The 40800-nt window shown below is 44.6% G+C and carries 36 protein-coding genes; 12 read left to right on the forward strand and 24 right to left on the reverse strand.

Features of this window, described 5'->3' with window-relative positions; all coding sequences use genetic code 11:
• Positions 1–185: 185 nt before the first annotated feature.
• The 4 genes from R7R78_RS17585 to R7R78_RS17600 all read right to left on the reverse strand — a co-directional run bounded on the left by R7R78_RS17585 (position 186) and on the right by R7R78_RS17600 (position 4852).
• Positions 186–1115: a Kdo(2)-lipid IV(A) acyltransferase gene (locus R7R78_RS17585; protein WP_213894046.1), complete on the reverse strand. Its 930-nt coding sequence runs from the start codon at positions 1113–1115 to the stop codon at positions 186–188.
• 127 nt (positions 1116–1242) lie between these two features.
• On the reverse strand, positions 1243–2013 hold the full coding sequence (locus tag R7R78_RS17590; RefSeq protein WP_225474064.1) for an ABC transporter permease: 771 nt from the start codon (positions 2011–2013) through the stop codon (positions 1243–1245).
• Entirely contained in the window at positions 2014–2931 is a 918-nt protein-coding gene (locus R7R78_RS17595) for an ABC transporter ATP-binding protein (protein WP_005380000.1), read from the reverse strand.
• Positions 2932–3181: 250 nt separating this feature from the next.
• Positions 3182–4852, reverse strand: coding sequence for a SulP family inorganic anion transporter (locus R7R78_RS17600; RefSeq protein WP_225474065.1), 1671 nt, complete (start codon positions 4850–4852; stop codon positions 3182–3184).
• Between the two features lie 281 nt (positions 4853–5133).
• On the opposite strand from R7R78_RS17600, the gene can reads away from it, so the two are divergent.
• Positions 5134–5802, forward strand: coding sequence for a carbonate dehydratase (gene can / locus R7R78_RS17605; protein ID WP_005379996.1), 669 nt, complete (start codon positions 5134–5136; stop codon positions 5800–5802).
• A gap of 75 nt (positions 5803–5877) precedes the next feature.
• On the opposite strand, the gene hpt is transcribed toward can, so the two are convergent.
• Positions 5878–6408: a hypoxanthine phosphoribosyltransferase gene (hpt, locus tag R7R78_RS17610; RefSeq protein WP_005379995.1), complete on the reverse strand. Its 531-nt coding sequence runs from the start codon at positions 6406–6408 to the stop codon at positions 5878–5880.
• A gap of 319 nt (positions 6409–6727) precedes the next feature.
• Between hpt and opaR the strand changes: the two genes are divergently transcribed.
• Positions 6728–7342: a transcriptional regulator OpaR gene (gene opaR / locus R7R78_RS17615; protein ID WP_005379994.1), complete on the forward strand. Its 615-nt coding sequence runs from the start codon at positions 6728–6730 to the stop codon at positions 7340–7342.
• Between the two features lie 145 nt (positions 7343–7487).
• Here the strand turns inward: opaR and lpdA are convergent, their stop codons facing one another.
• The 5 genes from lpdA to ampD all read right to left on the reverse strand — a co-directional run bounded on the left by lpdA (position 7488) and on the right by ampD (position 15537).
• Positions 7488–8915, reverse strand: coding sequence for a dihydrolipoyl dehydrogenase (gene lpdA, locus R7R78_RS17620; RefSeq protein WP_005379993.1), 1428 nt, complete (start codon positions 8913–8915; stop codon positions 7488–7490).
• A 267-nt stretch (positions 8916–9182) separates the two neighbouring features.
• On the reverse strand, positions 9183–11081 hold the full coding sequence (gene aceF, locus R7R78_RS17625) for a pyruvate dehydrogenase complex dihydrolipoyllysine-residue acetyltransferase (RefSeq protein WP_225474066.1): 1899 nt from the start codon (positions 11079–11081) through the stop codon (positions 9183–9185).
• Positions 11082–11100: 19 nt separating this feature from the next.
• Positions 11101–13764 carry a pyruvate dehydrogenase (acetyl-transferring), homodimeric type gene (gene aceE / locus R7R78_RS17630; RefSeq protein WP_005386612.1) on the reverse strand — a complete coding sequence of 888 codons (2664 nt, stop codon included), beginning with the start codon at positions 13762–13764 and terminating at the stop codon, positions 11101–11103.
• 48 nt (positions 13765–13812) lie between these two features.
• Positions 13813–14580: a pyruvate dehydrogenase complex transcriptional repressor PdhR gene (pdhR, locus tag R7R78_RS17635; RefSeq protein WP_005379989.1), complete on the reverse strand. Its 768-nt coding sequence runs from the start codon at positions 14578–14580 to the stop codon at positions 13813–13815.
• 405 nt (positions 14581–14985) lie between these two features.
• Complete coding sequence (gene ampD / locus R7R78_RS17640) at positions 14986–15537, reverse strand: 1,6-anhydro-N-acetylmuramyl-L-alanine amidase AmpD (RefSeq protein WP_005386614.1); 552 nt, start codon at positions 15535–15537, stop codon at positions 14986–14988.
• 92 nt (positions 15538–15629) lie between these two features.
• Between ampD and nadC the strand changes: the two genes are divergently transcribed.
• The 8 genes from nadC (at position 15630) to yacG (ending at position 22867) form a co-directional block, all read left to right on the forward strand.
• Positions 15630–16517 (forward strand): carboxylating nicotinate-nucleotide diphosphorylase, encoded by an 888-nt coding sequence (nadC, locus tag R7R78_RS17645; protein WP_225474067.1) that lies wholly within the window; start codon positions 15630–15632, stop codon positions 16515–16517.
• Between the two features lie 262 nt (positions 16518–16779).
• Positions 16780–17265: a pilin gene (locus tag R7R78_RS17650; protein WP_005386619.1), complete on the forward strand. Its 486-nt coding sequence runs from the start codon at positions 16780–16782 to the stop codon at positions 17263–17265.
• Positions 17265–18950: a type IV-A pilus assembly ATPase PilB gene (pilB, locus tag R7R78_RS17655; protein ID WP_213871672.1), complete on the forward strand. Its 1686-nt coding sequence runs from the start codon at positions 17265–17267 to the stop codon at positions 18948–18950. Before R7R78_RS17650 ends, pilB begins: the two co-directional genes overlap by 1 nt.
• 23 nt (positions 18951–18973) lie before the next feature.
• The gene (locus R7R78_RS17660) at positions 18974–20197 is read left to right on the forward strand and encodes a type II secretion system F family protein (RefSeq protein ID WP_225474068.1); all 1224 of its coding nucleotides are present in this window, start codon (positions 18974–18976) and stop codon (positions 20195–20197) included.
• A 64-nt stretch (positions 20198–20261) separates the two neighbouring features.
• A complete protein-coding gene (locus R7R78_RS17665) occupies positions 20262–21131 on the forward strand; it encodes a prepilin peptidase (protein WP_017635919.1) in 870 nt (289 codons plus the stop codon).
• Complete coding sequence (coaE, locus tag R7R78_RS17670; RefSeq protein ID WP_225474069.1) at positions 21132–21746, forward strand: dephospho-CoA kinase; 615 nt, start codon at positions 21132–21134, stop codon at positions 21744–21746. It abuts the gene before it with no gap.
• 27 nt (positions 21747–21773) lie between these two features.
• Complete coding sequence (zapD, locus tag R7R78_RS17675) at positions 21774–22514, forward strand: cell division protein ZapD (protein WP_005373086.1); 741 nt, start codon at positions 21774–21776, stop codon at positions 22512–22514.
• 158 nt (positions 22515–22672) lie between these two features.
• The gene (gene yacG / locus R7R78_RS17680; protein ID WP_017635922.1) at positions 22673–22867 is read left to right on the forward strand and encodes a DNA gyrase inhibitor YacG; all 195 of its coding nucleotides are present in this window, start codon (positions 22673–22675) and stop codon (positions 22865–22867) included.
• A gap of 655 nt (positions 22868–23522) precedes the next feature.
• On the opposite strand, the gene rplS is transcribed toward yacG, so the two are convergent.
• The 5 genes from rplS to ffh form a co-directional block, all read right to left on the reverse strand.
• The gene (gene rplS, locus R7R78_RS17685; RefSeq protein ID WP_005379971.1) at positions 23523–23876 is read right to left on the reverse strand and encodes a 50S ribosomal protein L19; all 354 of its coding nucleotides are present in this window, start codon (positions 23874–23876) and stop codon (positions 23523–23525) included.
• A gap of 41 nt (positions 23877–23917) precedes the next feature.
• The gene (gene trmD, locus R7R78_RS17690) at positions 23918–24679 is read right to left on the reverse strand and encodes a tRNA (guanosine(37)-N1)-methyltransferase TrmD (protein ID WP_005385420.1); all 762 of its coding nucleotides are present in this window, start codon (positions 24677–24679) and stop codon (positions 23918–23920) included.
• A 27-nt stretch (positions 24680–24706) separates the two neighbouring features.
• Positions 24707–25255 (reverse strand): ribosome maturation factor RimM, encoded by a 549-nt coding sequence (gene rimM / locus R7R78_RS17695; RefSeq protein WP_005379964.1) that lies wholly within the window; start codon positions 25253–25255, stop codon positions 24707–24709.
• A 29-nt stretch (positions 25256–25284) separates the two neighbouring features.
• Complete coding sequence (gene rpsP / locus R7R78_RS17700) at positions 25285–25533, reverse strand: 30S ribosomal protein S16 (RefSeq protein ID WP_005379962.1); 249 nt, start codon at positions 25531–25533, stop codon at positions 25285–25287.
• A 209-nt stretch (positions 25534–25742) separates the two neighbouring features.
• A complete protein-coding gene (gene ffh, locus R7R78_RS17705) occupies positions 25743–27125 on the reverse strand; it encodes a signal recognition particle protein (RefSeq protein ID WP_005385423.1) in 1383 nt (460 codons plus the stop codon).
• Positions 27126–27349: 224 nt separating this feature from the next.
• On the opposite strand from ffh, the gene R7R78_RS17710 reads away from it, so the two are divergent.
• Together R7R78_RS17710 and R7R78_RS17715 are read left to right on the forward strand one after the other, a co-directional pair.
• Positions 27350–28144, forward strand: a complete 795-nt coding sequence (locus R7R78_RS17710) for an inner membrane protein YpjD (protein ID WP_005379950.1) — start codon at positions 27350–27352, stop codon at positions 28142–28144.
• Between the two features lie 124 nt (positions 28145–28268).
• A complete protein-coding gene (locus R7R78_RS17715; RefSeq protein WP_005379948.1) occupies positions 28269–29549 on the forward strand; it encodes an HlyC/CorC family transporter in 1281 nt (426 codons plus the stop codon).
• Positions 29550–29616: 67 nt separating this feature from the next.
• Here R7R78_RS17715 and luxS read toward each other — a convergent pair whose 3' ends face one another.
• The 9 genes from luxS to R7R78_RS17760 form a co-directional block, all read right to left on the reverse strand.
• Positions 29617–30135, reverse strand: coding sequence for an S-ribosylhomocysteine lyase (gene luxS / locus R7R78_RS17720; RefSeq protein ID WP_017820391.1), 519 nt, complete (start codon positions 30133–30135; stop codon positions 29617–29619).
• Positions 30136–30219: 84 nt separating this feature from the next.
• Positions 30220–30825 (reverse strand): hypothetical protein, encoded by a 606-nt coding sequence (locus R7R78_RS17725; protein ID WP_005379943.1) that lies wholly within the window; start codon positions 30823–30825, stop codon positions 30220–30222.
• A 23-nt stretch (positions 30826–30848) separates the two neighbouring features.
• A complete protein-coding gene (gene gshA, locus R7R78_RS17730) occupies positions 30849–32417 on the reverse strand; it encodes a glutamate--cysteine ligase (protein ID WP_206970625.1) in 1569 nt (522 codons plus the stop codon).
• A gap of 156 nt (positions 32418–32573) precedes the next feature.
• Positions 32574–35417, reverse strand: coding sequence for a M16 family metallopeptidase (locus R7R78_RS17735; protein WP_017820389.1), 2844 nt, complete (start codon positions 35415–35417; stop codon positions 32574–32576).
• A gap of 9 nt (positions 35418–35426) precedes the next feature.
• Positions 35427–35888 (reverse strand): YqaA family protein, encoded by a 462-nt coding sequence (locus R7R78_RS17740; protein ID WP_005379938.1) that lies wholly within the window; start codon positions 35886–35888, stop codon positions 35427–35429.
• Positions 35882–36832: an NADP-dependent oxidoreductase gene (locus R7R78_RS17745; RefSeq protein WP_225474070.1), complete on the reverse strand. Its 951-nt coding sequence runs from the start codon at positions 36830–36832 to the stop codon at positions 35882–35884. The genes R7R78_RS17740 and R7R78_RS17745 overlap by 7 nt, the downstream gene beginning before the upstream one ends.
• 123 nt (positions 36833–36955) lie before the next feature.
• The gene (locus tag R7R78_RS17750) at positions 36956–38086 is read right to left on the reverse strand and encodes a sodium ion-translocating decarboxylase subunit beta (RefSeq protein WP_225474071.1); all 1131 of its coding nucleotides are present in this window, start codon (positions 38084–38086) and stop codon (positions 36956–36958) included.
• A 9-nt stretch (positions 38087–38095) separates the two neighbouring features.
• A complete protein-coding gene (oadA, locus tag R7R78_RS17755; RefSeq protein WP_225474072.1) occupies positions 38096–39880 on the reverse strand; it encodes a sodium-extruding oxaloacetate decarboxylase subunit alpha in 1785 nt (594 codons plus the stop codon).
• Positions 39881–39911: 31 nt separating this feature from the next.
• A complete protein-coding gene (locus R7R78_RS17760; protein WP_005379932.1) occupies positions 39912–40169 on the reverse strand; it encodes an oxaloacetate decarboxylase subunit gamma in 258 nt (85 codons plus the stop codon).
• Between the last annotated feature and the right edge of the window lie 631 nt (positions 40170–40800).

The following is a 40800-nucleotide window of genomic DNA, read 5'->3' on the forward strand; positions in this document are numbered from 1 at the left end:
GAGGCTTCCTTTTTCAACCTCATCAACTACAGTGAGTTTAAAAGCGAGGGAGTAATCGCGCTGAGTTCTTTTAGTTGCTGATTTCATAACACTCTCCAATTTTGGGGGTGGAAAGTGTCAACCTTATTTAGGACGGCACATCATAAAAGTAAAAAGGTCGACTCTTAGTCGACCTTTTTTATACTCTACGTATAGACGCAATCCAACCCTTCAGGGCGAGTTTTAAACCGCTTGTGCAGCCACATCCACGCTGGAATATCACGTTTTATCATTTTCTCAAGCTCTTGGTTCAAGATGCTTGCCGCTTTAATCGCATTACGTCTCTCGAAACGCTCGCTAATGTCTTTTCCAATGTACAGCGTGTAATGGTGATTTTTACTCACTGTAACGCCAGATATAACCGCGCACTTTGTTGCATCAATGAGAACACTAGACCCGACGGTACTCGCCGCTTGTTCAACAGCAAAAAACGGCGCAAAAACAGAATGGCTAACGCCATAATCATGGTCGGGCAAATACCAAAGTCGATGACCATTCTTCAGAACTTTGAGCATTGATTTCACGTCTTTTCGATCAATCATTTGATGTCCAAAACGAGTTCGACCTCGATGTTGAATAAACTCATAAGCTGGATTCGAATTTGGGCGATAAACGCCATAACCTTGGGCAAACTGGCTAAAAATACGAGCGGTTATCTCCAAGTTTAAATGGTGACTGCACACCACCAACACACCACGTCCATTCTTTTCCTCAGCGAGTAAACGATCTTTTCCAACAATAGAGGTTATCCGACGTATCCGCCAATCTGGCCAAAACCAAGCGATACCGGTTTCGATGATCGCCATTCCAGTATATTGAAAGTTTTTTCGTACTACGTCCTTACATTGCCAATCCGTAAAATCAGGGAAACACAGCTGGAGATTACGCAGAGCGATCTTGTGTCGGCGCTTCATTACATGCATCGCAATACAGCCGATGCTTCTACCTAAGATTCGCAATACTACGTATGGAAGTACATTAACAAGAATCGCTAAAGACCCAAATGCCAGCCATACAGACCAATATTTGGGCTTAAGTAACTGATAGGAGAAAGGCGGCGGCGGGACAATATTCATAGGATCACTCATTTATTACAAATGAGTGAAACCTACCATGATAAAAACCGAAAAATTGTATGGGTATGTATTGTTATGCACGCGAAAGAGCAGCGTGAATCGCCGCTCTTTGCTTTATGAGAATGGCTTAGCTTCTTAGCCCAATCCCTTTGGTTACTAAATAATGCGCAACGGCATACAGTGCAACAACAAACACTGCAAGTACACTAAATGAAGTGACAATGCCCACATCCGAGACACCTAAAAAGCCGTAACGGAACGCATTCACCATGTAGACGATTGGGTTGATCTTAGAAACGCCTTGCCAAAATTCAGGCAGCAGACTAATCGAATAAAAAACTCCTCCCAAGTAAGTTAAAGGAGTCAATACAAACGTAGGGATGATCGAAATATCGTCAAACGTTTTTGCGTAAACCGCATTGATCAAGCCACCGAGAGCAAATACCACCGACGTCATGAAGACAGTCGCGACAATAATGCCCCAGTGCTCCACTTGCAAATCAACGAACAAAAGTGACACACAAGTAACAATTGCACCGACCAACAAACCTCGAGTCACGCCGCCCATCACGTAGCCAGCAATAATCACATAGTTTGGTACCGGTGCCACCAGCAGTTCTTCAATGTTCTTCTGTAGCTTTGCACTAAAGAATGACGACGCCACGTTCGAGTATGAGTTAGTGATCACCGACATCATTATCAAACCTGGAACAATGTACTCCATGTAACTAAAGCCGCTCATCTCACCAATTCGAGAGCCAATAAGATTGCCGAAAATGATGAAGTACAACGTCATCGTAATGGCTGGCGGCACTAAGGTTTGCACCCAAATACGTGTAAAACGAGTGACTTCTTTGCTCAGCAAGCTGCGAAATGCCGTCCAATATAAACCGTACATTTAATTACTCCCCTCTCTTACAATGCTGACAAACAACTCTTCAAGTCGGTTGGCTTTGTTACGCATTGAGAGAACTTTAATGCCATGCTCTGTTAACTGACTGAATACCGAATTCAATCCTTGGCTTTTATCTAGTTCTATCTCTAAAGAGCCATCAACAATACTTTGTCGATTAACACCTTCAAGCTCAGGCACCTCGACTTCTGACTCAATATCCAAGATAAATGTCTCGACGCTTAGCTTACCTAGTAACGCCTTCATGGTGGTATTTTCAATCAGCTCACCACGATTAATAATGCCGATATTTCGACACAGCATCTCCGCTTCTTCTAGGTAGTGTGTCGTTAAAATAATCGTAATTCCTTGCTCTTGGTTGATCTCTTTCAGAAACCCCCACATTGAGCGGCGTAGTTCAATATCCACTCCAGCCGTTGGTTCATCTAAAATGAGTAATTGCGGCTCGTGCATCAAAGCTCTTGCGATCATTAAACGACGCTTCATCCCACCGGATAGGTTACGAGCACGCTCTTGGCGTTTTTCCCATAAATCCAATTTTTTCAGGTATTTTTCTGCTCTTTCTTTGGCTAATACTTTAGACACACCGTAATAGCCAGCTTGCTGCATCACAATTTGCTCAACGGTTTCAAACTGGTTGAAGTTGAACTCCTGTGGCACCAAGCCTAAATTCTGCTTGGCCAATTCGAGGTCGGTATCAATGTCATAACCGAAAACTTTCGTCGTTCCGGAGGTTTTATTCACTAAGGAGGAAATGATGCCAATCGTGGTCGATTTTCCTGCACCATTGGGACCCAGAAGCGCGTAGAAGTCACCCTTTTTCACTTGGAGACTTATACCTTTTAACGCCTCAAAGCCACCTGCATACGTCTTGCGCAGTTGTTCAATTTCTAATGCGTACATAAGGTCTTGATTGCCGTTTGTTTGTGATTACTAATACCGACTCATATTTAGCAGCGGTTTACTACAAAATCGCCTTGGGTATCGTATTGGAGGTCCATCAGTTTATCGTTGAATAACGATGATTACAAATAAACCTTTCGATAATATTGGAAATATAACCCTTACCTCGTAAAGGTTATCTCTGAGTAAGACAAAATAGAGCATAAAAAAACGCAACAGGACACTGTTGCGTTTTTAACTGTCAGAATGATTACGCCGTTATGCGCTGATACTGGTCTGCCTCAACATGTGCCACCGCCGCATTCAATGCTTCGTAACGGAATTGGTACATATTTTCATCAGGCACAAGGTCAATCACATGGAATTTCTCTAGCTGTTCTCGTGTTCGCTCATTCGGGCATAATAAATACACGGCACAATTGGCATCGAGAGCATCCTTAATCGCATTCTCTAACGCCAAACCGACGGTTACATCAATCATTGGTACATCCGTAAGATCGAGAATCATCACGTCATAGTCCGAAATACTAGAGTGCTGACGTGAAATGGCTTTAGAAACACTAAAGATCATCGGACCGGAAAGATAAAAGAACAGCACTTTACCATTAGCACGATCCAACAAACCACGCTCGCTGTCAGTCAACGGCACATCATCTTCATCCGCGTCGCTGATCGCTTTTACTTGTCGTGCCTGCTCTCGGCTCAAACGCTCGATGATGATAATGTTCGAGATAAAGACGCCTAAACCCACCGCAACGATAAGATCAACGAATACTGTAAGCAGCATAACGCCATACATCACCGCCATTCCGGAAAAGCTTACCTTATGTGCCCTTTGAATAAAGCTCCAGTCTAGGATGTTAAAGCCAACATACACCGCAATGCCTGCTAACACAGCCATCGGGATTGGCTCTGTTAGCCCACCAGCAACCAGTACAACCAACGCCAACATTAGTGCGCGAATCACACCAGATAATGGCGAACGAGCCCCAACTTGGATATTCGTTACCGTCCCCATGGTAGCTCCCGCCCCCGGCAGCGCACCAAACAAGCCAGAGATCATGTTAGCTAACCCTTGACCTCGCAGCTCTTTATCTGAGTCGTGTTCTTTACGAGTTAATGAGTCACCGATAACCGCCGTTAACAAAGTATCAATACAACCTAACGTGCCGAGCACTAATGCATCAATGACCATCTCGACAAACATATCTGTGTCAATATAAGGGGCGACGAGAGAAGGTAACCCAGCAGGAATTTCACCGATACGACGAATATCTTCTGTATCAAAGAGAATCACAGACAATAACGTTACCGCGACCAATGCCACGAGCTGTGCAGGAACGTATTTACGATATTGCTTAGGGAAGAAAAAAAGAATCCCCAAAGTCAGTAGTCCCAAAAACAACTCACTGAATTTAAGGTTAGAAATAGCCTCCGGCAAAGCAGATAACGTTCCGAGTACTCCCCCTGAAGGCGCAGCATGCCCCATCAAAGGCGATAACTGCAGAATGATAAGAATCACACCAATGCCAGACATAAACCCGGAAATAACGCTGTAAGGCATCAAGGTAACATATTTACCCAGTTTTAACGTCCCCAATAGGATTTGGAATGCGCCAGCCATCATGACAACCGTGAAAGTCATAGCCATGCCCGTTTCTGGGTATTTCGCCATCATACTGGTTAATACTGCGGTCATGATTACCGTCATTGGCCCTGTCGGTTCTGATATTAACGTATTAGAACCACCAAATAACGAGGCAAACAAACCGACCATTATTGCCCCCCAAAGGCCGGCCTCAGCACCGGCTCCGGATGCAACACCAAACGCTAACGCCAGAGGGAGAGAGATAATCGCCGTGGTTACCCCGCCAAATACATCCCCTTTGAAATTGATATCTTCAAAACGACTACCGAACACTGCTGATTTTCCCTGCATTCAATTTTAAAAAGTAAAATATCACTACTTTAACGAGCTAGGCGAAAATTTAAACCATAAATAGATTAAGGCTAAATTCACACCACAAATAGTTTCACCAGATTTTACTTTTTTCTTAATGAAAACTAGTCAGATGAGTCCTATCTGACGAATATTTAACGAGATCGAAATTGTAACATTGTGTATAGTTACAACACTGATCGCTTGCATGTGCACACAAACAGCGGCAGCGATTTTGTCTTTTAAGGGAAGTAGTTTGCAAAATGCCGGAAATAAAACAGTTATTTGAAAACAATTCGAAATGGTCTCAAGAGATCAAATCTGATCGACCTGAATACTTCGCAAAACTCGCAGAGGGTCAAAAGCCTGATTTTCTTTGGATTGGCTGCTCTGATAGCCGCGTTCCTGCCGAGCGACTAACCGGACTATACTCAGGTGAACTCTTTGTTCATCGGAATGTTGCAAACCAAGTTATCCATACTGATCTCAACTGTCTATCGGTCGTCCAGTACGCCGTAGACGTGCTTAAGGTGAAACACATCATTGTCTGTGGACACTATGGATGTGGTGGCGTAAACGCAGCCATTGATAACCCTAAGCTAGGTCTTATTAATAATTGGCTGTTACATATCAGAGATATCTATTTCAAACACCGCACTTACCTAGATCAAATGCCGCAACAAGATCGAGCGGATAAACTAGGCGAGCTTAATGTTGCAGAACAAGTGTACAACTTGGGTAACTCAACAATCCTGCAAAACGCTTGGGAGCGTGGGCAAGATGTTGAAATTCATGGTGTGGTATACGGAATTGAAGATGGTCGCTTAGAGTACTTAGGCATTCGTTCTAACTCTAAGGAAACCGTAGAAGCGTCTTACCAGAAAGCTCTTTCGACGATTCTAAATACAGACAACAAGCTGCTTTGTCGCTAAGTCATATCTAAAAGTTGAACAAAAAACGCCCATCTTGATTGGGCGTTTTTTTATTTTTAATGCTGAACTCAATGATTATTCTTGAGGTACAACTTTACCGATGTATGGTAAGTGGCGGTATTTCTGCGCGTAATCAATACCCACCCCAACGACAAATTCATCTGGAATTTCGAAACCAATCCAATCCACAGGAACATTCACTTCACGACGAGATGGCTTATCTAGGAGCGTACAAATAGCGATAGACTTCGGCTCACGTAGCGAAAGAATCTCACGGATTTTATTTAGTGTGTTACCAGTGTCAATGATGTCTTCAACAAGCAGAATGTCTTTACCTTTGATGTCATCATCCAAATCTTTCAAGATACGAACGTCACGTGAGCTTTCCATCGTATTGCCGTAGCTTGACGCAGTCATAAAATCAACTTGGTGAGTCAGTTCGATAGCACGTGCCAAGTCTGCCATAAATACAAATGAGCCACGCAATAAGCCTACCAACACAAGATCTTCACTACCTTGATAACGCTCTGTAATTTGTTTGCCTAATTCACGAACTCGCTCCTGAACTTCTTGCTCAGAAATCATGACTTCTATTGTATGTTTCATACTGTGCTCAATCTAAATTTGTGGGTTGAGGTAAGTCGCACGCAAACGATCACCTAATCTTACGGCGTGTAGTGTATCACCACGTTCATTGGGTTGAAAGTCACATCCTGTTGCCAAAAAATCTTGGAAGAAGGTCTTAGTTTTATAAAGTTCATAGCTAAATTTATCAATAATAATGACATTACTGTATATAAATTGTTCTACAGATGTTGACCTTGTGCATATGCACCATTACACTCATCACTGCTTTAAGCAACTATTAAAATAATCAATTAGGGGGTTACCCCCAATATCAACTCAAATGGCAAGGAAAATGGATATGGACTCAATTGCAAAGAGACCTAGAACTAGGCTTTCTCCAATTAAGCGTAAGCAACAGTTAATGGAAATCGCATTGGAAGTATTTGCGCGCCGCGGCATCGGTCGTGGTGGTCACGCAGATATCGCAGAAATTGCTCAAGTTTCTGTAGCGACTGTTTTTAACTACTTCCCTACACGCGAAGACTTGGTGGATGAAGTTCTCAATCACGTCGTACGTCAGTTCTCAAACTTCCTATCGGATAACATAGACCTAGACTTACATGCACGTGAAAACATCGCCAATATTACTAATGCGATGATCGAGCTTGTCAGCCAAGATTGTCACTGGCTAAAAGTATGGTTCGAGTGGAGTGCTTCAACACGTGACGAAGTATGGCCATTGTTTGTTTCAACTAACCGTACTAACCAGTTGCTGGTACAAAACATGTTCATTAAAGCAATTGAACGTGGCGAAGTGTGTGACCAGCACGATTCAGAACACTTGGCAAACCTGTTCCACGGTATTTGTTACTCACTGTTTGTCCAAGCGAACCGCGCTAAAGGTGAAGCGGAGCTGAAACATCTAGTGAATTCATACTTAGATATGCTTTGCATTTACAACCGTGAACACTAAAGCTTAGCTCGTAATATATGTCAGCCCACCGTTTGGTGGGCTTTTTATTGTCTGCTGTCAGCTAAGCACACATTTATATTTCTATATAACAAGCATAAAAAAACCGCTGCAATGCAGCGGCTTCTATCATTCAGTCAGAAAAAGCTTACTTCTTCTTAACTGCTTTTTTGTTTGGCAGGTCAGTGATTGAACCTTCAAATACTTCAGCAGCCAGACCTACAGACTCGTGTAGAGTTGGGTGAGCGTGGATAGTCAGAGCGATATCTTCTGCATCACAGCCCATCTCAATTGCAAGGCCGATTTCACCAAGTAGTTCACCACCGTTAGTACCAACGATAGCACCACCGATTACGCGGTGAGTTTCTTTGTCGAAGATTAGCTTAGTCATACCGTCTGCACAGTCAGATGCGATTGCACGACCTGATGCTGCCCATGGGAATGTTGCTACTTCGTACTTGATGCCTTCTTCTTTCGCTTCTTTTTCAGTCTTACCAACCCAAGCCACTTCTGGCTCAGTGTACGCAATTGAAGGGATAACTTTAGGGTCGAAGTAGTGCTTCTTACCAGAGATAACTTCAGCAGCTACGTGACCTTCATGCACACCTTTGTGAGCAAGCATTGGTTGACCAACGATATCACCGATCGCGAAGATGTGAGGAACGTTAGTACGCATTTGCTTATCAACGTTGATGAAGCCGCGCTCGTCAATTTCTAGACCCGCTTTTTCACCGTCGATTAGCTTACCATTTGGTACACGACCGATAGCAACTAGAACCGCATCGTAACGCTCAGCTTCAGCTGGCGCTTTCTTGCCTTCCATTGAAACGTAGATACCGTCTTCTTTTGCTTCAACTGCTGTTACTTTCGTTTCTAGCATTAGCTTGAACTTGTCTTTGATACGCTTAGTAAATACTTTCACGATATCTTTGTCTGCTGCAGGAATTACCTGGTCAAACATTTCAACAACTTCAACTTTAGAACCTAGAGAGTGGTAAACCGTACCCATTTCTAGACCGATGATACCACCGCCCATGATAAGCAGTTTTTCTGGCACTTCTTTTAGTTCAAGAGCGTCAGTAGAGTCCCAAATACGTGGGTCTTCATGCGGGATAAATGGCAGTTTGATTGGACGAGAACCAGCCGCAACGATTGCGTTGTCAAAGTTAACAACTGTTGGCTCACCTTCGCCTTCTACAAGGATAGAGTTAGGGCCAGTGAACTTACCGTAACCGTTAACTACTGTTACGTTACGCATCTTAGCCATACCGCTTAGGCCGCCAGTTAGTTGGTTAACAACTTTTTCTTTCCAGATGCGGATTTTGCTGATGTCTGTTTGAGGCTCACCGAACACAACGCCGTGGTCAGCCATCGCTTTCGCTTCTTCAATTACTTTAGAAACGTGAAGCAGTGCTTTAGATGGGATACACCCCACGTTCAGACATACACCGCCAAGCGTGCTGTAACGTTCAACTAGTACAGTTTCAAGACCTAAGTCCGCACAACGGAATGCAGCGGAGTAACCAGCAGGACCAGAACCAAGTACAACAACTTGGGCTTTAATTTCTTTGCTCATTTTGACCTCTTGTAGTCATTATCCCTAACAGGCTGAGTGGGTATCGATTTTTTATGTTTAAGAGAGATTTGTTTTAAACAGTTATTTTCAGACCGCTAACAGTTTACAGAGATGTTAATGGTGTGAAAAGTAAATCAATTTAGCCTGTGAGCTAGACAACAATTCGATTGTGAAAACCCTGAACGAAGCAAGGCTGATAACCAAATTGTCGGTAATTATGATTAGCAGAGGCGGCTAAGTTGCCGCCTCTCATTCATCTAATTTCTATTACAGAACTAGACGACGAATGTCAGATAGACATGAGTTTAGGTAAGTGATGAAGCGCGCACCTTCAGCACCATCGATCACACGGTGGTCGTATGATAGAGACAGTGGAAGTTGTAGACGCGGTTCGAACTCTTTACCGTTCCATACCGGTTTCATTTCTGACTTAGACACACCTAGGATACCAACTTCTGGTGCGTTTACGATTGGAGTAAACGCTGTACCGCCGATACCGCCTAGGCTAGAGATAGTGAAACAGCCACCTTGCATGTCAGCCGCAGTTAGCTTACCAGCACGTGCTTTCTTAGAAACCGCCATTAGCTCTTCAGATAGCTCGTAGATGCCTTTCTTGTTCACGTCTTTAAATACAGGAACAACTAGACCGTTTGGTGTATCTACCGCGATACCAACATTCACGTATTTCTTCAGAATTAGGCTCTCACCGTCTTCTGATAGAGAAGAGTTGAACGCTGGGAACGCTTCAAGCGCTTTAGCTACCGCTTTCATGATGAACACAAGTGGTGTGATCTTCATGCCAGTGTCTTTCTTCGCTTCAATCGCGTTTTGCTCTTTACGGAATGCTTCAAGAGCCGTGATGTCTGCGTTATCCCACTGTGTAACGTGCGGGATCATTACCCAGTTACGGTGTAGGTTTGCGCCAGAGATCTTCTTAATGCGAGATAGCGGTTGAACTTCTGTCTCACCAAACTTGCTGAAGTCCACTTTTGGCCATGGTAGTAGACCAAGAGCCGCGCCGTCGCCTTTGCCAGATGCTGCTGCACCTGCGCCAGACTCAAGACGCTTAAGTGCATCTTTCACGTAAGCTTGAACGTCTTCTTTTAGGATACGGCTCTTACGACCAGAACCTTTAACCTTAGAAAGATTAACGCCAAATTCACGCGCTAGACGACGAACAACTGGAGACGCGTGAGCGTACTCATCGTTTTCTTTGAAATCGCCAGTCGCTGCTGGAGCTGCTGCCGCCGGAGCTTCTGCTTTAGGAGCCGGAGCTGCAGGTGCTGCCGCTTGAGCTGGAGCTGGAGCTGTTGCAGGAGCAGGTGCTGCACCCGCCACTTCGAATACCATGATTAGTGAGCCAGTAGACACTTTGTCGCCAGCTGCAATCTTGATTTCTTTAACTGTGCCAGCGAATGGTGCAGGAACTTCCATAGAAGCTTTGTCACCTTCAACAGTGATTAGAGATTGCTCTTCTTCCACTGTGTCGCCAACCGCAACCATGATCTCAGTAACTTCAACTTCGTCGCCGCCGATATCTGGAACGTTCACTTCTTTTGCCGCAGACGCTGCTGGAGCTGCTGCCGCAGGAGCTTCAGCTGCCGCTGGTGCTGCTGGAGCGCCTGAACCTGCTGTTTCGAATACCATGATAAGTGAGCCAGTCGATACTTTATCGCCTGCTGCAACTTTGATCTCTTTTAGAGTACCTGCGAATGGCGCTGGAACTTCCATAGAAGCTTTGTCGCCTTCAACAGTTAGAAGAGATTGCTCTTCTTCGATGCTGTCGCCAACGGCAACCATGATTTCAGTAACTTCTACTTCATCACCACCGATGTCTGGTACGTGAACTTCTTTTAGTTCTGCCGCTGCTGCTGGAGCTGGAGCTGCTGCTGGAGCTGCTTCTGCCGCAGGAGCAGGTGCAGCGTCAGCTGCACCCTCGGCTTCGAAAATCATGATTAGAGAACCAGTAGAAACCTTGTCGCCTTCTGCAACTTTGATTTCTTTAACGATACCCGCTTGAGAAGCAGGAACTTCCATAGAAGCTTTATCGCCTTCAACTGTGATCAGAGACTGCTCTTCTTCAACCTTGTCGCCAACGCTTACAAGAATCTCAGTAACTTCAACCTCATCCGCACCGATGTCTGGTACATTAATTTCGATTGCCATTTCTTATCTACCTTCTTAATTAAGCGTATAGCGGGTTTGTTTTCTCTGTGTCGATGTCGAATTTCTTAATTGCTTCTGCAACTACAGATTTCTCAACTTCGCCACGTTTCGCTAGTTCAGTTAGCGCTGCTACTACTACGTAACCTGCGTTCACTTCGAAGTGACGACGTAGGTTTTCACGGCTGTCTGAACGACCGAAGCCATCAGTACCAAGAACTTTGAAAGACTCAGCAGGAATGTATGCACGAACCTGCTCTGCGTAGTTCTTCATGTAGTCAGTTGCTGCGATAGCAGGTTCAGTACCCATTACTGTTTGGATGTAGGGTACTTTCGCTTCCGCTTCTGGGTGAAGCATGTTGAAACGCTCTGCATCTTGGCCATCGCGAGTTAGTTCGTTGAATGACGTTACAGAGTAAACATCAGAAGCAACACCGTAATCTTCGCTTAGGATTTGAGCTGCTTTACGTACTTCATTCATGATAGTACCAGAACTCATTAGCTGAACTTTCGCTTTGTCGCCCGTGTAAGTTTCTAGCTTGTAGATACCTTTACGGATGCCTTCTTCAGCGCCTTCTGGCATTGCTGGCATTGCGTAGTTTTCGTTCATTAGCGTTAGGTAGTAGAACACGTTTTCTTGTTCTGGACCGTACATGCGACGGATACCGTCTTGCATGATTACAGCTACTTCGTACGCGAACGTTGGGTCGTAAGAAATACAGTTAGGAACCGTACCCGCCAAAATGTGCGAGTGGCCGTCTTCGTGCTGTAGACCTTCACCGTTCAACGTTGTACGACCCGCAGTTGCACCTAGTAGGAAACCACGTGCTTGTTGGTCACCAGCCATCCACGCCATGTCGCCAACACGTTGGAAGCCGAACATTGAGTAGTAGATGTAGAACGGAATCATTGGTAGGTCGTTTGTCGAGTATGAAGTCGCAGCAGCAACCCATGAAGACATAGCACCTAGCTCGTTGATACCTTCTTGTAGAACCTGACCTGAAGTCGCTTCTTTGTAGTAAGAAACAACGCCACGGTCTTCTGGTGTGTATGTTTGGCCGTGCGGGTTGTAGATACCGATTTGACGGAACAGACCTTCCATACCGAATGTACGTGCTTCGTCAGCAATGATAGGAACGATGTTCTTACCAATGTTCTTGTTCTTAAGTAGAACGTTTAGTGCACGTACGAATGCCATAGTAGAAGATATATCACGCTTCTGTTCTTCTAGTAGTGGCTTGAATTCTTCTAGCTCAGGAACGATGAATTCTTGAGTGAATTTTGGTAGACGCTGTGGCGTGTAGCCGTGTAGCGCTTTACGACGAGCGTGTAGGTATTCGTACTCTTTTGAACCTTCTTCAAGTTTCAGGTACGGAAGTTCTTTCACTGCTTCGTCAGTTAGGATGTCTTGAAGACCTAGACGATCACGTAGGTGTAGTACGTGAGTCATGTCCATCTTCTTAACTTGGTGCGCGATGTTCTTACCTTCAGCCGCTTCACCCATGCCGTAACCTTTAACAGTCTTAGCTAGGATTACTGTTGGACGACCTTTAGTTTCTGCCGCGTTTTTGTATGCCGCGTATAGCTTAGAAGACTCGTGACCACCACGCTTAAGTGCGAAGATTTCGTCATCAGTCATGTCAGCAACAAGTGCAGCTGTCTCTGGGTACTTACCAAAGAAGTGCTCACGTACGTACGCGCCATCTTTTGATTTGAATGTTTGGTAGTCGCCGTCGATCGTTTCATTCATAAGCTGTAGAAGCTTACCAGTCGTATCTTTAGCTAGTAGTGAATCCCAGTTGTTACCCCAGATTACTTTCACTACGTTCCAACCAGCACCTTTGAACAGACCTTCAAGTTCTTGAATGATCTTACCGTTACCCATTACAGGGCCATCTAGACGCTGTAGGTTACAGTTGATTAGGAAGCATAGGTTATCTAGTTTCTCACGCGCAGCAAAAGAGATAGCACCACGTGATTCTGGCTCATCCATCTCACCGTCACCTAGGAACGCGTAAACGCGCTGCTCTGAAGTATCTTTAAGACCACGGCCTTCTAGGTACTTAAGGAAACGAGCTTGGTAGATAGAAGCGATTGGACCTAGGCCCATCGATACTGTCGGGAACTGCCAGAATTCAGGCATCAGTTTAGGGTGCGGGTATGAAGGAATACCTTTGCCGTCTACTTCTTGACGGAAGTTGTCTAGCTGCTCTTCAGTTAGACGACCTTCAACGAATGCACGTGAGTAGATACCTGGTGAAATGTGACCTTGGTAGTAAACTAGGTCGCCACCATCCTTCTCGTTTGGTGCACGGAAGAAGTGGTTGAAACATGTCTCGTAGAACGCAGCAGAAGACTGGAAAGACGCCATGTGGCCGCCTAGCTCTAGGTCTTTCTTAGATGCACGTAGAACGATCATGATAGCGTTCCAACGAATAATTGAGCGAATACGACGCTCAAGTGTTGTGTCACCTGGGTATGCTGGTTCTTGGTCTGCAGGAATCGTGTTGATGTAGTTAGTTGTGATACCTGTTGGCATATCAACACCGTCTAGACGTGCTTTATCTAGAACTTGCTCTAATAGGAATTGAGCACGCTCTAGACCTTCTTCACGTACAACTGACTCAAGCGCTTGTAGCCATTCTTGAGTTTCCAGTGCATCTACGTCATGCTTCATATCAGACATGGCGATCTATCCTTCTGTTGGTTGGATCTACTTATTTAAGTAACGCTCTTACGAGTCGTTACCCTGCTGAATTCGACGTAGAGAACGCTCTCGTCGAGACTCTTCTCGAGTCAAATCCAACAATGTTTCTTCGATGTAAGCCAAGTGCGAGTGGGACATTTCTCGCGCCTTTTCAGGCTGACCAGAAACAATCGCATCCACGATATTGGCTCGGTGTTTACTGACTTTCTCGACCGCTTCTGGGCGGCGACGTAGTAATTTAAAATTTTGTAGAATATTTTGCTCAAGCAAAGGCGCTAAGCTTCGAACAATGTGCAACAGAACCACGTTGTGCGCGGCTTCTGTCAAAGCGATCAAAAATTGCATCACTTCCGCAGATTCAGCTTCGATATCGTTGTTTGCTTGCTCTTGGCTAATGCGCTCAAGGCAACCTTGAATACGCGCAAAATCTTCTTCGGTACCACGTAAAGCTGCAAAGTAGGCTGAAATTCCTTCCATCGCATGACGAGACTCAAGCACATCAAGCTGGGTTTCAGAATGACTAGACAACAAATTCAACAAGGGATCTGAAAAGCTCTTCCAGATATTTTCACTTACGAATGTTCCGCCACCTTGGCGACGAGTCAACAAACGCTTCGCTTCCAAGCGTTGAATGGCTTCTCGGACTGAAGGACGAGACACATCGAACTGTTTTGCCAGTTCACGCTCTGGAGGCAGTTGTTGCCCCGGAGACAATGTTCCTTCCACTATCAACCTTTCTAACTCTTGTTCTATAACATCAGAGAGTTTTGGCTGACGAATCCTTTGATAAGCCATAATTTATTGTTCTTCTACTCTTGCAGGTAATTGGTAATACCAATTTTAAGTTGGTGCAGAAATTAACATAATTAAAACGCCACTGTCCAGCCGAAAATTGACCTAAATCATAGAACGAGCTTACTTCCAACACTCTGATAACAATCGACTGTTAAAACAGCAATAGAATTGGTATGACCAATTACATAAAGCATACAAATGGGAAGTCGACGTGCTAGCAGTTTTGGAAAAGAAATACAGAAAATGACAAAATTATCAGTCTATTTATTCACCAAAACGGCATGTGCGAGCGTAAAAATGTAGTTAACTTTTAACAATCATTAATATTTCTGGTATCAAAAAAAGGCATACCTGATCGTATGCCTTATTTATTTCGCTTTTTTGAATTTACACTTTCGCTACAAATCAACGCTGTATAAGCAGTCTATATTTCACCCAATCAAAGCTTAGACCAGGATCGCTTTTTCTCAAGGGCGCAATATATTGATGACCGGTAATTCGTGGCGGGGTGATTTGAGGATAAGACTGCATAATCACCTCAGTGATCTCTGCAAGTGATTGATATTGCGCTTCTGTGTAGGCAGTAAATTCTGTCCCTTCAAGCTCGATACCAATGGAATAGTCATTACAACGCTCCCTGCCCGCGAAACTGGATTGACCGGCATGCCATGCTCTATCGAGAAAAGAAACAAATTGAACAACCTCGCCGTTTCTCTTAATCAAGCAATGTGCAGAAACGCCCATTTTGTGAATAACTTCAAAAAATGGATGTTCATTTGGGTCTAGCTTGCCAGTGAAGAAGTCCTCTATATATGGTCCACCAAACTGCCCAGGAGGCAAACTGATATTGTGTACCACCAGCAGAGAGATGTCGTTTACATCAGAGCGGGCATCAAAAAATGGTGACGGAACATGCTTTGCTTGTGTCAGCCAGCCATTCTCGATAATTGGGCGCATATCAACCTCTCTACTTTGCAAATTAACTGCTGAAATTATTGACACCGGAGAGTATCATTCGTTGCCATCTCCCTTTCAAGACAAGATTTGCGATGAAGAACACACACAACATTCAAGAACGCCTAGAATACCTTAAACAACAACTCCCTTTAGAGATCACTCGCTCTGTCGCTGATACCTTAAAAGAAGATCTAGGTGGCAGTGTCGACGCAGATAACGACATTACTGCATCTTTGATCCCTGACGATGCGGTTAATACCGCAACGATTATTACTCGTGAGCATGGTGTGTTCTGTGGTCAAGCATGGGCTGATGAAGTTTTTAAACAGCTCGGTGGCAAGGTCAGCATTGAATGGCACGTAAAGGACGGCGATAAAGTCGAACCTAACCAAACCCTTTGCACGCTGACAGGCCCTGCTCGTGACTTGTTGACTGGTGAGCGTAACGCAATGAACTTCATCCAAACGCTGTCTGGCTGCGCAACAGTTACCGCAGAGTACGCTGAAAAAATCGCGCATACTGAGTGTCGTCTACTCGACACACGCAAAACCATTCCTGGTCTGCGTAGCGCACTAAAATACGCCGTGACGTGTGGTGGTGGCTTTAACCATCGCATCGGCGTGTTCGACGCTTACCTCATTAAAGAAAACCACATTATTGCTTGTGGTGGCATCACTCAAGCCATCCAAAAAGCGAAAGAGCTTAACCCAGGCAAACCGGTAGAAGTCGAAACGGAAAGCTTAGAAGAGTTGAAACAAGCGATAGAGGCTGGTGCCGACATCATCATGCTCGATAACTTCACAAAAGAAATGATGCGTGAAGCCGTAGCGATTAACGCAGGTCGTGCCGCTTTAGAGAACTCCGGCAACATTACGCTAGAGACCATCGCAGAATACGCAGAAACCGGTGTCGATTACATTTCGGTAGGCGCGTTGACTAAGAATCTAAAAGCGATGGATCTTTCGATGCGCTTCAAATAATAAAAGCAACACAATCTCAATTACTTCAACTAACTCAGTGAGTTGTGAGTAACTCATCATTTAAAAGGGCCAATTGGCCCTTTCTTTTTATCCACTAAAAAAATAGTACTACTCGCAAAACTCTGCATGCGATATGCAACTTTTCACCAAAGAGTTTTATCTCACTCGAGAGCCCATCCCTTCCCCATTTTCAACCCACCTTAACTCTCCATAATCTTTCGCCAATGCAAGAGCATTATTAATTTTTAGGAAAGGGTTAAAAATGAAAAACAGTAAACAGAAAAAACAGCAAGGTTTTACCTTGATTGAATTAATGATTGTCGTCGCGATTATTGGTATTTTGGCCGCATTTGCCGTGCCTGCATATCAAAATTACACCAACAAAACTCATGCTTCTGAAATGCTCAGTGCTGCATCAGCGATGAAAGCGGGTGTAGGCGTCTGCCTATTAAGTGGTGGCACTGATTGCGGAGCCGGACAGCCTAATGTTCCCGCAAGTCAAGAATTTGATAAAGGTGCCGGAAACCATTTTGCAGTTACCTCTGATGTCAAAGTAACTGCTGCAGCTACCTCGTCAGCAGCAGCTAGCATCACAGGAACCGTTACCGCAACAGTAGATGCAACTGACGGTAAAGCAGGTCTGAAAAAGAACGGGACCATAAATCTAGCGCCAAAATTGACTATGTCAGGGGTGACTTGGGAGGTTACCTGTGATCTTGGCAGCAATGACTACTGTCCTAAGAGCTAATGCTAACCAATCTCTCCACGGTTCTTCGCCAGGCCGGATTACTAACATTTTCCCAAGAAGAATCGTTGCTTGAGCAAGTCAAAGCTTCTGGCATTTCGATGCCAGAAGCTTTACTCAGTTCAGGGTTATTCACGTCAAGCGAACTCGCTGAGCACTTAAGCTCTCTCTTTGGTTTAAATCAGCCCGAGTTATCTCAGTACGAGTACGCTTCGCTTTGTCAACAACTCGGTCTACGTGAATTAATCACTCGGCATAACGCACTCCCACTCCAACGTACGCCTTCAACGTTATTATTAGCGGTTGCCGACCCCACGAACCAACAAGCAGAAGATGACTTCCGCTTTGCGACAGGGTTGCAAGTAGAACTTGTTCTCGCTGATTTTCGCGAGCTGACCGCTGCGATTCGGCGCTTATATGGCCGCGCACTTGGGCAGGAAAAGTCTGGGTTAAAAGAGATCAACCAAGAAGAGTTAGCCAACCTGGTTGATGTGGGCGCAGATGAAATCGACAACATTGAAGACTTGAGCCAAGACGAGTCACCCGTCAGCCGTTACATAAACCAAATTCTGCTGGACGCTGTGCGCAAAGGCGCATCCGATATCCACTTTGAGCCTTATGAAAAGATGTACCGCGTTCGCTTACGCTGTGATGGCATCTTAATTGAAACACAGCAGCCACCAAGCCACTTAAGTCGCCGCTTATCCGCTCGTATCAAAATCCTCTCTAAGCTTGATATTGCAGAGCGACGTTTACCACAAGATGGGCGTATAAAGCTCAAGTTGAATCAAGACACCGCGATTGATATGCGTGTATCCACACTACCGACTCTATTCGGAGAGAAAATTGTATTACGACTGCTCGACAGCAGCTCTGCGTCACTGGATATCGACAAGCTTGGTTATAGCGAACAACAAAAACAATTGTACTTGGATGCGCTCCGTCGCCCACAAGGCATGATTCTGATGACAGGCCCAACTGGGAGCGGGAAAACCGTTTCTCTGTACACTGGGCTGAGTATTCTCAATAAACCAGAAATCAACATTTCCACGGCAGAAGACCCAGTAGAAATTAACTTATCGGGCATTAACCAAGTTCAAGTTCAGCCTAAGATTGGTTTTGGTTTTGCCGAAGCCCTGCGCTCTTTCTTACGTCAAGACCCCGATGTAGTAATGGTCGGTGAGATTCGTGATTTAGATACCGCCGAAATCGCTATAAAAGCATCGCAAACCGGTCACTTAGTACTTTCAACCTTGCATACCAATTCTGCGGCTGAAACGGTGATTCGTTTATCAAACATGGGCGTAGAAAGCTTTAACTTGGCCTCATCTCTTAGTTTGATTATTGCCCAGCGCTTGGCCCGAAAACTGTGCTCGCACTGCAAACAGTCGCAAGAGCTTACCGTTCAGCTACAACATCTCGGAATTCAAACAAGCGACAACATTTTTAAAGCCAATCCCGATGGATGCAATGAGTGTACCCATGGTTATTCCGGCCGAACGGGGATTTATGAAGTGATGCGCTTTGATGAATTTCTTTCCGAAGCGCTTATTAAAGGCGCCTCGGTACATGAACTAGAAAAACTCGCCATCGCAAATGGTATGAGCACGTTACAAATGTCGGGCATAGAAAAACTCAAACAAGGGATCACAAGTTTTAGTGAACTACAGCGCGTACTTTATTTTTAATCCTTTAATCAGCAGTCACCTCTATGAAAAGCACTACACCACAACTTAAAAACTTCCGCTGGAAAGGCATCAACAGTTCAGGCAAAAAGACATCTGGGCAAACCCTCGCGATGACAGAAATTGAAGTACGCGAGCGTCTAGACGCACAGCACATCAAGATCAAGAAGTTAAAGAAAAGCAGTATTTCGTTTCTCACTAAACTCAGCCATCGCGTGAAAGGCAGAGACATCACGGTGTTTACCCGGCAAATTTCGACGATGTTGATAACCGGTGTCCCCTTAGTTCAGGCTTTAAAATTGGTATCAGAAAACCACAAAAAAGCAGAGATGAAATCCATTTTGATGAGCGTGACACGCGCCGTTGAAGCGGGTACGCCCATGTCAAAAGCCATGCGCACTGCAAGTGAACACTTTGACCCACTCTATACCGACCTTATCGCCACAGGTGAGCAATCCGGTAACTTAGCAGAAGTATTCGAGCGCTTAGCCACCTACCGAGAAAAAAATGAACAACTCCGTGCGAAAGTGATCAAAGCCCTGATTTACCCAGCGATGGTAGTGCTAGTCGCGTTAGGCGTCTCGTTTATCATGCTCACCAAAGTCATTCCCGAGTTTGAAAAAATGTTTGTTGGTTTTGGTGCTGACTTACCTTGGTTTACCAGGCAAGTATTAGATCTTTCCGCCTGGACACAAAACTGGAGTCCGTTTATCGCACTAGGCTCCATTAGTTTATTCATCTCGGCGAGAATCATCTCTAAGCGTTCAGATTCTTTTCGCTTAATGCTCAACCGCTCTGTGCTTAAATTTCCTGTTCTGGGCCCTGTATTATCAAAAGCTGCTATCGCCAAATTTAGTCGAACACTCGCCACAAGCTTTACAGCGGGTATTCCAATTCTAACCAGTTTAAAAACCACATCAAAAACCTCAGGAAACTTACACTATCAACTCGCCATAGAAGAAGTTTACCGTGATACCGCCGCAGGTATGCCAATGTATGTTGCCATGCGTAACTGTAATGTGTTCCCTGAATTAGTGTTACAAATGGTCATGATCGGTGAAGAGTCTGGTCGACTTGACGATATGCTCAATAAAGTTGCAACGATCTACGAGTTTGAAGTCGATAACACCGTCGACAACCTTAGTAAAATTCTAGAGCCACTAATTATCGTTTTTTTAGGCATCGTTGTTGGCGGATTAGTGACAGCAATGTACTTGCCAATCTTTAACTTAATGAGTGTATTGGGCTAGAATGAGCTGTTAACTCCTTTAAAACAGCATCTTGCTGATTTCACTCATCGCTCAAGAGACAAATATGGAAGTATTCCAGTACTACCCTTGGCTATTCGTTGTGTTTGCCACCATCTTCGGTCTGATCGTGGGTAGCTTCCTCAATGTGGTTATTTATCGACTACCTAAAATCATGGAACTAGAATGGCGACGCGAATGTGCCGAGTCATTTCCTGAATACAAAATAGAACCTCCTAAAGAAGTGCTGACCTTGAGCGTCCCACGCTCCTCCTGCCAGAAATGCGCAACACCGATACGTATTCGCGACAACATTCCTGTGATTAGCTGGCTGCTTTTAAAAGGCAAATGTCACAACTGTCAGGCAACCATTAGTGCACGCTATCCACTGATTGAACTGCTCACCGCGTTCTGTTCAGGCTTTATCGCTTATTACTTTGGTTTTAGTTACTTTACCGTTGCCCTACTCTTTTTTACTTTTATCTTAATCGCCGCAACATTTATCGATCTCGATACTATGTTGTTACCTGACCAATTAACATTACCATTAACTTGGGCTGGCATTGCCTTAGCATTAGTCGAAATAAGTCCTGTTACTCTACAAGATTCTGTCATTGGTGCTATTGCTGGTTACCTATGTCTCTGGTCCGTTTACTGGGGCTTTAAGCTACTTACTGGTAAAGAAGGAATGGGATATGGTGATTTTAAACTACTAGCAGCACTAGGGGCTTGGCTGGGCTGGCAGTCACTGCCGATGATCATTCTACTTTCTTCTGTGGTTGGCATCGTATTTGGCATCATTCAACTACGCTTGCAAAAGCAGGGAATTGAAAAAGCTTTCCCTTTCGGTCCTTACTTAGCAATTGCTGGTTGGATAAGCTTAATTTGGGGCGACCAGATTTTAAACTGGTACTTTACTTCAGTTCTAGGAGTGTAAATGGCTTTGGTTATTGGTTTAACAGGCGGTATCGCTAGTGGAAAAACAACCGTCGCGAACCTGTTCAAACAACAATTTAAAATCGATATCGTCGATGCCGACATTGTAGCAAGAGAAGTTGTCGAGCCAGGTACTCCCGGCCTAAACGCGATTATTGAACACTTTGGTCACGATATCGTTCGTGAAGACCAAACTTTAGATCGCGCAAAGCTGAGAGAAAAAATCTTTTCGAATTCAGATGAAAAAGCATGGCTCAACGCACTGTTGCACCCGATAATTCGTGAAAAGATGATCGAAGATTTGCAGCAAGTCACTTCAAAGTATGCGTTACTTGTGGTGCCGTTGCTCGTAGAAAACAAGCTAGATAGTTTGTGTGATCGCATTCTTGTCGTCGATGTAGAACCGAATACACAGATATCTCGCACGATGAAACGAGACAATGTGAGTGAAGATCAAGTTCGCGCCATCCTTGCCTCTCAAGCATCAAGAGAGCAAAGGCTCGCGCTTGCAGACGATGTGGTTAAGAATAATCCAAGTGACCCTGATCTTTTGCTTCAAATCACAGATTTGCACGAAAAGTACCTAGCCATGTGTAAGAAAAATCTGCGAAAATAGGAACGAAACTCACAAAGGCTTATGTCGATGACCACGCACAAATTTGAACATCCGTTAAATGAGAAAACTCGTATTTATCTAAGAGTGGAGTCTCTGCTGCGTCAGGCTCACTTGGCCTCTGGGTTTAGCGAAAATCACCAGTACCAACTGTTTTTCCGTGCGTTATTCGATATGGTTGAGATCTTCGAACAGATCCAGCTGAAAAGTGAACTGGCCAAAGATTTAGAGAAGCAACGGCTGTCGTACCGCCATTGGCTAAATGTTGATGGCGTCGATCAAGACGCATTAAATACCCTACTACAAGAGATAGATGTCGTTCATAGCCAACTGATGGGTGCTGAACGTTTTGGCCAAGCATTAAAAGAAGATCGCTTCCTAAGCTCTATCCGTCAACGCTTTAATCTACCGGGTGGTTCATGCTGTTTTGATCTGCCAGCATTACACTACTGGCTTCATCTACCTATTGAACGTAAAAAGCGTGATGCACAACAGTGGCAAGCAAGTTTAAAGCCCTTATCTGATGCGCTTTCGTTATGGTTAAAGCTCACTAGAGAGACCGGACATTTCAAAGCTCAAATCGGTCGTGCAGGTTTCTTCCAAAGTGACGCTGATGAAGCCAACATTCTAAGACTTCACATCCCAATGGAATATGGCGTGTATCCTATGATTTCAGGCCATAAAAACCGCTTTGCGATCAAGTTCATGTCGTTTGAAAACGGTCAAGCGTGCACACAAGATATTGAATTTGAACTTGCTGTGTGCAGCTAAGACGACACTACGCCTCGCCTCCATAATCTAAAATTCAACGCTTTATTGCGCTTATATTTGATAAAATTTCGTAGCAGCAATAGCGCGTTGAATAAGCCATCTTTAATTCGTTTAGGTATACTACCCTTTAACACCAATTAGTAATGGGACGCTCAACTATGTCTAAAGTTACCATCGTTCAATGTCCACAATGTGGCGCCGACGTAGAATGGGGAGAACAAAGTCCTCATCGCCCTTTCTGCAGTAAACAATGCCAAATGATTGATTTTGGTGAATGGGCAGATGAAGAAAACACCATCCCAGGCGCACCCGATATGTCCGATAGTGATGGTTGGTCTGAAGACCAGTATTAAATTGAGACCTAGGGTAAAGGAATACCCTAGGTTCCTTCTTGGGGAATCTGAATCACGCTCCTTCGTCGCTGTCCAGAATGACGAATTTTAACCGCGGTACCCTGTAATCTTTGGCTATCAATTCCCGTCATTCAGAGGAGCCATAGCGAAATCAAGAACCTACTCATAGCAAGAATACTGTTGGACAACTGAAACACTAGCATTCTCAGCGAGTAGATTTTTAACCACGCTCCTTCGTCGCTGTCCAGAATGACGAATTTTTACCACGGTACTCTGTAATCTTTGACCATCATTTCCTGTAATTCCGAGGAGCCATAGCGACATTAAGAATCAACTAACAGCAAGGATGAAGCTAACAACTTAAACACTTACATTCTCAACTAGTAGATTCTGAATCACGGTCCTTCGTCGCTATCCAGAATGACGAATTTTAACCACAGTACCCAGTAATATTTGATCATCATTTCCCGTCATTCCGAGGAGCCATAGCGACATCAGGAATCTATTCACAACAAGACAGAGGCGTGGAGTGTACGTCAGTGCATGAGCATCGACAGTGCAGGTCGGGTGAAAAGAAACGAGCAAGCTAATTACACAAATAAAAAAACGGAGCCCTAAAAGGACTCCGTTTAAGATGAGAACGCTAGTTATAGCATTACTTCTTAGCAAGTTTCTCTTTGATACGAGCAGACTTACCAGAACGCTCACGTAGGTAGTACAACTTGGCACGACGTACTGCACCACGGCGTTTAACTTCGATGCTATCAACGATTGGAGAGTGTGTTTGGAACGTACGCTCAACACCTTCACCGTTAGAGATCTTACGTACAGTGAAAGCAGAGTGTAGACCACGGTTACGGATTGCGATTACAACGCCTTCGAAAGCCTGTAGACGCTCACGGTCACCTTCTTTTACCTTAACTTGAACTACAACAGTGTCACCTGGTGCAAATTTAGGTAGGTCTGATTTCATTTGCTCTTCTTCAAGAGCTTTGATGATGTTACTCATTTTTTAAATTCCTAGAATAAACTGATACTAAATAAATTAGGTTACTTTGCGTTATGTTCTTTAATGGCTTTATGCTCATTAACAAACTCAGCAAGTAATTGTTCCTGTTCGTCAGTCAGAGCTAGGTTTTCCAGGAGCTCTGGTCTTCTTAGCCAAGTACGGCCCAACGACTGCTTGAGTCGCCATTGACGAATGTCCTTGTGATTGCCTGACATCAGTACAGCTGGTACCTCTTTGTCATCCAATACTTCTGGACGCGTATAGTGAGGGCAATCTAACAAGCCATTTGCAAAAGAGTCTTCTTCTGCTGACGCGAAATCCCCTAGTACACCCGGAACAAACCGAGAGACAGAGTCGATTAACGTCATGGCTGGTATCTCACCACCCGTCATCACAAAATCACCAATCGACCATTCTTCGTCGACTTCAGATTGAATGATGCGCTCATCTACCCCTTCATAACGACCACAAATCAGAAGCAAGTTCTCATTCGTTGCCAGTTCTTCCACTCCTTTCTGGTCGAGCTTGCGACCTTGAGGAGAAAGGTAGATGACTTTCGTCTTGCCCGGTGAGGCTGCTTTCGCGGTATGAATGGCATCGCGCAAAGGCTGAACCATCATTAACATACCAGGGCCACCACCGTAAGGTCGGTCATCGACTGTGCGATGTTTGTCGTGAGTGAAATCTCTAGGATTCCAAGTCTCAATCGACAAAAGACCTTTTTTAACCGCTTGACCTGTTACTCCAAAATCAGTAACAGAACGGAACATTTCTGGAAAAAGGCTAATAACGCCAACCCACATGTTTATCTCGCTCTGTAATTTTGGAGATTAGAATCCAGGATCCCAGTCAACTTCGATCCGTTGAGCTTCGCGATCAACATTAATGATCACTTGCTCTTCAAGGAACGGGATTAATCGTTCCTTCTGCCCGAAAGCATCTTTAAGATTTGCTTTAACAACCAGAACATCGTTTGAGCCAGTTTCTAGCATGTCAGTAACGACACCTAGATCGTAACCTTTAGTAGTTACAACTTGCATCCCAAACAATTCGCGCCAGTAGAACTCATCTTCTGACAATTCAGGAAGTACCGCAGGGTCAATAGCAATTTCAAAGTTCGTCATTAGATGCGCGTCTTCACGAACATCCATGCCTTCCAGCTTAGCCACCATACCTTTGTTATGGCGCTTCCAGCTTTCTACTTTGTACTCAACCCACTTGCCCTTTTGGTTAATGTACCAAGGGCTGTAATCGAAAATGCTTTCAGCATTGTCTGTGTAGGAAAAAACCTTAAGCCAACCACGAATGCCGTAAGTAGCACCAAACTTGCCTACAACAATCTTTTCGTTGCTCATTGTTTCTTTACCTTTCATCGACATAAACTAGTTTCTACTTTTCAAGTAAAAAATTAAGCCGCTTTTTGAGCGTCTTTAACTAGCTTAGCAACACGGTCAGATACTGACGCGCCTTGACCAACCCAGTGGTTAACGCGGTCTAGGTCTAGACGTAGACCTTCTTCTTGACCTTTAGCAGTTGGGTTGAAGAAACCAACTTTCTCGATGAAACGGCCAGTTGCAGCGTTGCGGCTGTCCGCTACTACGATTTGATAAAATGGACGCTTTTTAGCGCCGTGACGTGCCAAACGAATGGTTACCATGTCGTCCTCTTTGCTTTCTCAAAAATAAAATTAACCCCAAAAACCATTCAAGAAATTAAACAGCTTGGGGTCTCGTGCCAAAATAAAGCTCCGGAATTTTACTCTTCTCCCGGAGCAATGCAAGGAGTTTAGTTACTTTTTCACCAACATAAATTGAATTTAAAGTTTGTGACGTACCTAACACCCTGAATCTATGCGTGATCGATTAATTAACGACCAAATGGGTTGAAGCCACCGCCACCACCCATGCCGCCCATCATGCCTTGCATGTTGCGCATCATGCCTTTCATGCCACCTTTTTGCATCTTTTTCATCATTTTCTGCATTTGGGTGAACTGTTTTAGTAAGCGGTTTACATCTTGAACCTGCACACCAGAACCAGCCGCGATACGCTTCTTGCGCGAGCCCTTGATAATTTCTGGGCGTTGACGTTCTTTCATTGTCATGGAGCTGATGATCGCTTCCATCTGTTTGAACATCTTGTCATCGACTTTATCTTTCACATTGTCTGGTAGCTGGGACATTCCTGGAAGCTTATCCATCATCCCCATCATGCCGCCCATGTTTTGCATCTGGCCTAGCTGTTCACGGAAATCTTCAAGGTCGAAACCTTTCTTCTCTTTGAACTTCTTCGCTAACTTTTCTGCCTTTTCTTGGTCAACGTTGCGTTGTAGGTCTTCAATCAAAGACAGAACGTCACCCATGCCAAGAATACGTGAAGCAACACGATCTGGGTGGAACGGTTCTAGCGCGTCAGTTTTTTCACCGACACCCAAGAATTTGATTGGTTTGCCCGTGACATGGCGTACTGAAAGTGCCGCACCACCACGAGCATCACCATCAACCTTAGTTAGAACTACACCGGTAAGAGGTAGCGCATCGCCAAAGGCTTTTGCTGTATTTGCTGCGTCTTGACCCGTCATGGCGTCAACAACAAATAGCGTTTCTACTGGGTTGATAGCTGCGTGAAGATCTTTGATCTCCCCCATCATCTCTTCATCAATTGCCAAACGACCTGCGGTATCGACAATAAGTACGTCGTAGAACTTTTTCTTCGCATGGTCAATCGCTGCATTGGCGATATCAATAGGCTTTTGGTCTGGTGATGATGGGAAGAAGTCAACACCGATGTCTGATGCCAGTGTTTCAAGCTGCTTGATTGCCGCAGGACGGTAAACGTCGGCAGACACAACCAAGACTTTCTTCTTGTCACGTTCTTTTAGAAGCTTAGATAACTTACCTACCGATGTGGTTTTACCCGCACCTTGTAGACCAGCCATAAGAAGCACAGCAGGTGGTTGAGCAGCAAGGTTTAGCGCCTCATTCGACTCACCCATTACGGCTTCAAGTTCTGTTTGAACGATCTTGATAAATTCCTGACCTGGAGTCAGAGATTTAGAAACTTCTACGCCCACCGCTTTTTCTTTAACGCGGTTCACAAATTCACGAACGACCGGAAGCGCAACGTCAGCTTCAAGTAGAGCCATTCGGACTTCACGTAGGGTTTCTTTAATGTTGTCTTCGGTCAGACGACCTTTACCACTGATATTTTTCAGCGTTTTGGATAATCGATCCGTTAAATTCTCAAACATCTTTGTCTCTTCGCTAAAATGGCGATTAATTAGTGTGAGTATACATTAGCCAAGGTCTGAGTCATACCCGTACCGCTGTCCTATTCTTGTCTCTATTTATATATGGTGCGGTAACTTATTAATTTCAATATCTCATCTCTCACGATTGATGTCGGATATAACGTAGCCCCAAAGTGTAATGCAAGGTATAATTTCTCCATCGTGCACAATAATATTTAGGATTCATGGATAGCTTAATAGCCATCGCGGCCGCCATACTTTATGTCTTGGCGATTGCGACCATCATACCCGGACTCTCACAACAGTCAGGAATCAAAGCAAAAACAGTGTTTGCTAGTGCTGCCTGTGCGCTTGTTTTTCATGCGTGGATTTTGAGTGATCTGATCTTTGATGGTTCAGGTCAAAACCTGAGTATTCTCAACGTGGCTTCTTTGATCAGTTTTATTATTTCTCTGGTCATGAGCCTTGCTATGTTGAAAAACCGACTGTGGTTTTTATTGCCTGTCGTTTATAGCTTTGCTGCCATCAATTTATCTGCTGCCACATTTTTGCCAAGCACGTTTATAAAGCACCTAGAGAATGACCCTAAGCTACTCATTCATATTTCATTTGCGCTCTTCTCATACGCGACTTTAACTATCGGGGCACTCTATGCGCTTCAGTTGGCTTGGCTGGATCACAAACTGAAAGCAAAAAAATCTTTGGCGATTAACCCAAACCTGCCGCCTCTATTAATGGTGGAGCGTCAACTCTTCAAAATTATTTTGATCGGTAACTTATTGTTAACTGCCACGCTCATTACTGGCTTTGTCTTTGTGCAGGATATGTTTGCCCAAGGTAAGGCACATAAGGGCATTCTTTCTTTCATCGCTTGGGTGGTGTACTCAATACTGCTTTGGGGTCACTATCAAAAAGGCTGGCGTGGTAGAAAAGTCACATGGTTCGCTGTTGCAGGAGCAACACTGTTAACTCTGGCATATTTTGGCAGTCGCTTTGTAAAAGAAATCATCTTGAATTAAGGAGCTCTAGGGCTCCTATCCTTTATATTTTAGGCTAGATAAAATACAGTACGCCTTAACTCTTTGACTTAACGGACTTACTCAACCGTTATATAACCCAATACTTACAAGGAACAGCAACGTTTTGGACGACATCTCTACGGGTATCTTGTTTGCGCTACTCGCGTGTCTTATCGTCATATCAGGTTACTTTTCCGGTTCAGAAACAGGGATGATGTCTCTGAATCGTTATCGCTTAAAACACTTAGCCAAAAACGGGCATAAGGGTGCTAAGCGAGTCGAAAGACTATTAGACCGTCCAGATCGTTTGATTGGTCTTATTCTTATCGGCAACAACCTCGTTAATATTCTCGCGTCTGCTATCGCAACCATTATTGGTATGCGTTTGTATGGTGATTTAGGTGTCGCTATCGCAACCGGTGCACTAACTATGGTTGTACTGGTTTTTGCCGAGGTTACCCCTAAAACAATTGCAGCGCTTTACCCTGAACGCGTGTCCTACGCGAGCAGTATATTATTGACCATACTGATGAAGTTACTGTCGCCTTTAGTGATGCTTGTTAACTTTATTACGAATGGCTTTATCCGCTTACTTGGCGTAAGAGCGGATCACTCAGCAGAAGATCATCTTAGCTCCGATGAGCTGCGTACGGTGGTAAATGAAGCTGGCGGTTTGATTCCTCGCCGACACCAAGACATGCTGGTGTCGATTTTGGATCTTGAGCACGTCACCGTGAACGACATTATGGTCCCACGCAATGAAATTACTGGTATCGATATTAATGACGACTGGAAATCCATTGTTCGTCAGCTAACCCACTCACCACATGGACGCATAGTTTTCTATCGTGACCAAATTGATGAAGTGGTTGGCATGCTGCGCTTGCGCGAGGCTTATCGTCTGATGTTGGAAAAGAACGAATTCAACAAAGAAACGCTATTACGTGCTGCTGATGAGGTCTATTACATCCCAGAAGGCACACCACTGAACGTGCAAATGTTGAAATTCCAACGTAACAAGCAACGTATCGGTCTGATCGTGGATGAGTACGGTGATATCATCGGTCTAATCACTCTTGAAGATATTCTGGAAGAGATCATTGGTGAGTTCACGACGTCCATTTCTCCAAGCCTCTCTGATGAAATCAGTCCTCAAGGTGACGGAAGCTTTCTTATTGAAGGCAGCACCAATATCCGAGATATCAACAAAGGCCTGAAATGGGATTTACCAACGGATGGCCCGAGAACGCTAAACGGGCTCATTTTAGAACACTTGGAAGATATTCCTGAGAGCCATCTAAGTGTGAGAGTAGCGGGTCACCCAATGGAACTTGTTGAGATTGAAGAGAACCGAATCAAGCTCGTTCGTGTTTATCCGAAGAAGAAAAAATCGACATCCAAATAACCAAAAGAAAAGCCTGACTCATGTCAGGCTTTTTACTTATTGGGGCAATATGCTTCTTAATGAGCACCTAGTCGATGCGCAACTCTTTTAACATCGACTCAGGCAAAGCAAGTTCATCATTTTTGTTCACCGAAACACCAGCATCCAAAATGTTCTTTGCGATCTGTTGTGCTTCTTTTAAAGAGTGCATTGCTGCCGTGCCGCATTGGTATTCGTTAAGTTCAGGGATCTTATTCTGACTTTCTACCTTCAGCACATCTTCCATTGCTGCAATCCAAGCATCTGCGACTTGCTGCTCTGATGGTGTGCCAATCAGGCTCATGTAAAAACCTGTGCGGCAACCCATAGGCGAAATATCGATGATCTCAACAGAATCACCGTTTAGGTGATTACGCATAAAGCCTGCATAAAGGTGCTCTAGGGTGTGAATACCTTTTTCAGAAAGAATGTCTTTGTTTGGCGCAGTAAAGCGTAAGTCGAAAACAGTAATCGTATCCCCTTTTGGGGTCTGCATGGTTTTCGCCACTCGTACAGCGGGTGCGTTCATACGAGTGTGGTCCACGGTAAAACTATCGAGTAAAGGCATTACATCTCTCCTGATTGTAACTCCAGTACCTTTCGGTAATGGATAAATGTCATTCATCCCTACAGCACATGAACTGACTGTGGGCTAAAAGAACCAGCTGCTGTTGTCTTCTAATTCCTGACGACATTGCTTCAGCTGCCAGCCATAAGTTTTCGCTGTTTGTTCAACACGTCGAGCGACTTTGATTAAACTAGGCTTTCGATTATAAGTACCTCGCTTATACCCACCTCGCCCTTCATGATAAGCCAGATACTGGTTATAGGGATCCCATAATGAAATCCCTAGCTGACGCCGTGTTTCATGAGTATACCAACCGACAAACATCATAGAATCATCGAAGTTGGTACGAGAGCCACCCTGACCTGTGGCATCTTGGAAGTCTTCCCAAGCAGGGTCTTGAGCTTGAGCGTAACCATACGCACTGCTGACTCGTCCCCAAGGAATAAACCCTAGCAAATAATCTTTAGGTGGTTTTGCATCGTGCCGAAAGCTGCTTTCTTGTTTAATGATGGCCATAGCGACATGAATAGGGGTCCCCCATTCATCTTCCATATCTTTGGCATCATCGTACCAACCGGATTTCTCTCGGAATATCTCGCATAAGTTATTCTGCTGCTTTGGCGGTGCCGTAGCACAACCTGCAAGTAACACGCTTCCAAGTACCGCTACTACTGACGACTTAATGTTCAACCGCACCAATCCTTAGTTAGTCATTACTGCTTCAGGTAAGCAAAGTAATCTTCCAAAAAATCATCAAAAGAAAGCGTATCACTCTGCTCTGCTTGCTTTTGTTTTTCCACGGACGACGCTACTTCCGTTTCCATCGTATCTTGTGAATAGTACTGATAACCGTGAGCTAGGTTTTCATCACGGTACTTCATACCAAGAGTACAACCAACTTTACCTAGCCCACCCAGCTCTTTCGTTAGCTCTAATAGTTGACCAGAGATCGTTAGTTCTGGGTTATCAATCCATGTCTCGAGTTGATTACACACATCTTGGTATGCACTGCCACCAGCGGTCATATCCATTTGCTGTGCTATTTGACGTAACTCGACGAAAACTCGGTGTGCCCAATCTTGTAGAGATAGACGCTCACCTTGGCAACCAATTTGCAGCATTAGACCTTTTTCACGGCCAGAAACAATGACTTTATTCCAGTTATCGCGCCAACACTCTAATTCACAGTTATCCATAGGGTCTGAGTCTGACAAGGCCGCCCAGGTAAGGAAGAGATCCAAGAATCGTACTTGCTCTTCATTTAAACCCACTGCGCTGAATGGGTTAACATCTAGAGAACGAACTTCAATGTATTCGACACCACCGCGTCGTAACGCATCTGAAGGCTTCTCACCACTTTTCGATACACGTTTTGGACGAATCGGAGCGTACAGTTCATTCTCAATTTGTAAGATATTGGAATTAAGCTGGCGGTATTCACCATCAACTTTTACCCCAATTTTCGCAAACTCTTCTGATGGGTGGCGAATCGCATCACTCAAACCATCGAGGTATTGGTCAATGCTGTTAAAACCAATTTTCAGCACACTTTGAGCACTATTGGTATAGCCAAGATCGCTCAAACGCAAAGACGTCGACTTCGGCAAATATAATGTCCCGCCAATCTTCTCGAATGGCAGATCGGTTTCACGACCTTGAATAAAAGAGCCACATAACGCTGGTGATGCACCAAAGAAGTAGGGAATCATCCAGCCAAAGCGGTAGTAATTACGGATCAACGCAAAGTACGCATCAGACTTAGCATCTTGGCGGGCTTGTTCATCTTGCTCGCCATAGAGCGCATCCCAAAATGTTTCAGGAAACGAGAAGTTAAAGTGGACACCTGAAATAATTTGCATCAGGCTGCCATAACGACGCTTTAGGCCTTCTCGGTACAACGTTTTCATTTTCGCTGCATTCGAAGAGCCATACTGGGCTAACTGAATATCATCCTCTGAGTCTACGTAGCACGGCATTGATAGTGGCCACATTTTCTCTTCACCCATTTTGGTTTGAGTGAAATGATGGATATCTTTCAGCTGTGCCATCAGTTCTGGAATTTCATGTGACACAGGCGTAATGAACTCTAACAATGATTCCGAAAAATCCGTTGTGATCCATTGATTTGTGAACGCAGAGCCTAACCCTTCAGGATGAGGAGTTGTAGCTAGATGTCCATCCTGACGATAGCGCAAAGTTTCTCGCTCAACACCGCGTCCAAACTGCTTAAATACTTCGGGGTTTGATGCAACTTTTTTTAGTCGCGCAGCAAAATCAGTCAAAATGAGGTTCGCTTATATTGGGAGCAGGACACTTGTTACATAACACAAGTGTAAGCTAAGTTATTGATAGTTAATGCATCTAGATAAATAACCCACGAAAAGTTGCTTATCTAGATGAATAGCGGAGAAACGTTTCTCCGCTATTAAATGTGTACTCTATCGAATGATTTCAAGCTCTTCTACGTCTTTCCCCAACTTTTCTAATTGAGGACGCAACGATTTAGCATCACCAACGACGATAATTTGATAGTCATTTGGATCAAACCATTTCTGAGCCAGCGCATTCAACGTCTGCTTATCAACTTTTTCTACGATAGCGTTTCTTTGCTGCAAGTAATCATGATCGAGGTTGTACTTAAGAATATCACTGATGAGCTCCGCTTTTTGTGTTGGCGTTTCATATTTCAGTGCATCTTTTTGACCGACCGCTTGACGCATAAATTTCATCTCTTCATCAGTAATACCTGACTGCGAGTATTCATTTAGCTCATTTTCCATCTCAATGATCGAAGCAACCGTTGCATCCGCTCGTACTTGCGCGGTGAAAACCACCGAGCCTGTTTCTGGATTACCAGAGAAATAGCCGTAAGCACCGTATGTGTAACCCTTGTCTTCACGTAGATTTTGGTTAATGCGGCTATTGAAGTTCCCAGCTAAGTTGAAGTTTGCCAGTTGGCTTAGGTAAAAATCGCCCGTTGCGTCGTAAGGCATACCTTGACGAACCATCATGACCACACTTTGCGGCGCTCCTGGTTTATCAACAAGATGGATCTTTTGCTCACCTAATGCAGCAATGCTTTGCGGTGCATACAATGGCGCAGCTTCATCTTGCCAGTTTTTCCAGAACGTCAGTTGCTGCTCAATTTCCTGTTTATTGATGTCACCAACAACGACGATTTGCGCACTTTGTGGCGTGTAATGCTTCGAGTAGAATTCACGGACATCATCCAACGTTAATGCACTGACACCTGCTTGCGTGCCGTCTTTTGGTCGAGCAAAAACCGAATCCCCATAGAGCACCTGGCGACTCGCTTGTGACGCCATCCAACTTGGATTTTGGTGCTCATATACCAGGCCTTCTAGCGCTTGCATTTTTACACGCTCGAAATCATCTTGATTAAATGCAGGAGACAGCAACATCTCTTCGACAATTTTTAACGTCGGCTCTAAGTTCTTTTCTAGAGCAGAAACACTGATGTTTGTTGTATAACCTGTGGCATTAACAGAGATAACACTACCCAGTTTATCAAGCTCAGCTTGAATCTCTTCGACACTGCGTTTCGTTGTGCCTTCTTGCAACATCGCAGCGGTCAATTGGGCAAGACCTTCTTTACCCTTTTCAACAAAACGTGTCCCTGCAGGTAGACTAAATTGCATCATCACCGTCGGCGTTTCATCGCTAACTGCACCAAGCAGCTCTGAGCCATTCTTGAAATGTAACTCGTACAGCTCTGGCATCGTCGCTTTCACTGGTTCTCCTACTGGCGGTTGCACTGAGCGATCGAAGTTATCGGTCGCACGACGATACGCCAATTGGTCATCGGAAATCTTCTCATATTCTGGCAACGTACGCTTTGGTGTCACAAAGGTCGCAGGTTTTACGACAAGGTCTGTTTTTCCTTTTGGGACCACGCTTAGGGTCACTTTGTTCTTACCTTGGATAAAGTCCGTATACGCTTTTTCTACCGAAGTCGGCGTAACTGCACGGATTTGTTCAAGCTGTTGCTCAAGACGATCAGGATCGCCGAAAAATGTCTCGTTGGAAGCCAACTGAGTCACTTTACCTTTAACGCTTTCTAGCGCAAAAATAGCATCCGCTTCCGCTTTACCCTTCAACTGCTCAAGGCGATCTTCTGTCACGCCTTTTTCCGCAAACTGATTCAGTGATTGTAAAAGCTCGTCGTACAGTTTTGATAGGTCGCCTTTGTCTCCAGAATCGCCCATTGCGTAAACGTAAAAGTTACACGCCAGTTCAGCACAGTCATGGAATGAACCAGCATCGACCGCTTTTTGAGTCTTCACTAGGTCTTGATAGAGCACGCTGTTGGTACCGCCACCCAATACTTCTGATAACGTGTCGAGAGACGCTTGGCTTTCTTCGCCGTTGTAGGTTGTTGGCCACGCGATCATCACCATAGGTTGTTGAATACGATCTTCTAGAGTGATGTATTTATCTTCTTGCAGTTTTGCAGGTTGTTTCGGCGCATTTTCAACCTCAGGACCACGAGGAATCGAACCGAAGTACTTATTTACCCACTCTAGAGTTTGTTCAACGTCTAAGTCACCACCGATCGTGATAGTCGCATTGTTTGGGCCATACCAACGCAAGAAAAACGCTTTGAGGTCGTTCACATCAACACGATCAAGATCTTCAACATAACCAATGGTTTGCCACGAATACGGATGACCTTCAGGATATAGCGCTTCGGACATGCGCTCCCAAATTAAGCCATAAGGACGATTATCGTAACGCTGAGCTCGCTCATTTTTTACAGTCGAACGCTGAATTTCAAATTTGCGTTGAGAAACCGCATCCAACAAAAAGCCCATACGGTCAGACTCTAACCACAGCATTTTCTCGAGCTGGTTAGCAGGGACAGTTTCAAAGTAGTTAGTACGATCGCGGTTTGTTGTACCATTTAACGTGCCGCCAGCCTCTGTGATGATTCTGAAGTGCTCTTGGTCACCAACGTTCTCTGAACCTTGGAACATCATGTGCTCAAAGAAATGCGCAAAACCAGACTTACCCACTTCTTCACGAGCTGAACCAACATGGTAAGTCACATCCACATGGACCAATGGGTCAGAATCTTCAGGAGCTAAGATCACCGTTAAACCATTATCGAGTTTATACTTTTGGTATGGAATCTTAACTTTGCCTTCTTCAGCTTTCGATGACTCAACGAAAGTTACCCCTTTCGGCAGTGATGAAACTGGCGTATTTGATGCACAGCCCGTGATCACCAACAGTGAACACGCGCCAACCCAAAACATCTTCATGTACTTTCCTTAAAATAATCCGAGATAGATGGCCGCAAGTAAGCTATACCTAGCAGCCTTTCCTAAAAATATTAAAATCACGCAAGGCAGAAACTTCATTCTTAGCCACCCTGCGGCTAAACACAGCGGGTCTCCTATTACAGGTAACCAGCTAAAAAATAATCCCCAATAGCCATACTTAGAGAGCCACTTTAATGCGGTATGACCGTGCTTTTCCTCTTGTGCTTTGTTGGGAATCCACAAGCCAAGCCAATAATTTGTTAAGCCACCAAGCGTATTACCGATAGTAGCGACCATAACAATTGAAGAAACGGAGTATTGATTTAATGAGAGAGTGGCAACTAAGCCCGCCTCAGAACCACCAGGCAACAACGTGGCACTGAGAAAACCGGTCATGAAAAGCACCCATAATGCTGAATCTGAAAACCAAAGCGCTAAACTTTCAAAACTCGTGTTAAATGCTTCTAGCATGTCATATCAAGCAACACCTTGCCTCTGGTTCTTCCTGATTCGACCTGCTGGTGAGCACCAATGACATCACTCATAGGATAAACCTGTTGAATTTCAGTCTTCAGTAAGCCAACGCCGACCATGTACAACAAGGTATCTAACTGCGCAGGGTCTGGTTCAACCAACATGCCACTAGCCTCAAAGCCTAGGAGTTTGGCTTTTTCACAAATCAGCTCAGCAGTTATGGTTGGAACGGTGATGACTCTCGCATTGTCTTTCAGGCATTTAAGCGCATCTAACGCAGCATCTCCGCCTACTAAATCAATCAAAACATCAACATCTTCAACACGTTCTGACACTGGTGCAAATTGATAGTTCACTGCATGAGCACCGAGCGTCGCAAGGTAATCTAAATTTCGTTCACTGCAGGTTGTAAAGACTTCCGCTTTCGTCGCGATCGCAATTTGTACCGCGAGGTGTCCAACACCACCGGCACCAGCGAGGATAAGTACGCGATCGTTTTCCGTCACATTAGCCTTACTGAGAGCTTGTGCCGCAGTTTGTCCCGCCAACGGTAATGCAGCAGCTGCCTCTAAAGTGACAGAGCTAGGAACATGACTTAACTCAGTTTCTGGAACACATATGTATTGACTGTATCCACCGCCTCGAACTGGGAAACCAATAAATCCAGCCACCTCATCACCTTCATTAAAGCGTGATGCCCCCTCTCCACAAGACATCACTTTTCCTGAGATGTCGTAACCTGGCACCCAAGGTAAATTATCCTTATTCTGCGCTGCCGCCCAACCGAGCCCAGCTCGAGTTTTGACATCAATAGGATTTACGCCTGAAAAAGCGACTTTTACTAAGACTTCACCAAGCTGTGGTGATGGTGTAGAAGCATGTTGAATCGCGAGTACGTTGGCATCACCAAACTCAGTGATAACGATCTGTTTGTGTTCCATAAACCATTCCCTGCAAGAAAACAAAAAGGGATGCGAAAGCATCCCTTTGACTATAAACCATTTTGTTAACCTAAGTTAATCGTGATTTTGTAAATTGGTTGATCATTCCATTTTCAATAATGTCTAACCAACAAGTGCTAACAATATACCAGCCGCAACGGCTGAACCCAGCACACCAGCAACGTTTGGTCCCATCGCATGCATTAACAAGAAGTTTTGCGGGTTAGCTTGTAAACCAACTTTGTTTACGACTCGCGCGGCCATTGGTACCGCAGAAACGCCAGCCGCACCAATAAGTGGGTTGATGTCTTCTTTCGAGAACTTGTTAAGCAGTTTCGCCATCAGGACGCCCGCACCAGTACCGATACTAAATGCAACTGCGCCTAACCCCAAGATACCTAACGTTTCTAGGTTCAAGAACTGCTCAGCTTGCAGCTTAGAACCAACACCAAGACCTAAAAAAATAGTCACTATGTTGATCAATTCATTTTGAGCAGTTTTCGATAAACGATCGACCACACCAGCTTCACGCATCAAGTTACCCAAACAGAACATACCAACCAATGGCGTAGCTGAAGGTAAGAACAGAATCGTCATCAGTAATACAGCAAGCGGGAAGATGACTTTCTCCCATTTACCAACATGACGAAGCTGAGCCATCTTAATTTGACGTTCTTCCTTGGTTGTCAGTGCTTTCATGATTGGTGGCTGGATGATCGGCACCAATGCCATATAGCTGTATGCCGCGACTGCAATCGCACCTAGCAGATCTGGAGAGAGCTTACTCGCTAAGAAAATCGCTGTCGGCCCATCAGCACCACCGATGATCGCGATAGACGAAGCATCTGCCATGGAGAACTCCATGCCAGGTACATAGTTGAGCAAAATAGCGCCAAACAGTGTTGCAAAAATACCAAACTGCGCAGCCGCACCTAACCACAACGTTTTTGGGTTTGCGATCAAAGCACCAAAGTCGGTCATCGCGCCCACACCCATGAAGATCAATAGCGGGAACACACCCGATTCAATCCCAATGTAGTAAACGTAGTAGAGCAAGCCACCAGGCTCAGTAAAGCCAGCATTTGGAATATTCGCCAAAATAGTACCGAAACCAATCGGCAATAACAGTAAAGGTTCAAATCCTTTTTTAATTGCCAAAAACAGCAAAGTACAACCAACCAGCATCATACAGATTTGGCCGAACTCGAAGTTAGCGATCCCTGTTTCTGCCCAAAGGGTTAACAATCCGTCCATGATACTCCCTTACGCCAGGCTCAACAGAGGCGCACCTACTGTGACAGCATCGCCTTCTTTAACGTTCAGCTCTTGAACCACACCACCACGCGCCGCTCGTACTTCAGTTTCCATTTTCATCGCTTCAAGGATGAGCAATACATCGCCTTCAGCTACCTCAGCACCAGGCTGAACATTCACTTTGAAGATGTTACCTGCAAGAGGAGCAGGCACCGCTTCAGCTGAAGCATTAGAAGGTGTGCTAGGTGTAGCCGATTTTGCCGGTGCATTAGAAGGAGCAACAGATGTCAGTTCACCTTTAGGACCAACTTCCACCTCATACACCTGCCCGTCAACACGTACACTATAAGTTTCTACACCGCCAGTTGCTGGTTGAGCCGCAGGTACAGCAGGCTTTGCAGCTTCTAGCGTTGGTGCAGGCTCAAATGCTTCTGGGTTTTCACGATTCTTAAGGAACTTAAGCCCAACTTGAGGGAAAAGTGCATAAGTGAGTACGTCATCAACACGCTCACTTGCTAGCTTAATGCCTTCTGATTTCGCTTTCTCCATCAGATCAACCGTAAGCGTCTCCATTTCAGGCTCAAGTAAATCGGCAGGACGACAGGTAATTGGCTCTTTACCATCAAGCACTTTCGCTTGCAGTTCTGCATTTAACTCGGCTGGCGCTTGACCGTACTCACCTTTCAATAGACCAGCGGTTTCCTTGGTAATACTCTTATAGCGCTCGCCAGTAAGAACGTTAATCACCGCTTGCGTACCGACGATCTGTGAAGTTGGAGTCACCAATGGAATGAAACCAAGATCTTCACGTACACGAGGGATCTCTTCTAATACTTCATCAATGCGATCCGCAGCGCCCTGCTCTTTCAACTGGCCTTCCATATTGGTCAGCATACCACCAGGCACTTGAGCAATCAGGATGCGTGAATCGACTCCTTTTAACTGGCCTTCCCACTTCGCATACTTCTTACGTACCTCACGGAAATATGCGGCGATAGGTTCCAGTTGCTCGAGTTTCAAATTGGTATCTCGCTCGGTGCCTTCTAGCATAGCGACTACCGTTTCAGTCGGTGTATGACCGTAAGTACAACTCATTGAAGAAATCGCAGTATCGAGAATATCAATACCGGCTTCTACTGCTTTTACCGCTGTTGCTGTAGACAGCCCCGTTGTTGCATGACAATGAAGTGCCAATGGCACATCACAAGACGCTTTGATACGCGTGATAAGCTCTTCCGCTTCATAAGGCTTAAGTAAGCCAGACATATCTTTAATACACAGCGAATGACAACCTAAATCCTCTAGGCGTTTTGCCAAGTCAACCCAAGTGTCTGCGTTATGCACTGGGCTCGTAGTGTAAGACAACGTACCTTGAGCATGCGCACCAACATCAACCGTTGCTTTAACGGCTTTCTGGAAGTTTCGCACGTCATTCATTGCATCAAAAATACGGAATACATCCATGCCGTTAGCATGCGCGCGTTCAACAAACTTCTCTACTACGTCGTCGGCATAATGGCGGTATCCTAAAAGGTTTTGACCACGCAGTAGCATTTGCATTGGTGTATTAGGCATCGCTTTTTTTAGTTCACGTAAACGCTCCCAAGGGTCTTCCCCTAAGAATCGAATACAAGAATCAAATGTTGCACCACCCCAAGTCTCTAGAGACCAGTAACCAACCTTATCCAACTCAGCTGCGATAGGCAGCATATCCTCAATACGCATACGCGTAGCAAATAGTGATTGATGGGCATCACGAAGGACCACATCAGTAATAGCTAGTGGTTTAGACATGCTCTTAAACTCCTTTTTAATCCTAGTTCGGCTACTTCGCGAATGAGGCGCGATGTTTATGAATCGCAGCCGAGATCGCCGCCACTACTTGTGGACTAACAGCTGAAGAGGTTGATTGAATATTAGTGTTTGTTTTTGGTGCTGCGATCGGCTCTGGTACTTCTTCTGGTACCAATTTCGACATTAACCGAACGAGATAAACAAGAATAGTGAGGAAAATAAATACGACCGCCATCCCCGTAAGCATCAGGGTGGCCGCATCTACTAGCAGGCTTCCTATATTAGTCATGTTGCTTCCTTTCTTTGTCATCCTGACAACGTGCAGGACTTTAATAGTGTCAAATCCCGACCCATGGATTATCTCGATTGGTTAAATTTTGTCAATTTTGTTTAAGGAAGGTTTGTAGTAATCCTGATAAATGATTATTTATTCACTACCCAGATCACAGTTCATGACAAAATAATCACTTCAAATCGCTATCACCTTACGAACAGAGTAAAGGAGGACATAAATAAAAACTGCGATTTAGATTTCAAAATCAAATCGGGATTCACGCAGTAAAAACCAACAAAAACAAAAAGATGAACAAGATTAACAATAAATAAACAAATAACAAACAAAGTGACTACATGAGAGTGATTGAAATGAAAAATGGAAGTCAGTGTATAGGAGGGATAATCAGGATGATTTCACACGATGCGACAGAAGCTTGATAGCAAATTGCTTAGATACGCACATATTCGCTTTTAAAAAAGAGGAACATAGGCTCTTCTAGTGATCCTACGCCATATTTCAGATGTCTAGATACAAAAAAGCCTCGCAATTGCGAGGCTGTTTCAATGAGTGGCGCGTCCTGGAGGATTCGAACCTCCGACCGCCTGGTTCGTAGCCAGGTACTCTATCCAGCTGAGCTAAGGAC

The organism is Vibrio sp. 2134-1 (assembly GCF_033339495.1).

Coding starts and splice junctions, on each gene's coding strand:
- R7R78_RS17585 (WP_213894046.1), bottom strand. CDS start 1,115: ATGAATATTGTCCCGCCGCCGCCTTTCTCCTATCAGTTACTTAAGCCC.
- R7R78_RS17590 (WP_225474064.1), bottom strand. CDS start 2,013: ATGTACGGTTTATATTGGACGGCATTTCGCAGCTTGCTGAGCAAAGAA.
- R7R78_RS17595 (WP_005380000.1), bottom strand. CDS start 2,931: ATGTACGCATTAGAAATTGAACAACTGCGCAAGACGTATGCAGGTGGC.
- can (WP_005379996.1), top strand. CDS start 5,134: ATGCCGGAAATAAAACAGTTATTTGAAAACAATTCGAAATGGTCTCAA.
- hpt (WP_005379995.1), bottom strand. CDS start 6,408: ATGAAACATACAATAGAAGTCATGATTTCTGAGCAAGAAGTTCAGGAG.
- opaR (WP_005379994.1), top strand. CDS start 6,728: ATGGACTCAATTGCAAAGAGACCTAGAACTAGGCTTTCTCCAATTAAG.
- lpdA (WP_005379993.1), bottom strand. CDS start 8,915: ATGAGCAAAGAAATTAAAGCCCAAGTTGTTGTACTTGGTTCTGGTCCT.
- aceF (WP_225474066.1), bottom strand. CDS start 11,081: ATGGCAATCGAAATTAATGTACCAGACATCGGTGCGGATGAGGTTGAA.
- aceE (WP_005386612.1), bottom strand. CDS start 13,764: ATGTCTGATATGAAGCATGACGTAGATGCACTGGAAACTCAAGAATGG.
- pdhR (WP_005379989.1), bottom strand. CDS start 14,580: ATGGCTTATCAAAGGATTCGTCAGCCAAAACTCTCTGATGTTATAGAA.
- ampD (WP_005386614.1), bottom strand. CDS start 15,537: ATGCGCCCAATTATCGAGAATGGCTGGCTGACACAAGCAAAGCATGTT.
- nadC (WP_225474067.1), top strand. CDS start 15,630: ATGAAGAACACACACAACATTCAAGAACGCCTAGAATACCTTAAACAA.
- R7R78_RS17650 (WP_005386619.1), top strand. CDS start 16,780: ATGAAAAACAGTAAACAGAAAAAACAGCAAGGTTTTACCTTGATTGAA.
- pilB (WP_213871672.1), top strand. CDS start 17,265: ATGCTAACCAATCTCTCCACGGTTCTTCGCCAGGCCGGATTACTAACA.
- R7R78_RS17660 (WP_225474068.1), top strand. CDS start 18,974: ATGAAAAGCACTACACCACAACTTAAAAACTTCCGCTGGAAAGGCATC.
- R7R78_RS17665 (WP_017635919.1), top strand. CDS start 20,262: ATGGAAGTATTCCAGTACTACCCTTGGCTATTCGTTGTGTTTGCCACC.
- coaE (WP_225474069.1), top strand. CDS start 21,132: ATGGCTTTGGTTATTGGTTTAACAGGCGGTATCGCTAGTGGAAAAACA.
- zapD (WP_005373086.1), top strand. CDS start 21,774: ATGACCACGCACAAATTTGAACATCCGTTAAATGAGAAAACTCGTATT.
- yacG (WP_017635922.1), top strand. CDS start 22,673: ATGTCTAAAGTTACCATCGTTCAATGTCCACAATGTGGCGCCGACGTA.
- rplS (WP_005379971.1), bottom strand. CDS start 23,876: ATGAGTAACATCATCAAAGCTCTTGAAGAAGAGCAAATGAAATCAGAC.
- trmD (WP_005385420.1), bottom strand. CDS start 24,679: ATGTGGGTTGGCGTTATTAGCCTTTTTCCAGAAATGTTCCGTTCTGTT.
- rimM (WP_005379964.1), bottom strand. CDS start 25,255: ATGTCGATGAAAGGTAAAGAAACAATGAGCAACGAAAAGATTGTTGTA.
- rpsP (WP_005379962.1), bottom strand. CDS start 25,533: ATGGTAACCATTCGTTTGGCACGTCACGGCGCTAAAAAGCGTCCATTT.
- ffh (WP_005385423.1), bottom strand. CDS start 27,125: ATGTTTGAGAATTTAACGGATCGATTATCCAAAACGCTGAAAAATATC.
- R7R78_RS17710 (WP_005379950.1), top strand. CDS start 27,350: ATGGATAGCTTAATAGCCATCGCGGCCGCCATACTTTATGTCTTGGCG.
- luxS (WP_017820391.1), bottom strand. CDS start 30,135: ATGCCTTTACTCGATAGTTTTACCGTGGACCACACTCGTATGAACGCA.
- R7R78_RS17735 (WP_017820389.1), bottom strand. CDS start 35,417: ATGAAGATGTTTTGGGTTGGCGCGTGTTCACTGTTGGTGATCACGGGC.
- R7R78_RS17740 (WP_005379938.1), bottom strand. CDS start 35,888: ATGCTAGAAGCATTTAACACGAGTTTTGAAAGTTTAGCGCTTTGGTTT.
- R7R78_RS17745 (WP_225474070.1), bottom strand. CDS start 36,832: ATGGAACACAAACAGATCGTTATCACTGAGTTTGGTGATGCCAACGTA.
- R7R78_RS17750 (WP_225474071.1), bottom strand. CDS start 38,086: ATGGACGGATTGTTAACCCTTTGGGCAGAAACAGGGATCGCTAACTTC.
- oadA (WP_225474072.1), bottom strand. CDS start 39,880: ATGTCTAAACCACTAGCTATTACTGATGTGGTCCTTCGTGATGCCCAT.
- R7R78_RS17760 (WP_005379932.1), bottom strand. CDS start 40,169: ATGACTAATATAGGAAGCCTGCTAGTAGATGCGGCCACCCTGATGCTT.